Source organism: Promicromonospora iranensis, from assembly GCF_028994775.1.
Classification (GTDB): Bacteria; Actinomycetota; Actinomycetes; order Actinomycetales; family Cellulomonadaceae; genus Promicromonospora; species Promicromonospora iranensis_A.
In genome coordinates this window covers 1-57,452 of the sequence record NZ_JAJQMN010000021.1, presented here as the reverse complement: position 1 = coordinate 57,452, position 57,452 = coordinate 1, and the positions used below count along the sequence as shown (strand labels likewise).

50 protein-coding genes and 1 riboswitch (1 of these 51 running past the window's edge) are annotated in these 57,452 nt (G+C 71.8%); of the genes, 32 read left to right on the top strand and 18 right to left on the bottom strand.

What is annotated here, in order from left to right; all coding sequences use genetic code 11:
- The 3 genes from LUU90_RS26425 to LUU90_RS25500 form a co-directional block, all read right to left on the bottom strand.
- Nucleotides 1-192, bottom strand: partial view of an HAD-IIIA family hydrolase gene (locus LUU90_RS26425; protein WP_342471229.1) — the start only. Its footprint begins 1,365 nt before the window's first position; 192 of the gene's 1,557 nt are visible here — the first part of the coding sequence; the start codon lies at nt 190-192; its stop codon lies beyond the left edge, outside the window.
- Nucleotides 189-1,877, bottom strand: coding sequence for a carbamoyltransferase family protein (locus tag LUU90_RS25505; RefSeq protein WP_275007072.1), 1,689 nt, complete (start codon nt 1,875-1,877; stop codon nt 189-191). Before LUU90_RS25505 ends, LUU90_RS26425 begins: the two co-directional genes overlap by 4 nt.
- A 116-nt stretch (nt 1,878-1,993) precedes the next feature.
- On the bottom strand, nt 1,994-3,415 hold the full coding sequence (locus LUU90_RS25500) for an FAD-dependent oxidoreductase (RefSeq protein ID WP_275007070.1): 1,422 nt from the start codon (nt 3,413-3,415) through the stop codon (nt 1,994-1,996).
- Between the two features lie 317 nt (nt 3,416-3,732).
- Between LUU90_RS25500 and LUU90_RS25495 the strand changes: the two genes are divergently transcribed.
- Nucleotides 3,733-4,524: a PAS and ANTAR domain-containing protein gene (locus tag LUU90_RS25495; protein WP_275007069.1), complete on the top strand. Its 792-nt coding sequence runs from the start codon at nt 3,733-3,735 to the stop codon at nt 4,522-4,524.
- A 72-nt stretch (nt 4,525-4,596) separates the two neighbouring features.
- On the opposite strand, the gene LUU90_RS25490 is transcribed toward LUU90_RS25495, so the two are convergent.
- Nucleotides 4,597-4,878, bottom strand: a complete 282-nt coding sequence (locus LUU90_RS25490) for a DUF4235 domain-containing protein (protein ID WP_275007068.1) — start codon at nt 4,876-4,878, stop codon at nt 4,597-4,599.
- Between the two features lie 37 nt (nt 4,879-4,915).
- Nucleotides 4,916-5,022, top strand: a riboswitch (TPP riboswitch).
- Here LUU90_RS25490 and LUU90_RS25485 point away from each other — a divergent pair.
- The 3 genes from LUU90_RS25485 to LUU90_RS25475 all read left to right on the top strand — a co-directional run bounded on the left by LUU90_RS25485 (nt 5,017) and on the right by LUU90_RS25475 (nt 8,542).
- Nucleotides 5,017-6,114, top strand: coding sequence for a thiamine ABC transporter substrate-binding protein (locus tag LUU90_RS25485; protein WP_275007067.1), 1,098 nt, complete (start codon nt 5,017-5,019; stop codon nt 6,112-6,114). It overlaps the preceding riboswitch by 6 nt.
- Nucleotides 6,090-7,790, top strand: coding sequence for an ABC transporter permease (locus LUU90_RS25480; protein WP_275007065.1), 1,701 nt, complete (start codon nt 6,090-6,092; stop codon nt 7,788-7,790). The genes LUU90_RS25485 and LUU90_RS25480 overlap by 25 nt, the downstream gene beginning before the upstream one ends.
- Nucleotides 7,790-8,542: an ABC transporter ATP-binding protein gene (locus LUU90_RS25475; RefSeq protein WP_342471224.1), complete on the top strand. Its 753-nt coding sequence runs from the start codon at nt 7,790-7,792 to the stop codon at nt 8,540-8,542. The genes LUU90_RS25480 and LUU90_RS25475 overlap by 1 nt, the downstream gene beginning before the upstream one ends.
- 58 nt (nt 8,543-8,600) lie before the next feature.
- On the opposite strand, the gene LUU90_RS25470 is transcribed toward LUU90_RS25475, so the two are convergent.
- A complete protein-coding gene (locus LUU90_RS25470) occupies nt 8,601-9,248 on the bottom strand; it encodes a response regulator (protein WP_275007063.1) in 648 nt (215 codons plus the stop codon).
- Complete coding sequence (locus LUU90_RS25465; RefSeq protein WP_275007061.1) at nt 9,248-10,450, bottom strand: sensor histidine kinase; 1,203 nt, start codon at nt 10,448-10,450, stop codon at nt 9,248-9,250. Before LUU90_RS25465 ends, LUU90_RS25470 begins: the two co-directional genes overlap by 1 nt.
- 163 nt (nt 10,451-10,613) lie before the next feature.
- Between LUU90_RS25465 and LUU90_RS25460 the strand changes: the two genes are divergently transcribed.
- On the top strand, nt 10,614-11,018 hold the full coding sequence (locus LUU90_RS25460; protein WP_275007059.1) for a DUF6069 family protein: 405 nt from the start codon (nt 10,614-10,616) through the stop codon (nt 11,016-11,018).
- A gap of 12 nt (nt 11,019-11,030) precedes the next feature.
- Here the strand turns inward: LUU90_RS25460 and LUU90_RS25455 are convergent, their stop codons facing one another.
- Nucleotides 11,031-11,432 (bottom strand): winged helix-turn-helix transcriptional regulator, encoded by a 402-nt coding sequence (locus LUU90_RS25455; RefSeq protein ID WP_275007056.1) that lies wholly within the window; start codon nt 11,430-11,432, stop codon nt 11,031-11,033.
- Between the two features lie 125 nt (nt 11,433-11,557).
- On the opposite strand from LUU90_RS25455, the gene LUU90_RS25450 reads away from it, so the two are divergent.
- Genes LUU90_RS25450 through menC form a run of 4 tightly spaced genes read left to right on the top strand, consistent with a single transcriptional unit; the run spans nt 11,558 to nt 15,101 of the window.
- Entirely contained in the window at nt 11,558-11,908 is a 351-nt protein-coding gene (locus tag LUU90_RS25450) for a DoxX family protein (RefSeq protein WP_275007055.1), read from the top strand.
- A 27-nt stretch (nt 11,909-11,935) separates the two neighbouring features.
- Nucleotides 11,936-13,084: a M20 family metallopeptidase gene (locus LUU90_RS25445; RefSeq protein WP_275007053.1), complete on the top strand. Its 1,149-nt coding sequence runs from the start codon at nt 11,936-11,938 to the stop codon at nt 13,082-13,084.
- Nucleotides 13,081-13,968: a GNAT family N-acetyltransferase gene (locus LUU90_RS25440; protein WP_275007051.1), complete on the top strand. Its 888-nt coding sequence runs from the start codon at nt 13,081-13,083 to the stop codon at nt 13,966-13,968. The genes LUU90_RS25445 and LUU90_RS25440 overlap by 4 nt, the downstream gene beginning before the upstream one ends.
- Nucleotides 13,965-15,101, top strand: coding sequence for an o-succinylbenzoate synthase (gene menC / locus LUU90_RS25435; RefSeq protein WP_275007049.1), 1,137 nt, complete (start codon nt 13,965-13,967; stop codon nt 15,099-15,101). The genes LUU90_RS25440 and menC overlap by 4 nt, the downstream gene beginning before the upstream one ends.
- Nucleotides 15,102-15,122: 21 nt before the next feature.
- On the opposite strand, the gene LUU90_RS25430 is transcribed toward menC, so the two are convergent.
- Entirely contained in the window at nt 15,123-16,307 is a 1,185-nt protein-coding gene (locus tag LUU90_RS25430) for a PrsW family intramembrane metalloprotease (protein ID WP_275007048.1), read from the bottom strand.
- Nucleotides 16,308-16,381: 74 nt separating this feature from the next.
- Here LUU90_RS25430 and LUU90_RS25425 point away from each other — a divergent pair, with 74 nt between their 5' ends.
- The 7 genes from LUU90_RS25425 (at nt 16,382) to LUU90_RS25395 (ending at nt 24,604) form a co-directional block, all read left to right on the top strand.
- The gene (locus LUU90_RS25425; RefSeq protein ID WP_275007046.1) at nt 16,382-17,146 is read left to right on the top strand and encodes a copper homeostasis protein CutC; all 765 of its coding nucleotides are present in this window, start codon (nt 16,382-16,384) and stop codon (nt 17,144-17,146) included.
- A complete protein-coding gene (gene pgi, locus LUU90_RS25420; protein WP_275007044.1) occupies nt 17,143-18,858 on the top strand; it encodes a glucose-6-phosphate isomerase in 1,716 nt (571 codons plus the stop codon). The genes LUU90_RS25425 and pgi overlap by 4 nt, the downstream gene beginning before the upstream one ends.
- Nucleotides 18,859-18,965: 107 nt before the next feature.
- Nucleotides 18,966-20,219, top strand: a complete 1,254-nt coding sequence (locus LUU90_RS25415) for a phosphotransferase (RefSeq protein ID WP_275007042.1) — start codon at nt 18,966-18,968, stop codon at nt 20,217-20,219.
- Complete coding sequence (locus LUU90_RS25410; protein ID WP_275007040.1) at nt 20,216-21,724, top strand: sensor histidine kinase; 1,509 nt, start codon at nt 20,216-20,218, stop codon at nt 21,722-21,724. The genes LUU90_RS25415 and LUU90_RS25410 overlap by 4 nt, the downstream gene beginning before the upstream one ends.
- Complete coding sequence (locus LUU90_RS25405) at nt 21,721-22,386, top strand: response regulator transcription factor (RefSeq protein WP_275007039.1); 666 nt, start codon at nt 21,721-21,723, stop codon at nt 22,384-22,386. Before LUU90_RS25410 ends, LUU90_RS25405 begins: the two co-directional genes overlap by 4 nt.
- 137 nt (nt 22,387-22,523) lie before the next feature.
- Nucleotides 22,524-22,979: a hypothetical protein gene (locus tag LUU90_RS25400; RefSeq protein ID WP_275007037.1), complete on the top strand. Its 456-nt coding sequence runs from the start codon at nt 22,524-22,526 to the stop codon at nt 22,977-22,979.
- A 131-nt stretch (nt 22,980-23,110) separates the two neighbouring features.
- Nucleotides 23,111-24,604 carry a M81 family metallopeptidase gene (locus LUU90_RS25395; protein WP_275007035.1) on the top strand — a complete coding sequence of 498 codons (1,494 nt, stop codon included), beginning with the start codon at nt 23,111-23,113 and terminating at the stop codon, nt 24,602-24,604.
- On the opposite strand, the gene LUU90_RS25390 is transcribed toward LUU90_RS25395, so the two are convergent.
- Nucleotides 24,605-25,729: a GNAT family N-acetyltransferase gene (locus LUU90_RS25390; protein ID WP_275007033.1), complete on the bottom strand. Its 1,125-nt coding sequence runs from the start codon at nt 25,727-25,729 to the stop codon at nt 24,605-24,607.
- 92 nt (nt 25,730-25,821) lie between these two features.
- Here LUU90_RS25390 and LUU90_RS25385 point away from each other — a divergent pair, with 92 nt between their 5' ends.
- The gene (locus LUU90_RS25385; protein WP_275007032.1) at nt 25,822-28,302 is read left to right on the top strand and encodes a glycoside hydrolase family 3 C-terminal domain-containing protein; all 2,481 of its coding nucleotides are present in this window, start codon (nt 25,822-25,824) and stop codon (nt 28,300-28,302) included.
- Between the two features lie 62 nt (nt 28,303-28,364).
- Here the strand turns inward: LUU90_RS25385 and LUU90_RS25380 are convergent, their stop codons facing one another.
- Both LUU90_RS25380 and LUU90_RS25375 read right to left on the bottom strand, forming a co-directional pair.
- Entirely contained in the window at nt 28,365-29,501 is a 1,137-nt protein-coding gene (locus tag LUU90_RS25380; protein WP_275007030.1) for a GNAT family N-acetyltransferase, read from the bottom strand.
- Between the two features lie 217 nt (nt 29,502-29,718).
- Entirely contained in the window at nt 29,719-30,828 is a 1,110-nt protein-coding gene (locus LUU90_RS25375) for a LacI family DNA-binding transcriptional regulator (protein ID WP_275007028.1), read from the bottom strand.
- 178 nt (nt 30,829-31,006) lie between these two features.
- Here LUU90_RS25375 and LUU90_RS25370 point away from each other — a divergent pair, with 178 nt between their 5' ends.
- The 7 genes from LUU90_RS25370 to LUU90_RS25340 all read left to right on the top strand — a co-directional run bounded on the left by LUU90_RS25370 (nt 31,007) and on the right by LUU90_RS25340 (nt 41,755).
- On the top strand, nt 31,007-32,326 hold the full coding sequence (locus tag LUU90_RS25370; protein WP_275007026.1) for an ABC transporter substrate-binding protein: 1,320 nt from the start codon (nt 31,007-31,009) through the stop codon (nt 32,324-32,326).
- A gap of 37 nt (nt 32,327-32,363) precedes the next feature.
- Nucleotides 32,364-33,293, top strand: a complete 930-nt coding sequence (locus tag LUU90_RS25365) for a carbohydrate ABC transporter permease (RefSeq protein ID WP_425596300.1) — start codon at nt 32,364-32,366, stop codon at nt 33,291-33,293.
- A 23-nt stretch (nt 33,294-33,316) separates the two neighbouring features.
- A complete protein-coding gene (locus LUU90_RS25360; protein ID WP_425596303.1) occupies nt 33,317-34,192 on the top strand; it encodes a carbohydrate ABC transporter permease in 876 nt (291 codons plus the stop codon).
- A gap of 89 nt (nt 34,193-34,281) precedes the next feature.
- Nucleotides 34,282-36,735 carry a beta-glucosidase family protein gene (locus tag LUU90_RS25355; protein ID WP_275007020.1) on the top strand — a complete coding sequence of 818 codons (2,454 nt, stop codon included), beginning with the start codon at nt 34,282-34,284 and terminating at the stop codon, nt 36,733-36,735.
- 94 nt (nt 36,736-36,829) lie between these two features.
- Complete coding sequence (locus tag LUU90_RS25350) at nt 36,830-37,186, top strand: RNA-binding S4 domain-containing protein (protein WP_275007018.1); 357 nt, start codon at nt 36,830-36,832, stop codon at nt 37,184-37,186.
- A gap of 137 nt (nt 37,187-37,323) precedes the next feature.
- A complete protein-coding gene (locus LUU90_RS25345) occupies nt 37,324-40,449 on the top strand; it encodes a S8 family serine peptidase (RefSeq protein ID WP_275007016.1) in 3,126 nt (1,041 codons plus the stop codon).
- Nucleotides 40,450-40,618: 169 nt separating this feature from the next.
- Nucleotides 40,619-41,755, top strand: a complete 1,137-nt coding sequence (locus LUU90_RS25340; RefSeq protein ID WP_275007014.1) for a dipeptidase — start codon at nt 40,619-40,621, stop codon at nt 41,753-41,755.
- A gap of 14 nt (nt 41,756-41,769) precedes the next feature.
- On the opposite strand, the gene LUU90_RS25335 is transcribed toward LUU90_RS25340, so the two are convergent.
- Both LUU90_RS25335 and LUU90_RS25330 read right to left on the bottom strand, forming a co-directional pair.
- Nucleotides 41,770-42,042 (bottom strand): hypothetical protein, encoded by a 273-nt coding sequence (locus LUU90_RS25335; RefSeq protein WP_275007012.1) that lies wholly within the window; start codon nt 42,040-42,042, stop codon nt 41,770-41,772.
- 175 nt (nt 42,043-42,217) lie between these two features.
- Nucleotides 42,218-42,760, bottom strand: coding sequence for a GNAT family N-acetyltransferase (locus LUU90_RS25330; protein ID WP_275007010.1), 543 nt, complete (start codon nt 42,758-42,760; stop codon nt 42,218-42,220).
- 206 nt (nt 42,761-42,966) lie between these two features.
- Here LUU90_RS25330 and dnaK point away from each other — a divergent pair, with 206 nt between their 5' ends.
- From dnaK to LUU90_RS25305, 5 genes are all read left to right on the top strand, one after another.
- The gene (gene dnaK, locus LUU90_RS25325) at nt 42,967-44,832 is read left to right on the top strand and encodes a molecular chaperone DnaK (protein WP_275007007.1); all 1,866 of its coding nucleotides are present in this window, start codon (nt 42,967-42,969) and stop codon (nt 44,830-44,832) included.
- Nucleotides 44,829-45,524 carry a nucleotide exchange factor GrpE gene (grpE, locus tag LUU90_RS25320; protein WP_275007006.1) on the top strand — a complete coding sequence of 232 codons (696 nt, stop codon included), beginning with the start codon at nt 44,829-44,831 and terminating at the stop codon, nt 45,522-45,524. The genes dnaK and grpE overlap by 4 nt, the downstream gene beginning before the upstream one ends.
- A gap of 76 nt (nt 45,525-45,600) precedes the next feature.
- Nucleotides 45,601-46,614, top strand: a complete 1,014-nt coding sequence (locus LUU90_RS25315) for a DnaJ C-terminal domain-containing protein (RefSeq protein ID WP_275007004.1) — start codon at nt 45,601-45,603, stop codon at nt 46,612-46,614.
- 106 nt (nt 46,615-46,720) lie between these two features.
- Nucleotides 46,721-47,173: a heat shock protein transcriptional repressor HspR gene (locus tag LUU90_RS25310; RefSeq protein ID WP_275007002.1), complete on the top strand. Its 453-nt coding sequence runs from the start codon at nt 46,721-46,723 to the stop codon at nt 47,171-47,173.
- Between the two features lie 166 nt (nt 47,174-47,339).
- Complete coding sequence (locus LUU90_RS25305) at nt 47,340-47,648, top strand: DUF1540 domain-containing protein (RefSeq protein WP_275007000.1); 309 nt, start codon at nt 47,340-47,342, stop codon at nt 47,646-47,648.
- Nucleotides 47,649-47,726: 78 nt separating this feature from the next.
- Here the strand turns inward: LUU90_RS25305 and LUU90_RS25300 are convergent, their stop codons facing one another.
- Entirely contained in the window at nt 47,727-48,494 is a 768-nt protein-coding gene (locus LUU90_RS25300; RefSeq protein ID WP_275006999.1) for a hypothetical protein, read from the bottom strand.
- 248 nt (nt 48,495-48,742) lie between these two features.
- Here LUU90_RS25300 and LUU90_RS25295 point away from each other — a divergent pair, with 248 nt between their 5' ends.
- On the top strand, nt 48,743-52,189 hold the full coding sequence (locus LUU90_RS25295) for an RNA polymerase sigma factor (RefSeq protein WP_275006998.1): 3,447 nt from the start codon (nt 48,743-48,745) through the stop codon (nt 52,187-52,189).
- Between the two features lie 47 nt (nt 52,190-52,236).
- Here the strand turns inward: LUU90_RS25295 and upp are convergent, their stop codons facing one another.
- Nucleotides 52,237-52,872, bottom strand: a complete 636-nt coding sequence (gene upp, locus LUU90_RS25290) for a uracil phosphoribosyltransferase (RefSeq protein WP_274998012.1) — start codon at nt 52,870-52,872, stop codon at nt 52,237-52,239.
- Nucleotides 52,873-53,064: 192 nt separating this feature from the next.
- Here upp and LUU90_RS25285 point away from each other — a divergent pair, with 192 nt between their 5' ends.
- A complete protein-coding gene (locus tag LUU90_RS25285; RefSeq protein WP_425596302.1) occupies nt 53,065-53,499 on the top strand; it encodes a nucleoside deaminase in 435 nt (144 codons plus the stop codon).
- Between the two features lie 16 nt (nt 53,500-53,515).
- On the opposite strand, the gene LUU90_RS25280 is transcribed toward LUU90_RS25285, so the two are convergent.
- Nucleotides 53,516-54,160 carry a hypothetical protein gene (locus tag LUU90_RS25280; RefSeq protein WP_275006997.1) on the bottom strand — a complete coding sequence of 215 codons (645 nt, stop codon included), beginning with the start codon at nt 54,158-54,160 and terminating at the stop codon, nt 53,516-53,518.
- The gene (locus LUU90_RS25275) at nt 54,151-55,287 is read right to left on the bottom strand and encodes an L-histidine N(alpha)-methyltransferase (RefSeq protein ID WP_275006996.1); all 1,137 of its coding nucleotides are present in this window, start codon (nt 55,285-55,287) and stop codon (nt 54,151-54,153) included. The genes LUU90_RS25280 and LUU90_RS25275 overlap by 10 nt, the downstream gene beginning before the upstream one ends.
- 174 nt (nt 55,288-55,461) lie before the next feature.
- On the opposite strand from LUU90_RS25275, the gene LUU90_RS25270 reads away from it, so the two are divergent.
- On the top strand, nt 55,462-56,271 hold the full coding sequence (locus LUU90_RS25270) for a Sir2 family NAD-dependent protein deacetylase (protein WP_425596301.1): 810 nt from the start codon (nt 55,462-55,464) through the stop codon (nt 56,269-56,271).
- 13 nt (nt 56,272-56,284) lie between these two features.
- Here LUU90_RS25270 and LUU90_RS25265 read toward each other — a convergent pair whose 3' ends face one another.
- Entirely contained in the window at nt 56,285-57,244 is a 960-nt protein-coding gene (locus tag LUU90_RS25265; RefSeq protein WP_275006992.1) for a transglutaminase-like domain-containing protein, read from the bottom strand.
- Nucleotides 57,245-57,452 lie beyond the last annotated feature (208 nt).

Below are 57,452 nucleotides of genomic sequence, written 5' to 3'. Positions count from 1 at the left end.
CACGCCGGGTACCGGATCGGGGCCGAGATCGAGGGGTGCGTTCCCGCCGTGGTCGGGGAACACGCGGTCGTCGACCACCACGACGTCGAGCGGCCGCTGCCCGTTCGCGCAGGCGACGCGCACCGAGTCGAGCATCGCTCGCAGCTGCGGGCGGCCGATCGTCGGGACGACTATCGAGTACGACGGAGTCACGCGGCACCTCCGGGCTGCCGCTCGGACGTGAACAGGTCCCCGCGCCGTACGAGGTGCGGACCCAGCACGAGGAGGTCCACGGGCGCGGAGCCGAAGAGCTCGAGCGCGTCGCGCGGGGTGTCCACCATGGGGCGGCCCGCGGTGTTCAGGCTGGTGTTCACCACCACCGGCAGCCCGGTGCGTGCCCGGAACGCCTGGAGCATCGACCGGAGCCGCGGCTGCGAGTCGTCCACCGTCTGGATGCGGGCGGTGCCGTCCACGTGGACGGTCGCGGGGATCCGGTCGCGCCATGCGGGGGCGACGTCGTGGACGAACAGCATGTAGGGGCTGGGGATCGGGCCGCCCGAGAAGATCTCCGGGGCGTCCTCCAGGAGCACCATCGGCGCGACCGGGCGGAACTGCTCGCGGCCCTTGACCACGTTCAGGCGCTCGGTGTTCGCCCGGGTGCCGGGGTGCGCCAGCAGGGAGCGCTGGCCGAGGGCTCGCGGCCCGAACTCGGAGCGGCCGTCGAACCAGGCGACGATCCCGTCGTCGGCCAGCACGCCGGCCACCTGGTCCGGGAGGTCGGCAGGGGTCGTGAACGGCACGCGCGCCGTGCGCAGCGCGTCCGCCAGCTCGTCGTCGGACCAGCCGCGGCCCAGCGCCGCCGAAGCCATGGGCACGGTGGGCACGCCCGCCTCCGCCGTGAGCTGCAGGGCCGCGCCGAGCGCCGTGCCCGAGTCACCCGCGGCGGGCTGGACCCAGACGTGCTCGAAGGGGGTCTCGCGCCAGAGCCGGGAGTTGGCCACGCAGTTCAGCGCGGTGCCGCCGGCCATGGTCAGCGCCGAGTCGCCGGTCCGCTCGTGCAGCGCCGTGGCGAGCTCGACGAGCAGCTCCTCCAGCCGTGCCTGCACCGACGCCGCGAGGTCCGCCTGGTCGGGGGGCAGACCGCCCGTGCCGCTGGGCTCCTGGATGGTGCCCGGCACGGCCGGAGCCGCCCACCGCGACCAGTCGGGAGCCTCGGCCACGAACCCGCCCTCCGGCGTGGGCCGGAGCAGCTCCCGCAGCTCGGGCAGGAATCGCGGCCGGCCGTACGACGCGAGCGCCATCACCTTGTACTCGTCGCTGGACCGCAGGAAGCCGAGGTGCTCGGTCAAGGACTCGTACACGAGGCCGAGGGAGTGCGGCAGCTCCTGGCTGGCGAGCACCTCGAGCTGCCCGCCGTCGTACCGTCCTGCCAGGTAGGAGGACCGCTCGCCGCGGCCGTCGAGGGACATGACGCTGCACGTCGGGAACGGTGAGGCGAGCGCCGCCGATGCGGCGTGCGCCACCTCGTGCGGCACGAAGCGGACGGCGGCGGGGTTCAGCCCGGGCAGCGCGGTGGCGATGAACTGTGGCGCCCGCTCGGCGTACAGCTGCCGCAGCCAGTCCCACGGGTCGGGCAGACCCATCTCGTCCGACGGCTTGGCGAGAGCCGGGTCGAACGAGTACGCGACGGCGTCCAGGTCCTCCGGCTCGAGGCCGCCGACGTCGAGACACCACCGCATCGCCTGCTCCGGAAGCTCCCAGGCCGCGAACGGGACGGGACGCTTGCCGTGCTTGCGCCTGGTGAACCGCTCCTCCTCGGCTGCGGCGACCACATGGCCGTCCACGACGAGAGCGGCCGACGGGTCATGGAAGAGGGCATTCACGCCAAGAACTCGCACAGTGACCTCCACGGATGGTCGTCACCGGGCTTCTTCCGGTCGTTCTACGTTCTCCGGCTGTCGGAGCACTCGCATCTCGAACCGCTTCTCGGTGGGCAGGTCGCTCCCCGTACCGGTCAGCGACGCGCGAGATCTTCCGTGGCCGGGCCTTCGAGCAGCGTGCCGTCCGGTGCGAACCGCGAGCCGTGCACGGGGCAGTCCCAGGACTGCTCCTGATCGTTCCACCGCACGACACCGCCGAGGTGCGGGCAGACACGGGAGACGCGCGGGGCGCCCGGCCGCTGTCCGGAGGGACGGGTGGCCGCGCAGGACCAGCCCTTGGTCTGCACGCCGAACGTGGCGGCGGTGCTCGTTCTGGGCGCTGGTCGGCGGGCCCAGGGCTCGAAGGTCGGACCCCACCGGACGGGGTCGCCGAGGATGCGGCCGGCGAGCGCGAGGCCGGCCGCTGCCCCGTTCGTGAGACCCCACTTGGCGTAACCCGTCGCCACGAGCACCCGGTCGTCACCTGGTACGGCCGGTCCGACGAGCGGTAGGCCGGTGTCGCTGGTGTAGTCCTGGGCCGCCCAGGCGTGCCGGGGGAGGTCCACCGGGAAGTGGACGCGGGTCCACTCGTCGAGCACGGCCAGCCGACGAGCCGGGTCACGCTCCCGGCCGACGGTGTAGCCCTCGCCGCCCACCATGAGCAGCCCGCCGGCCATCCGGAGGGAACGGACGGACGACCCGGCGGTGATCGACATGGTCTCGGTGAAGCCCGGTGGCAGCGCTGTCGGATCGGTGACCTCCCACGTGGTGAGCAGGCTGCGGCCGGCCTCCAGCCGGAGGAACAGGCCGCCCAGGCGGCCGGGTGGGGTGCCGGTGGCCAGCACCACCCGGTCGGCGAGCACGGTGCCGTGACTGGTGCGCAGCGCGACGCCGGAACGGGTACGGCGCACCTGCCGCACCCGGACGCCGTCGTACACGGGCACGCCGCGGGACCGCAGGCGGGCGCGCAGCGCGGAGAGCATGCGCAACGGGTCGACCTGGGCCTGTCCCGGCAGGCGCACCGCGCCGTAGGACCGCGTCGGGTACGGCGGGTCCTCCTCCCACTGGGCAGTGAGCCCCTGGCGTGCGCAGACCGCGAGCACGGCGTCGACGTCGGCCACCTCCTCGGGGGTGGCCGCCACGGTCAGGTCGTCGCGGTTCTCGACCGGCACGTTCAGGTCGTCGAGGGTGCGGCGCAGCCACCCGAGCCCGGCGAAGTTGGCCGCGAGGTAGTCCTGGACCACCTCGTCGCCGTACCGCGCGATGCGCGCGAGCCGGGTGCCCTGCAGCACCGAGAGCTTGCCCGTCGAGCGGGCGGTGGTGGTGGCGCGTGCGCCATCGGCGTCGAGCACCAGGACCTGGGCGCCGCCGTCGGCGAGCAGCTGGGCGGTCACGACCCCGGTGAGCCCTGCGCCCACCACTGCCACGTCGGTGCGGAGCGGGCCGGGGGCCATGATCTCCGGCGCGCCCGCGCCGGAGTCTCCCGGGTCCGTCGCGTCAAAGGGTGTCTCGCTCACGGTGCACCTCCGGTGGTCGGTCCGTGCTGGTCGGTCCTGTCCGTGCTGGTCGGTCCTGTCCGTCTGGCCGGTCGGGCCCGTCCAGCCGGTCGGGCCCGTCGGGCGGCTCGTCCCAGGCTGGCACGGAGGCCTGGTACTCGCAGCGTCCCGGTCGTGCGGGGCGGTGCGGCGCGGGACGGCGGCTCAGGGAAGGCGCAGGGAAAGGGTGCGGAAAAAGATGGGCAGCGGGGGCTGTCGGAGCGGGCGAACCGCTTTACAATCGAGGCTGCGGAGTCATGAAGCGGCTCCCGGTCCGCCTTGGATCTGGGAGGTACAGAATGCCCCCTTTCAAGCAGCCCAGACTCAGCGTCGTGGACGGTGCCGGCGGCGACACCGCTACCGAGTCACCGAGCTTCTCGGCGAGCGACCTGGCGCATGCTCTCGGTCTGGGGACCAACCTTCTTGTCGGTCGCTACCGCGTCGATCTGATGACGGGGACCTGGTGGTGGTCCGACGAGCTCTACACGATGCACGGGTGGAAGCGGCACGAGGTGGAGCCGAGCCTCGAGGCGCTCCGCTCCCGCAAGCATCCCGACGACCGGGTCCGCGTGGTGCGGGCCGCCGCCGAAGCCCTGCGGCTGGGCCGACCGTTCGCCTGCGCGCACCGGATAGTGGACCGGAAGGGTCGCACGCGTTCGGTCGTCGTCATCGGCCAGGGCATACGCGGCGGCCCTGACCGGTCGCCGGAGCTGGTCGGGTACGTCGTGGACGTCACGCCGGTCCAGCGGGAGGCGCTGACGCGCCGGTCCGACGGCGTCGTGACCCGGGCCTTCGTCAGCCAGGCAGTGATCGAGCAGGCCAAGGGCGTCATCATCGCGGTGCGTGGCGTGGACGAGGAGACAGCCGGTCGGCTGCTGCTCGACGCCGCGGGCAAGGCGGGCATCCCGCTGCGGCTGGCAGCCGACCAGGTGATGGCCCGGCTGCGGGCGGACCGCGAGCAGCGAGGCGTCACGCAAGCAGCTCTCACGCGCGCGCTGGAGGGCGTCGAGCCGGTGGGACGGCCACGCGGGCACGACCCGCTGCTCACCCGGCGGCCGCGCAAGGTGCCCGCGCACAACACGTCCGGCTGAGCGCCCCGCGAGGTGCCGGGCCGGATGTCCGGCCGGGCACCTCGCGGGTGCGGGAACTCGGTGCGGGAACTTCTAGTGCGCCGTGCGGCGGGCGGCGAGCCGCAGGGCGGCCTTCGAGGCGCCCTTCGCCGCCATGCGCTTGGCGAACACCGCTGTCCCGGCGGCTACCGCGGCGAACACGGTGGCCTGCACCAGGTCCAGCTCGGGGTCGTCCGCCTTGTTGGGTGCGTCGTTGCCGGTCACGCCTTTCCAGATCATGCTGACCGCCTTTTGCGCGACCCAGCCGGCCGCGAGCGTCAGGGCGAGAGTGCCTACCTTCTCGGCGAGTGTCTGTTCCGTCTCAATCTGGGCCACCTCCACACCGTAGCCCTCTACGGGCCAGTAGGCTGGCCGGACACGACAGGGGAGCGCCCCACACGGCGCTGAGAGTGCGGAGAACCGCAGACCCTTGAACCTGATCCGGGTCAGACCGGCGGAGGAAGTCGAGGCACGATGTTGCGTCTTTCCGGTGCCCATGCGGGCACCATCCACGCTCGCCCGCTCGCGGGCACCGTCGCCAGGGCGGCGGCGGTCGCGCTGCTGCTCGCCGGCTGCGGCGGCTCCGCGCCGGACGGTTCCGGGACCGACGGCGGCGACGCGTCGGCGTCGGGCACCGTGACCCTCGTGACCCACGACTCCTGGGCGCTGGACGAGAAGCTGGTCGAGCAGTTCGAGCAGGAGTCCGGTCTGACCGTCGAGGTCAGTGCGGCGGGCGACGCCGGCACCCTGGTGAACCAGCTGGTGCTGACCAAGGACGCGCCGCTCGGCGACGCGGTGTTCGGTATCGACAACACGTTCGCCTCGCGCGCGCTGGAGGCGGGTGTGGTCGAGGAGTACACGCCGGCCGACCTGCCCGACGGCGCCGAGCAGCTCGGCGCGGCGCTCACGCCCATCGACCAGGGCGACGTCTGCGTGAACGCGGACGAGGCCTGGTTCGAGAGGTCGGACCTCGAGGTGCCCACGACGCTGGAGGACCTGGCCGACCCCGAGTACCGGGACCTGCTGGTCGTGAGCAACCCGGCGACGTCGTCGCCGGGGCTCGCCTTCCTGCTCGCGACCGTCGGGGCGTTCGGCGAGGACGGGTTCGAGGACTACTGGGCCTCTCTCGTGGACAACGGCGTCAAGGTCGCCGACTCGTGGGAGGACGCCTACTACGTGGACTTCTCGGGTGCGGGCGAGGGTGGCGAGCGACCGCTCGCCCTCTCGTACGCGACGTCGCCCGCGTTCACGGTGAGCGAGGACGGCTCGGAGTCGACGACCAGCGCGCTGCTGGAGACCTGCTTCCGGCAGGTCGAGTACGCGGGCGTGCTGGCCGGTGCGGACAACCCGGAGGGGGCGCAGGAGCTGGTGGACTTCCTGCTCACCGAGGACGTCCAGGCTGCCCTGCCCGAGTCGATGTACATGTACCCGGCGGACCCCGCGACGCAGCTGCCGGCCGACTGGGAGAAGTTCGCACCCCAGGCCGAGGCCCCGTTCGAGGTGGAGCCCGCCGAGGTGAGCGAGCACCGGGACGAGTGGATCGAGCGGTGGACCGCGACCGTGGTCGGCTGAGAGCGAGCCTGCGGACCGCACCGCTGCTCTGGGGGACGGCGGTCGCCGTCCCCCTCGGCTTCCTCGCCGTCTTCTTCGCGTGGCCGGTGGCCGCGCTCGTCGTCCGCGGCTTCGTGGCCGACGGCGTGCTCGACCTCACCGGCTTCACCGAGGTGCTCTCCAGCCCGCGCACGTGGCGGCTCGTCGGGCTCACGCTGACCCAGGCCGTGCTCGGCACCGCCTGCTCGGTGCTGCTCGGCCTGCCGCTCGCCTACCTGCTGTACCGGCGGTCGTTCCTGGGCCGGGGACTGGTGCGCGGGCTGGTGACGGTGCCGTTCGTGCTGCCCGCGGTCGTGGTCGGGGTCGCGTTCCGCACCTTGTTCGCGCCCGGTGGCACCCTCGGATTCCTCGGCCTGGAGGAGTCCCTGGCCGGCATCGTCGTCGCCCTCGTCTTCTTCAACGTGTCGGTGGTCGTGCGGACCGTCGGCGGGCTGTGGGAACGGCTCGACCCCCGGACCGAACAGGCCGCCGCGTCGCTCGGCGCGGGGCCCGCACGAGTGTTCCGGACCGTGACGCTGCCCGCGCTGGCGCCCGCGATCGCGTCGGCCGCCTCGGTGGTGTTCCTGTTCTGCGCCACGGCGTTCGGGGTGGTGCTCGTCCTCGGCGGTGTGCGGTACGGGACCATCGAGACCGAGATCTGGACCCGCACCACCCAGTTCCTCGACCTGCGGTCGGCGTCCGTGCTGTCGATCCTGCAGCTCGTCGTCATCTCGGGCGCCCTCGTGGTGTCCGCGCGGGCGCGCCGGCGGCGCGAGGCGGCGCTGCGCCTCGTGTCCGCGCGCGGCTCGGCCCGGCGGCTGTCCTGGCGGTCGCCCCAGGACGTGACGGTGGCGCTGGTGGGCGCGGCGATCGTCGTCGGGCTCATGGTGCTGCCCATGGCCGGGCTGGTGGCCCGCAGCCTCCGCGAGCCGGACGGCTCCTGGGGGATCGGGAACTACGTCGCGCTCGGGACCACCGGCGAGCGCAACGCGCTCGTCGTGACCGTCTGGGAGGCCACCGCGACCTCGCTGCGCACCGCGCTGGCCGCGACGGTGCTCTCCCTGGTCGTCGGCGGTCTGGTGGCGCTCGTGGTGTCCCGGCGGCCGCGGTCGGTCGGTGCGCGCCGCGCCGTCGGCACGCTGGACGGGCTGTTCATGCTGCCGCTCGGCGTGTCCGCGGTGACCGTCGGCTTCGGGTTCCTCATCACCCTCGACCAGCCGGTGCTCGGTGTGGACCTGCGGACCTCCGGGCTGCTCGTCCCCGTGGCGCAGGCCGTCGTCGCGATCCCGCTCGTGGTCCGCACGGTGCTGCCGGTGCTCCGGGCCATCGACCCGAGGCTGCGCGAGGTCGCCGCGGTGCTCGGCTCCGGCCCGGGCCGCGTCCTGCGGACCGTGGACCTGCCCATCGCCCTGCGCTCGGTCGGGCTGGCCACCGGGTTCGCCTTCGCGGTGTCGCTCGGCGAGTTCGGCGCGACGTCGTTCCTCGCCCGGCCCGACGGCGCCACGCTGCCCGTCGTGATCTACCGCCTCATCGGGCGGCCCGGGGCGGAGAACTACGGGATGGCGCTCGCGGCGTCGGTGGTGCTCGCCGTGCTCACCGCGACGGTGATGATGATGGCGGAGCGGTTGCGCGACGAGCGCGGCGGAGGGGAGTTCTGATGGCGGGGCTGGAGATCCGGGACGTCACCGTGCGGTACGGGGTCCCGACAGGCTCGACCCGCGGTAGGGGCTCGACCGGCGTCACCGCGGTGGACCAGGTGTCGCTGGCCGTCGCGCCCGGGGAGGTGGTCGCGCTGCTCGGCCCGAGCGGGTGCGGCAAGTCGTCGCTGCTGCGCGCGGTGGCCGGGCTGGAGCCGCTGTCCGGCGGCCAGGTCCTCTACGACGGTGAGGACCTGGCCGGCGTGCCCGTGCACAAGCGCCGGTTCGGGCTCATGTTCCAGGAGGGCCAGTTGTTCCCGCACCGGGACGTGCGGCGGAACGTCGCCTACGGCCTGGAGACCCAGGACCTCTCCCGCGCCGAACGGGACGCCCGGGTGTCCGCGCTCCTGGACCTGGTGGGGCTCGCCGGCTACGAGGGGCGGTCCGTGCCGACCCTGTCCGGCGGCGAGCAGCAGCGGGTGGCGCTCGCCCGGGCCCTGGCCCCGAGGCCGCGGCTGCTGCTGCTCGACGAGCCGCTGTCCGCACTCGACCGGCAGCTCCGGGAGCGGCTCGCCGGCGAGGTGCGTGCGGCGCTCGTCGAGACCGGGACGACGGCGGTGTTCGTCACGCACGACCACGCCGAGGCGGCCGCCGTCGCCGACCGGGTAGGCGTCATGGACAGGGGCCGGCTGCTGCAGGTGGCGGCGCCGGACGAGCTGCGGGCGGCTCCGGCGTCCGATCGGGTGGCGGAGTTCCTGGGGCTGCACGGTTGAGCTGGGGGTGGCTCGAGGCGGCACGGTGACCTCGGGGAGCCAGCCGTGTAGCGGAGCCTCAGGCGGCGCCGGCCTGCTGCACCAGCAGCGCCACCTGCGTGCGGTTCTCCACGCCGAGCTTGCCCAGGACGCTCGACACGTGCGCCTTCACCGTCGGGATACTGAGGTACAGCCGCCGCGCGATCTCCGCGTTGGACGAACCGCGCCCGATCTCCACTGCGACGTCGCGCTCACGGTCCGTGAGGCGGCCCAGCGCGGAGGTCGCGTCCCGTGCACTGCTGCCACCTGCCGCGACAGCGTCCATCAGCCGGCGGGCGATGTCGGGCGCGAGCACCGGCTCGCCTGTCGCGGCCGCGCGCACGGCGGCCGCGATCCGCGCGGGCGGCATGTCCTTGAGCAGGTAGCCGGCCGCACCGGCCCGCAGCGCCCCCACCACCTCGGAGTCGGTGTCGAACGTCGTGAGCACCACGACGGCCGGCGGCGACTGCCTGGTCCGCACCCGCCGGGTCGCCTCGATCCCGTCCACTTCCGGCATGCGCAGGTCCATGAGCACGACGTCGGCGGGGTGGGCATCGAGCACCGCGGGCACGTCTCTGCCGTCGGCGGCCTCGCCGACCACGCGTATCCCGTCCGCACCGTCGAGCATGAGGCGCAGACCGGCGCGGACGAGCGGGTCGTCGTCGACGATCACGATCCGGGTCTCCATCAGTGCCACGGTATCCGTACGTCCAGCGTGAAACCGACGGGGGAGCGGGCGGCGACGAGCGTGCCGCTCAGCAGCTCGACGCGCTCCCGCAGGCCGACCAGGCCGGTGCCGGGTTCGGCGCCTGCGGGGCGGGGCGGGCCGTCGTCGGCCACGGTGACCCGGACCTCTCCCGCGCGAGGGCTCACGGTGACCCGGACGGCCGCGCCGGGCGCGTGCCGCCGGGCGTTGGTGAGGCCTTCCTGGACCACGCGGTAGGCGGCAGAGGCGACTGCGGGCGGCAGCTCGCCGGTCTGTCCGTCAGCTGGGGCGCTGTCGGGCAGATCGAGGATGACAGCGGTCCCGACGGAGCGGGCGGCGTCGACGAGCCCCCGGATGTCGGCGAGCGCGGGTGGCGGGGCCAACCGGTCCGAGTCTTCCCGCAGGAGGCGCACGAGCTGCCGCAGGTCCTCCAGCGCGTCCGCCGCGCCCGTCCGGATACGCCCGGCGGCGGCCGCGAGCTGTTCCGGCGGAGCGTCGGGCCGGAACTCGACGGCGCCCGCGGTGGCGGCCAGCAGGGACAGCCGGTGGCCGAGCGCGTCGTGCATCTCCGCGGCGATCCGGCTCCGCTCGGTGGTGCGGGCTTCGGTCAGCGCGCGGCTACGGTCGGTCTCGGCTCTCCTGGCGCGGTCCCGCAGGTCCCGCAGCACCTGAGCCCGCGCCTGCCAGAACGCGCCCCAGCCGAGGAGAGCAGCGTGCACCGCGACGTCGCACAGCAGCCACCAGCCCAGCGGGAGCGCCGTCGGACGCCAGAGGGCCTGGACGGCGTGGGCGCCGACGCCGGCGGACGCGACGAGGGCCGCCGTGCGGAGCGGGAACCAGCGGGCGACGTGGAGCGTACCGGCGGTCGCCGCCGGTGTGGCGACGGGCGAGATCGCGGCGAGGACGGTAAGGCTCAGCGCCGCCGCCACCGGGTGGCGCGACCAGAGCACCGGGAGGAGGGCGAGCGCCAGGGCGGCGACCACGGAGTCCAGCACCGTGAGCCGGACCCCGGCGAGTGCCCCGGCGACCGCCGGAGGCTGTGCCAGGACGGCCCAGACCATGACGGCGGTGAGCACCACCATGGCCGGCCCGGCCACGCGCCACGGCGGCCGTGGCCAACGGACCGGCAGGCTGGACCAGGTCTCCGCGCCCGGTGGGCAGTACTGCGGATCGTCGGCTGTCATGCCGGTGAGCCTATGGACGACGTCCGGATCGCGTCACCGACCAAGGGAGGGGGTACCCCGACCCAAGGACCGGACGATGCGGTACCACAGGCTGATGTCGGGCGAACCAGGCATCGCGATGCTGGTTCCAGGCACGACGGACGTGCCACCGAGGAGGTTTCCCATGGCTGAGAACACAGTGGTCCGGCGTGCGTGGCCCGCCTGGACGGTGCCGCTCGCCGCGGCGGGCGCCGGCGCGGCGGTCTGGCTGGTCGGCACAGCGTTCGGCGTCGACCTCGAGGCTCGTACGGGGGCGAGCACCCAGGCGGTCTCGGTGGTGGCCGTGCTGGTCGCGGCGCTCGTCGTCGGCTTCGCCGGCTGGGGTGTGCGAACGGTGCTGGCGCGCCTGACGAAGGGCGGCGGCGAGGTGGCGTGGCTGGTGCTGTGCGGCGTGCTGCTGCTCGTGTCGCTCCTGGGCGCTGCGGGGGGTACCTCGCCGGGCGCGGTAGCGGTCCTGGTGGCAGCGCACCTGGCGGTGGGCGCCGTCGTCGCGCTGGGTCTGCGACGCCCCCGCACGGCGGGGCGGTGACGGGGCCGGGCGCTACGTGGGCTCCGCGTCCAGGACGTCGTGATGCTTGCGCCCCCACGTGCCCAGCGGCTGCAGCGCGGCGACCAGCTCCGCCCCCGCCGAGGTCGGCGTGTAGCGGATCTGCACGGGCATGGTCGGCACGACCTCGCGGGTGATGAACCCCTGTCGTTCCAGCTCGCGCAGGCGCTGTGTCAGGAGCCGGTCGGAGATGCCGCGGACGTACCTGCGGTACTCGACGAAGCGCCGTGCCCCGGCGACGCCGGCGTAGAGGATGGCGCCCGACCAGCGCCGCCCGGCGAGCTCCAGCGTGCGCTGGAACAGGAGGCACTCGTCCTCCTTGGCCATGTTCGGGGCCTCGGTGCCCGGCCGGGGGGCCCGGGCGGGGGAGCGGGGAGCGGTCATCTCGGAAGTCACTTACTCATAGTGAGTTGCTAACCCGGTTCTTGGCAAGCCTCGAGGGGTGGCGGACGATTCAGCAGGCGCCCGGACGGGCGCCTGCTCTCGCCGGGTACCCCCGGCCGTCGTCCCTCGGAGGACCCGTGTTCGTCGCTTCTGTCATCGTCTCCGCCCTGCTGGCCCTGGCCACCGCTCTCAGCGGCTACAACAAGGTGACGCGCAACCCGCAGCTCGTCGAGTCGCTCCACAAGGTGGGGGTCACCGACCGGTACGTCCCCGTGCTCGGCACCCTGCTCCTGGCGGGCGCCGCCGGTACCGCCGTCGGCATCTGGTGGGCGCCGATCGGTATCGCCGCCACCGCGTGCTTCGTCCTGTACTTCCTCGGCGCGCTCGTCGCGCACCTGCGTGTGAAGGACTGGCCGGGCGTCGGCCCCACCGCCGGCCTGATGCTGTTCTCGGCGGCGGCCCTGGTGCTGCGCCTGCTCTCCGCCTGACGCGAGGCGGGCGGCTACCGTGCGGGCATGGCCTTCCACGAGACTCCCGCCCCTGACATCGATCCGCTGATCGCCGGCCTGCGGACGCTGGTCGAGTGCGAGTCGCCGTCGTCGGACCCGGAAGCGCTGGCTCGGTCCGCCGACCTCGTGGCCCGGCTCGGCACCGCGCACCTGGGTGTCGAGCCCGAGCGGCTCGGCATCCACCTGCGGTGGCGGCTCGGCGGGCCGACCCGGGTGCTCCTGCTGGCGCACCACGACACGGTGTGGCCGGTCGGCACCCTGCGGACGCACCCGTTCGGCATCTCCGACGGTGTGCTCCGTGGACCCGGCAGCTTCGACATGAAGACCGGCCTGGCCATGGCGCTGCACGTGCTGGGCTCTCTCGACGACCGGACCGGGGTCACGCTCCTGGTGACCGGCGACGAGGAGCTCGGCTCGCCGTCGTCCCAGGCTCTGATCGAGGACGAGGCGCGCGGGGCTGCCGCCGCACTCGTGCTGGAGGCCTCGGCCGACGGCGGCGCGCTCAAGCTGGAGCGGAAGGGCACCTCGATCTACCGCGTGCTGGTGAAGGGCCGGGCCGCGCATGCCGGCCTGGAGCCCGAGAAGGGCGTGAACGCGTCGGTCGAGCTGGCGCACCAGGTGCTCGCGGTCGCGGCGCTGGGCGACCCGGCGGTCGGGACCACCGTCACACCCACCGACGCCGTCTCCGGTACCACCCGGAACACCGTGCCGGCCGAGGCGTCGTTCGCGGTCGACGTCCGGGCCCGGACCGCCGCCGAGCAGCAGCGGGTCGACACCGCCCTGCGGGCGCTGGTCCCAGTCCTGCCCGGCGCGGTGCTCGAGATCGAGGGCGGGATCAACCGGCCGCCGCTGGAGGCCGCGCTCTCCGCCGACCTCTTCGCGCGTGCGTCGAGGATCGCCACGGCGGCCGGCCTGCCGGCGCTCACCGGCGTGGCGGTGGGCGGGGCGTCCGACGGCAACTTCGCCGCCGGCGTCGGCACGCCCACGCTGGACGGCCTCGGGGCAGTGGGCGGCGGCGCGCATGCCGACGACGAGCACGTCCTCGTCGACCGGATCGCCGACCGGACGGCGCTGCTGCGTGCGCTGGTCGTCGACCTGGTCGCGAACTCCGGTACCGCCGACGTCGACGCCACGAACCGTGCGGGGGACCGGTGACCGCCTCGGGCGGCGAGCCGCATGCCGACGGGCTGCTTGCCGACGCCGTCCGCGCTGCTGACGCCGCAGCCCGCTCGGCCGGCGTCACGATCCGTGAGGTCGACGACGTGGCCGGCCACACCGCCATCGACCAGCTGTGGACCGCGGTGTGGGGCGGGTCCGCGATGTCCGCGGAGCTGCTGCGGGCGCTGGCCAAGGCACACAACTACGTCGCGGCGGCCTACGTGGGCGACCGGATGGTCGGCGCGTGTGCCGGGTTCTTCCACGCGCCGGCCGAGCGGGCCCTCCACAGCCACGTCGCCGGGGTGTCCGGCGAGGCGGCGGGCCGCGGCGTCGGGTTCGCGCTCAAGCTGCACCAGCGGGCGTGGGTGCTCGAGCGGGGCCTGGACGCCATCACCTGGACCTACGACCCGCTGATCGCCCGGAACGCCCACTTCAACCTGACCAAGCTCCGGGCCCGGGCGATCGAGTACCTGCCGAACTTCTACGGTGCGATGCCCGACGCGATCAACCGCGGCGACGAGTCCGACCGGGTGCTCGTGCGCTGGGACCTGCGGGACCCGGACGTCGTGGCTGCGTGCTCCGGGTCCCGACAGGCTCGACCAGCGGGTACGGCTCGACCAGCGGTGCAGGCTCGGCCAGCGAGGGACGAGGCCGGCCTGGTCACCGTGCCCGTGCCCGGGGACATCGAGGCCCTGCGCACCACCGACCCCGCCGCCGCGCGGCGCTGGCGCACCGCCGTGCGCGAGGGCCTGCTGCCCGCGCTGTCCGGTGGGTGCGCCGTCGTCGGGTTCGGCCGCGACGGCTACCTGGTACGCCCGGCGCCGACCGGCGCACCGGCGCCCGACCCGAGCACCGCCCCGACCACCGAGGAGACCGCATGACCAGCACCGCCATGAACATCCGGGGCATCGAGCTGCGCCGCGTCGAGCTTCCGCTCGTGTCGCCGTTCCGCACGTCGTTCAGCACACAGACCGAGCGCGACGTGCTCCTGCTGCGCGTCGAGACCGACGACGCCGTGGGCTGGGGCGAGTGCGTCGCCGGGGAGGACCCGCTGTACTCCTCGGAGTACGTCGACGCCTCCGCCGATGTGCTGCGCCGGTTCCTGGTCCCCGCGCTGAGCGCGTACCGCGAGGGCGCCGGGATCGCGTCGGCGATCGACGTCGGGCAGGCGCTCGCGCCGGTCAAGGGGCACCGGATGGCCAAGGCGGCCCTCGAGATGGCGGTGCTCGACGCCGAGCTGCGTGCCGCCGGACGACCGTTGTCCCGGGAGCTGGGCGCCGTCGTCGACCGGGTGCCGAGCGGGGTGTCGGTGGGCATCCAGGACTCGATACCGCGCCTGCTCGACGCCGTCGACGGCTACCTCGCCGAGGGGTACGTGCGGATCAAGCTGAAGATCGAGCCGGGCTGGGACGTGGAGCCGGTCCGTGCCGTGCGGGAGCGGTTCGGCGACGACGTGCTGCTGCAGGTCGACGCGAACACCGCCTACACGCTGCGGGACGCGCGCCACCTCGCGCGGCTCGACCCGTTCGACCTGCTGCTGATCGAGCAGCCGCTCGAGGAGGAGGACCTGCTGGGGCACGCGGAGCTCGCGCGCCGGATCGAGACGCCGGTCTGCCTCGACGAGTCCATCGTCTCCGCGCAGACCGCGGCCGCCGCGATCACGCTCGGTGCCTGCTCGATCATCAACATCAAGCCCGGGCGCGTGGGCGGCTACCTCGAGGCCCGGCGCATCCACGATCTCGCCGTCGCGCACGGTGTGGCCGTCTGGTGCGGCGGGATGCTGGAGACCGGGATCGGGCGAGCGGCCAACGCGGCGCTCGCCGCGCTGCCCGGGTTCACGCTGCCCGGCGACATCTCCGCGTCGGGCCGGTTCTACGCCACCGACGTGACCGAGCCGTTCGTGGTCGACGACGGTCACATCGCCGTGCCGACCGGCCCGGGCCTGGGCGTGACACCGCTGCCCGCGGTGCTCGACGAGGTGACCACCACGACCGAGTGGATAGACCTGACCTGACCTGGTTCCCGACAGCCGGGGTCAGGGGTGGCCCGGGGGGCCGAAGCCCGTGGCGCCCCAGGGGCTGGCCGGCGGGCGGGGCTGTCGCGCGACGAAGGTGGCGCGGGCCTGCTGCATGACCCACACCAGGTACTGCCGCTGCTGCTCCAACCCGTGCGGGTCGAGGTCCCGCTGCGCGCCCGCGCGCTGGTGCAGCAGGGCGAGCTCCGTGGCGGCCTGCTGGTAGTCGGTCATGGCGCGCTCGGCGGGACGGCCGCCCGCGGCCCGGGCCCAGCGCCGCGCCGCCCGGCGGCCGGGCAGGGTCGACAGCATCCGCAGGTCGTCGGCCGTGACGATGCCGACGGGGCCGTACAGCGGGAGGTAGTGGCCGATGAGCTGGACGATCCGGCGCCGGTCGCGGGCCAGGATCACGATCAGCCCGACCAGCACCAGGAACCCGACGAGGTAGGCGCCGGCGAGGCCGGGGAGCCCGAACTTCGTGGAGCCGTTCCACAGGCTGTGGAGGGCGATGGCGCCGAGCAGGCCGTAGAGGGGCGCACGGCGGCGCAGCTTCCCGGGCCCGGACAGGGCGGCCACGGCCACGCCGATACCGGTCATCGCCGTGCACAGCGGGTGCAGCAGCGGCGAGACGATGGCCCGCAGCACGAACACGTACCCCAGCTGGTTCACCTCGAGGGCGTCGATGAAGTACTGGATGTTCTCCGTCGCGGCGAAGCCGAGACCCACCATCGCGGCGTAGATGACGCCGTCGGTGGGCCCGTTCAGCTCCTGCCTGCGCCACCAGAGCATGCCGAACAGGACGGCGCCCTTGAGCAGCTCCTCGACCACGGGCGCGCCGAACGTCGCGACGATGTACCAGCCCTCCTCCTCACCGGTGAGCTCGGTCTCGGTCAGGAGCGACAGGCCCAGCGTGTTCAGGATGCTCGCGAACAGCGCCGCGACCCCGGCACCCCACAGGAACGCGAAGATCAGGGCGTTCGGCGGCTCCGGCTCCAGCCGGTCCAGCGCGAGCACCAGCGGCAGCCAGACGGCGACCGGCAGCACCGCGAGCAGCAGCCCGACGACGAACGACGCGCCGCCCGTGATCGCGTCGAACGCGAGGATGAGAAGCAGGCAGACCGACGCGAAGACGATCCCCAGGATCACTCCGATCGGGGCACGCCCGGGGGCACGACCCGTGAGGATCGCACTGGGATCGATGGCCATGCCAGGGACACTACCGACTCGGCGGCTGACGCGGCGGGCGACAGACCGCCCCCGCGCACGGTTACGCTGGCGCCGTGCCCCAACGTGTCGCTCTCGAGCTCGCTGTCCAGGACCCCGCCGGGGCGGTGATCGCAGCCGACGTCGGCGCCCGGCGCGTCGAGCTCTGCTCCGCGCTCGGCGCCACCGGTGGTATCACACCGAGCGCCGCGCTCATCGAGGCCGTGGTCGACGCCGCGGCCGTGGTCCCGTCCTCCGACGACGCCCCCATCCTCGAGGTGCACGTGCTGGTGCGGCCCCGACCGGGCGGTTTCGTGTACTCGTCCGCGGAGATCGACCTGATGCTCCGCGACGTGACCCTGGCGACCGACCAGGGTGTCGACGGCGTCGTGCTGGGCGCCCTGACGTCGTCCGGCACCGTGGACGTCGCGCGCATGCGCGACCTGATCGCCGCTGCCGACGACGCCGAGGTGACGTTCCACCGCGCGCTCGACGTGATCGCCGACCCGCTGGCCGCCCTCGACACGCTGGCCGAGCTTGGTGTGGCGCGTGTGCTCACCTCCGGCGGCGCGACCCGCGCGAGTGCCGGCCTGAGCCGGCTGGCCGCCCTCGTCGAGCGCAGCGCGGAGCTGGGCATCGAGGTCATGGCGGGTGGTGGCGTGACGGCGGCGGACATCCCGGCCCTGGTCGGCACCGGCGTCGACGCCGTCCATCTCTCGGCGAAGCGGTCGGTCGTCGACGCGGGCGGACCCGGGGGCGGCGGCGAGGCCGGCTACGAGGTGACCGACCCGACACTGGCCAGGGCTGCGGCGGAGGCGCTCCGGACTACGGTTGTCCCATGACCTCAGTGCCAGCCCGTCTGCCTGTCGATGCCACCACCACCAACGCCTGGGGCTCGCTCACCGAGCTCTCCAAGAACCTCCGGCCCGACCTGCGCGGCTGGTTCGCCGCGGACCCCGCCCGGGCCGAGCGCCTGAGTCACCAGGCCGCCGACCTGCACGTGGACCTGTCGAAGAACCTGGTCACGGACGACGTCCTCGCCGCGCTCCTGGCCCTCGCCGACGAGGTGCGGCTCACCGAGCGCCGCGACGCGATGTTCGCCGGTGAGCACATCAACGTCACCGAGGACCGCGCGGTGCTGCACACGGCGCTGCGCCGCCCGTCCGAGGAGCCCCTGACCGTCGACGGCCAGGACGTCACCGCTGACGTGCAGGACGAGCTCGCCAAGGTGTACGCGTTCGCGGAGAAGGTCCGCTCCGGGGAGTGGACCGGTGTCACCGGCGAGCCCGTGCGGACCATCGTGAACATCGGCATCGGTGGCTCCGACCTCGGCCCCGTCATGGCGTACGAGGCCCTGGAGCCCTACGTCCAGGACGGGCTGGAGGTCCGGTTCGTCTCGAACATCGACCCCACCGACGTCGCGCAGAAGACCGCCGACCTCGACCCCACCACCACGCTGTTCATCGTTGCGTCCAAGACGTTCGGCACCCTCGAGACCCTCACCAACGCGCGGCTCGCCCGCGACTGGCTGTGGCGCTCGCTGGTCGCCGCCGGGGCCATCGAGGACTCCGAGGAGGGCCGCGCCGACGCCGTCGCGAAGCACTTCGTGGCAGTGTCCACCGCGCTGGACAAGGTCGCGGCGTTCGGGATCGACCCCGAGAACGCGTTCGGGTTCTGGGACTGGGTGGGCGGCCGCTACTCCGTGGACTCGGCGATCGGCACGTCGCTCGCCGTGGCCATCGGGCCGGATGCGTTCGCCGAGTTCCTGGGCGGCTTCCACGCCATGGACGAGCACTTCCGGACGGAGCCGCTCGAGCGCAACGTGCCGGCCCTGATGGGGCTCCTCAACGTCTGGTACGTGAACTTCCGCGACGCGCACACGCACGCCGTCCTGCCCTACGCGCAGCAGCTGCACCGCTTCCCGGCATACCTGCAGCAGCTCACCATGGAGTCCAACGGCAAGTCCGTGCGCTGGGACGGCACGCCCGTCACGACCGAAACCGGAGAGGTCTTCTGGGGCGAGCCCGGAACCAACGGCCAGCACGCGTTCTACCAGCTCATCCACCAGGGCACCCGGCTCATCCCAGCCGACTTCATCGCCGTCGCCAACCCCGCGTACCCGCTGACCGATGCGGTGGGCGACGGCGGCGCCGTGGAAGCCGGCGCCGACGTGCACGGCCTGTTCCTCGCCAACTTCTTCGCGCAGACCAAGGCGCTCGCCTTCGGCAAGACGGCCGACGAGGTGCGCGCCGAGGGCGTCGCCGAGGACCTGGTCCCGGCCAAGGTGTTCAGCGGCAACCGGCCCACCACGTCGATCCTCGCCCCCGCGCTGACCCCGTCCGTGCTGGGGCAGCTGGTCGCGCTGTACGAGCACATCACGTTCGTCCAGGGCGTCGTGTGGGGCATCGACTCGTTCGACCAGTGGGGCGTCGAGCTCGGCAAGAAGCTCGCCCTCGAGATCGCCCCGGCGGTCGCGGGCGACGAGGAGGCGCTGCGTGCGCAGGACCCGTCGACGGCGGCGCTGATCGCGAAGTACCGCGAGCTGCGCGCCTGATCGATCCGGCGCCCTGCGCGGCCGGTGTGACGGAGCCCCCTGGTAGGTGAGAGGTTTCTAATCCCTACCAGGGGGCTTCCGTGGGTGGCGGCTGCGAGTATTACCGGGTGAACACGCACCTCGACCTGCTGACCGGCGACGCCGCCGCGGGGCTCCTCGATGCCGCGGTGGCCACGGCGGGCGGTGAGCTCGTGGACTGGCGGGTGCGCCAGGTGGACCATCGTCCGGGCTCGACCACCACCGTCGCCTACCGGGCGACCGTGCGCTGGGACGGCGTGGAACGGTCCGAGACGCTGGGCGCGAGCGTCGGCCGTTCGCGCGACGGCCGCAAGCCGGGTGTGGTCACGCTGTCCGACGGCGACGCGACGGTCGCCGTGTGGCGCTTCCCGGGGGACCCTGCGCTGCCGGCACTACCCCGGGCGTTCAATCCTGGCGCCGTCGAAGAGCTCCTGGCGGGCCTTGGCGTCGGCCCCGAGGCGCGGGCCCACCCCGAGCTCAAGGTCCGGGCCTACCGCCCGACCCGGCGCGCCGTGATCGAGGCGCGGGCCCGGGCGGCCCGGGTGTTCCTCAAGGTGCTCCGCCCGCGCAAGGTCGCGGACCTGCACCGACGCCACGAGCTCTTGTCGAGTGCCGGCCTGCCGGTCCCGCGTCCCCTCGGCTGGTCGGAGGACGGCCTGCTCGTGCTGTCCCCGCTGCACGGTACCGAGATGCGTGCCGCCGTCCGGGACGGCGGGCGTATCCCGTCCCCGCTGGAGATCCTCGACCTGCTCGACCGCCTGCCCGCCGAGGTGCGCGATCTGCCGCGGCGCCCCGCGTGGAGCGAGTCGGCAGCGCACTATGCCGGTGTCATCGGGGCGGCACTGCCCGCGGAGGCGAGCAGGGCCGCCGACCTGGCCGGCGCCGTCCAGGCGCGCCTCGCGGAGCGCGGGACCGGTGCGGACCCCACGCACGGCGACCTCTACGAGGCGCAGATCATGCTCACCGACGGCCGGATCACCGGGCTGCTCGACGTCGACTCCGCGGGACCGGGTCACCGGGCCGATGACCTCGCGTGCCTCGTCGCACACCTGGACGTGCTGTCGCTCGTGCACGGGTCGGGCTCCGCGCAGGACGAGTACGCGGCGCGGATGCGCAGGCTCGCCGCCGACTACGCCACGGGGTTCGTGGCGGCTCCGGGCGGCCGGGGAGCCGATCGGAGCGACCTGGCAGCGCGGGTCGCCGGGGTGCTGCTGTCGCTGGCCACCGGGCCGCACCGGGTGCAGGAGCGCGGGTGGCAGGCGGCGACGTCGCGTCGCCTGGACGTCGTGGCCGGCTGGCTCGACGGGTCGCGGCTCGCGGCGTCCGGCGTGGGCCGCCCATGAGCCTGCGCCGGCCGTCGGTACGGGCCAAGGTGGTGACGGTGGTGGTGTCGGTGACCGCCATCGGGCTGCTGGCGACAGGCCTGCTCACCCATGCCATCCAGTCCCAGCAGATCATGGACGACATCTCCGAGGACTTCGACCAGGAGATCGGGGAGCTGCAGCAGCTCGCGGAGACCGGCGTGGACCCGGAGACCGGCGAGGAGTTCCACGGCGCCGGCCGGCTGATGAGCGTCGCTATGGAGCGGAACGTCCCCGGCACCAACGAGATGTTCGTGAGCTACCTGGACGGCGAGCACCAGCAGACCAACCCGCCCACGAGGGGGCGGGTGGTGGCGGAGCACCCGGTGGTCCGGGCGGCGGTCCAGGACCTGACGCCGGAGTCGGCGCGTACGGTGCAGCGCGAGATCGACACCCCGGAGATGGGCCGCGTGTGGTTCGTCGTCGTGCCCGTGACGGTGGCCGACCGTCAGGAGGTGGGCGCGTACGTGATGGCCGCGGCGCTCGACGATGCGCTCCGGGCGGAGACCGACGTGATGCGCACCTACGCGATCGTCTGCTGCGTGGCACTGGTGCTCCTGGGGCTGTTCGCGTGGCTGGTCGTCAGCCGCCTGCTGCGTCCGCTGCGGCAGCTGAGCTCCACCGCCACCCGGGTGACCGAGACCGACCTGTCCCAGCGGGTCCCCGTGGCCACGGACGACGACCTCGGTGAGCTCGCCGGGGCGTTCAACACCATGCTCGACCGGCTGTCCACCGCCATCGAGACGCAGCGCCAGTTCCTGGACGACGCCGGGCACGAGCTCCGTACCCCGCTGACCGTTCTGCGGGGCCACCTGGAGGTGCTCGACCCGGACGACCCGGCGGACGTGCGCGAGACGCGGGATCTCCTGCTCGACGAGACGTCCCGGATGGGCCAGATCGTCGAGGAGCTGGTGCTGCTCGCCAAGGCCGAACGGTCTGACTTCGTGACCCCGGCGCCCGTGGACCTGGGCCGGCTCACCGACGACGTGCACGACAAGGCCCGCGCACTGGGCGCCCGCCGCTGGGTGGTGGACGCCCGGGCCGACGCCGAGGTGGTCGCCGACGCGCACCGGCTCACCCAGGCGGTGCTGCAGCTCGCGGACAACGCGGTGAAGTTCACGGGACCCGACGACGAGGTGGGCATCGGCACCCAGGTGTTCGACGGACCTGCCGGCCGCCAGGTGCGGCTCTGGGTCCGGGACACCGGCCCCGGCGTGCCGCCCGAGGAGGCGGAGCGCATCTTCGACAGGTTCGCGCGGGGCAGCACCACGGGTGGTGTACCGGGTTCGGGCCTCGGGCTCGCCATCGTGCGGGCCATCGCGCAGGGGCACGGCGGTGACGTGGTGGTCGAGAGGTCCGACCCTTCGACAGGCTCAGGACAGCGCGCAGGTGGGGCACGCTTCGTGATGACCTGGCCGGCCGACGGCGCGGCACCGGCGGGCGGCCAGCCCGGTTCGAGGAGTTCGGCGACGGAGGAGACAGCTTGAACCAGATCTTGATCGCGGAGGACGAGGAACGCATCGCGCAGTTCGTGCGCAAGGGGCTGAAGGCGCACGGGTTCCAGCCCACCGTGGTGTCCGACGGTGCGTCGGCGCTGGCCCATGCCATGTCCGGCGGCTACGACCTGATGGTCCTGGACATCGGGCTCCCCGTGCTGGACGGGTTCACGGTGCTGCAGCGCCTGCGCGACGTCGGCTCGACGCTGCCGGTGGTGATCCTGACCGCACGGGACTCCCTGTCCGACCGGGTGGCGGGCCTGGAGGGCGGTGCCGACGACTACATGTCCAAGCCCTTCGGGTTCGACGAGCTGCTCGCCCGGATCCGGCTGCGGCTGCGGCGCGCCACGGGGGAGGCCGCGTCGTCGGACCGGCTGGAGCACGGCGACGTCCGGCTGGACCTGCGCACCCGCACCGCCACCGTGGCGGGGCGCGAGGTGGAGCTGTCGGCGCGGGAGTTCGCGCTCGCCGAGGTGTTCCTCCAGCACCCGGGCCAGGTGATGTCGCGCGAGCAGCTGCTCTCGCGGGTCTGGGGATACGACTTCGACCCGGGTTCCAACGTGGTCGACGTGTACGTGCGGTACCTGCGCAAGAAGCTCGGGGTGGACCGGATCGAGACGGTCCGCGGGGCGGGCTACCGGTTCCGGGGCTGACCCGCCGCAGAGGGTCCGCCCGCCCGCCCAAGATGAGAGGCGTCTCATGCGGGTCTCCTCATCGCCTCATCCTGGCGGCGCAGACTCGTTACCAGGAGGCACCCGAAGGGGGTGCCGCGAGACCGGAGGTCACAGAGATGAACCCCTCGACCATGAAGAAGCGCTGGGCCATCGTCGGGGCGGCCGCCGTGCTCGGAGTCGCCGGCGCGACGACTGCCGCGGCGCTGAACGACCCGGCCCCGCGGGCGGAGTCCTCCGCCGCCGTCGCCCTGGACGGCCCCACGCAGCCCGACGGCGGCGCGGGCGCCGCGACCACCGATCCCTCGCCGGAGTCGGCGGACTCGCCGAACGAGTCGGCCCGGGACACGCCGGGCTCCGCGCAGTCGGCGGACTCCCCGGGTGACGCGAACTACGACCCTTCGCCGGAGTCGGCGGACTCGCCGAACGAGTCGGCGCACGACACGCCGGGCTCCGCGCAGTCGGCGGACTCCCCGAACGACTCGAACTACGTCGGTGACCAGGACGACGACACGCCGGACGACGCGGGTGACGACGACGACGCCGACGACGCCGACGACCGGGGCGACGACTGACCGAACGGGCCTTCTCAGGTCCTCGGCGACCACCCTGAGACCAGGTGTTCGGCAACTCCAGCTGCCCGACACCTGGTCTTTTACCGTGAAATAAGCGCTAAGTCGTTACTCGTCCTGCCTACACTGCGCCCGTGACCCGTACCCACCAACGGCCGCGGATCGCGATCTGCGGCATGGCCATCGAGTCCAGCACGTTCTCCCCGCACCGCTCGGGCTGGGAGGCGTTCACCCTTCTGCGTGGCAACGAGCTCGTCCGCCGGTACCCGTTCCTCCGGGACGGCGCACCGTTGCGCCGGGAGGCCGAATGGGTGGGGGTGCTGCGGGCCGGGGCGCTCCCGGGCGGTGCGGTCCTCACCGAGGTCTACGAGACGGTCCGGACCGAGATCGGCCTGACGCTGGAGGCACAGGGCCCGTTCGACGGCGTGCTGCTCGACATCCACGGCGCCATGACCGTGCTCGGGTACACGGATGCGGAGGCGGACCTCGTGCGGGCGGTGCGGGCCGCCGTCGGGCCGGACTGCCTGATCTCCGCCTCCATGGACCTGCACGGCAACGTGTCGCGGGAGCTCGCCCAGACCGCCGACCTGGTCACCTGCCACCGCATGACCCCGCACGAGGATGACGACGAGGCGCGGGAGCGTGCGGCGACCAACCTGCTGCACCGGATCGACGGGGCGGGCCGGCCGCGCAAGGCGTGGGTGCAGGTCCCCGTGCTGCTGCCGGGGGAGAAGACGAGCACCCGGCTCGAGCCGGCGCGGGGCATCTACGAGGACGTGGCACGGGTCGGCGCGCTGGAGGGTGTCCTGGACGCCTCGGTATGGGTCGGGTACGCGTGGGCGGACGAGCCGCGCTGCCGGGCCGCCGTCGTGGTCATGGGGGACGACGACGAGCTCATCGCGCGCGAGGCGGAGCGGCTGGCCCGCCGGTACTGGGACGCCCGCGACCAGTTCGAGTTCGTCGCACCGGCGGGAACCTACGAGGAGTGCCTGAAGGCGGTGCTCGCGAGCGACGCGCGGCCGTTCGTCCTCTCGGACTCCGGCGACAACCCCATGGCCGGCGGCGCGGGCGACGTCACCTGGACCCTCGCGCGGCTCCTGACGGAGCCTGCCTTCACCAACCTGCCCGAGGCAGGCGGCCGGAGCGCCATCTACGCGTCCCTGCCCGATCCCGAGGCCGCCCGTACGGTCGCCGACGCCGGTGTGGGTCACGCCGTCGAGGTGACGGCCGGCGCCCGGGTCGACGGCGGGCCGCACGGGCCGGTCACGCTGCGCGGCGTGGTGGAGCACGTCCGCGAGGACGACCCGGTGGGCGGGACCGTCTGCGTCGTGGCGGCCGGCGGGCTCAAGGTGATCCTCACCGAACGCCGCAGGCCCTATCACCTGGAGTCGGACTTCACGGCGCTCGGCCTGGACCCGCGCGGCACCGACGTCGTGGTGGTGAAGATCGGCAACCTCGAGACCGAGCTCTACGACATGGCCGACGACTGGATGCTCATGCTCAGCCCGGGCGCCGTCGACCAGGACCTGCTCCGCCTGCGGCACACGAACCTGGGCGGCCCGGTGCACCCGTTCGACCCGGAGGAGGCGTTCACGGATGGCCCGGACCTGACCCCCCACCTCCTCTGATCACAGGGGGCCCTGGAACTCCGCGCAGCCGCCCGCCGGGACGAAGCCGAGGGCCACGTTGATCGCGAGCATGTGCGGGTTCTCCTCGTTGTTCCAGGTGTAGATGCGCTGGGCCTCGGGTCGCAGACGGGCGTGCTCGCGCAGGTTCACCGCCTTGATCAGCATCCCGAGCCGGTGCCCGCGATGCGCCTTGAGCACCACCGTGGACTCCTGGTCGCTGTGGTCCGGCTTCTGGTCGTTCCACATCAGCATCGTCATCGCGGCGAGCTCGCCCGTGGCCACGTGCTCGGCTGCCGTCACCACGTACCGGTCACCCTTGGCGGCGATCGTCGCCTCCTCGACGCGGAGGCGGTCGGCGTCCCAGACGTCGGACTCGACCTCAAGACCGCCGCGCGGCTCGTCGTCGGACAGCGCCTGCTCCAGGGCCGCGTACTGCTCGATCCACTCGTCCGGCGTGGGCGCGGTCCAGGTATGGACGCGGTACGCGTCGCCCGCCACGGCACGGGCCTCGGCCTCGAACCGCGAGACGGCCTCGGGCGCGACGGGCAGGTCGATGCGGGAGCGGCGCTCCACGAGCTGCAGCTTCAGGCCCAGCTTCTGCGCCAGCCGCACACCGGGCAGGTCCGCGGACACCGTGCCGATGCCCGACGCCGGAGCCAGCGTCTCGCCGGCAGCCACCTCGGGCCCGAAGTCGACGGGAGCCAGGACCGACGTCCGGCCCTCCGCCTGCGCGGTGGTGCGCAACCACTCGACCAGGGCCGTGCCGATGCCCTGCCGCCGGTACTCCGGGTGCACCACGATGACACCCACCGCCAGATCCGGGTTCGACCGGACGAAGAAGTTCAGAAGGGCACTGCCCACCACCCGTGGTCCCTCCGGGGTGTCCACCACGGCGACCTGGCGCAGCCTGCGCCGGTAGTCCTGGTTGTTCATCGCGACCACGAGCCCGATCGGGGTCGGTGCCGCATCCGCGTTGCCGAGATCGGCCGGCTCCGCCGCGGCGTGCAGCTCCGCCACGCCCCGGTACATCCATGCCTCCGGGGCGTCGAGGGAGGAGATTCGGGGCACGTCCAGCAGCCGCCACGTCGACGTCGTCGGGGCGGGTACCGCGGAGGGTGTGGTCATGAGACCCAGGGTGCTCTCCGGGTCCTCGATACGCACGGCTTTTTCGCCGGGCCCGCAGCGCCATCTGTCGCGGCCACCGCTACCGTGACCCGATGAGGAAGAAGCCGCAGGTCCGCACCGCAGCCGCCACCGCAGCGGCACCTGCGGCGATCGTCCGGAAGCTCACCCTCGAGCAGAAGGCGCGGCTCCTGTCCGGCGCCTCGTTCTGGACCACCGCCGAGGCGCCCGGAGTCCCCTCGGTGTTCCTCGCGGACGGCCCGCACGGGGTGCGGCGGCTCGCTCCCGACGTCGGCGACATCGAGGGCGCGGTCCCCGCCACCTGCTTCCCGCCGGCGGTAGCGCTCGGCAGCACGTTCGACGTCGACCTGGTCCGGCGCGTGGGCGAGGCGGTCGCGGACGAGGCCCAACGGCGCGGCGTCGACGTGGTGCTCGGCCCCGGCATCAACATCAAGCGCAGCCCGCTGTGCGGGCGCAACTTCGAGTACGTGGCCGAGGACCCGCTGCTCGCCGGCGAGATCGGCGCGGCCCTCGTCACCGGCATCCAGGGCAACGGCGTCGCCACGAGCCTCAAGCACTTCGCCGCCAACAACCAGGAGACGGAGCGCATGCGCGTCTCCGCCGACATCGACGAGCGCACCCTCCGCGAGATCTACCTGCGCGGCTTCCAGCGCGTCGTCACCCGGGCGCAGCCGGCGACCCTCATGTCGTCGTACAACCGCATCAACGGCACCCACACCGGTGAGGACCGCCGCATCACCACCGACATCCTCCGTGGCGAGTGGGGCTTCGAGGGCCTCGTCCTGTCCGACTGGGGCGCCGTCCACGACCGCATCGCCGGCATCCGCGCGGGCCTCGACCTGGAGATGCCCGCCGCCGGGGAGGGCCGGGTCAAGGAGATCGTCGCGGCGGTGCGGTCCGGTGCCCTCGACCTGGCCGACGTCGACCGCTCGGCCACCCGGGTCGTCACGCTGGCGCTCGCGGCGCAGGCGGCACGGGGCGAGGCGCCGCCGCTCGCGGAGCGGGGCCACGACCCCGAGGCCTGGCACGACACGGCGCACCACGACCTGGCGCGCGAGGCGGCGAGTCGAGCGGTGGTGCTGCTCAAGAACGACGACGGCCTGCTGCCGCTGGCCCCGCAGACGCGCCTGGCGGTGATCGGCGAGCTCGCCCGCACGCCGCGCTACCAGGGCGCGGGCTCGTCGCAGATCGTCCCCACGCGGCTCGACGACGCCCTGGCGGCGATCAAGGACTCCGCCTCCGACGTCGTCTTCGCGCCCGGCTACGAGCTGGACGGGACAAGGGCCGTGACGGGGGGTGTGACGGGCTCCGGTGGCGAGACGGGCGCGCCCCGCCGGGGTCCGGTCGGGAAACTGTGGAAGAGATCGGAAGCGGCCGCCCGCGCCGCCGAGGTGCTGGCTGCCGAGGCGGTGGCCACCGCACGCGATGCCGGTGTGGTGCTGTTCTTCGCGGGGTTGCCGCAGTCGGCGGAGGCGGAGGGTCGCGACCGCACGGACATCGAGCTGCCCGCGGCCCAGCTCGACCTGCTGGACCGGGTGCTGGAAGCCAACCCGCGCGTGGTGGTGGTGCTGTCCAACGGCTCGGTGGTGCGGCTGTCCGGGTTCGCGGACCGGGTACCCGCGATCGTGGAGGGCTGGCTGCTGGGTCAGGCGGGCGGCGGCGCGCTGGCCGACGTGTTGTTCGGGCGTGTCAACCCGTCCGGCCGGCTGGCCGAGACCGTGCCCCTGCGCATCGAGGACACCCCGGCCTGGCCGAGCTTTCCCGGTACGGGCCTGCACGTCACGTACGGCGAGGGCATCTACGTGGGCTACCGCTGGTACGACGCACGCGACCTGGGGGTGCAGTTCCCGTTCGGTCACGGCCTCTCGTACACGACGTTCGCGTACTCGGGGCTGGGGGTCTCGACAGGCTCGACCCGCGGGAAGGGCTCGGCCGACGGGAAGGGCGTGACCGACGGCGGGGACCTCGTCGTGCGCGTGACGGTGACCAACACCGGCGGCGTCGAGGGACGCGAGGTGGTGCAGTGCTACGTCTCCCTGCCGGGCTCGGCGGTCCCCCGCGCGCCTCGTGCCCTGGCTGCGTTCGCCGTGGTCGACCTCACGCCGGGCGAGTCCCGAGAGGTGGAGCTGACGGTGGCCCGGGACGACCTCGCGTACTGGGACGTCCGGGCTGACCGGTGGCGGGTCGAGGGCGGCACCTACCGCGTCGAGGTGGGCGCCTCGAGCCGCGATCTCCGCGCCACGGCGGAGGTCGAGGTCCCGGCCGACGGTTTCGTCGCGCCGCTCGACGCCGACTCCTCACTGGGTGAGGCGATGGCGCACCCCGTCATCGGCCCGACGGTCACCGGGATGCTGAAGGGGGCCGGCCTCTCCGCCGACGTCATGGTCATGACCAGGGCGATGCCCCTCGGTCGGCTCGCCTACCAGCCCGGCTCGGGCGTGACGCACCAGCAGGTGCAGCAGCTGCTCGACGTCGCGAACGGCACCGGGAGCCTGGCCAACCGCGCCACCGGAAGGCTGCTCACCCTGGCCGGCCGCCTCCGCAAGCACCGTTGAGTGCTGGCTATCTGCGGGTTTCGGGCCCGCGAAACCGCAGATATCCAGCACTCAGCGAGGGGTCAGAGGCGTTTTTGGAGGGCCGCCTCCGCGCCTGAGGGGCGGAAGCCCAGGGCCACGTTGATGTCGAGCATGTGCGCGTTCTCCTCGGCGTTGAACGTGTGCACGCGCTCGGTCTGCGGGTACCGGGCGGCGAGCTCACGCAGGTTGACCGCCTTGACCAGCATGCCGAGCCGGTGTCCGCGGTGGGACTTCAGCACGATCGTCTCCTCCTGGAACACGAACGCCGGCTTGCCGTCCTGCAGCAGGAACGACGTGCCGCCCGCGATCTCGCCCGACGGGACGTGCTCCACCAGGGTGGTCAGCAGGCGCTGGCCGCTCGCAGCGCGCTCCTCGAGGTAGACCCGTACCCGCTCGGCGTCCCACTTCTCCTCGCCGTAGTCGAGCTCACCCTGCGGCACGTCGGTCGTCATCCGGGTCATGAGCTGGGCGTATCTCTCGTACCACTCCTCGGGAATGCCCTCCCAGGTGTGGGTCCGGTAGTCGGCGCCGGCCTTGGCCCGCGCCTCCGTCTCGAACGCCGCCAGCTTGTCGGGATCCACCGGCAGATCGAGCCGCGACATGCGCTCCACCTGCTCGAGGGTGTATCCCCGCCCGAGTGCGAACCGCACGCCGGGGACGTCGGCGGGGATCCGCCCGACGCCGGTGGCCGGCACCGCCGCTTCCTCGTCGGCAGCGGCCTCGCGCGGCGCCGACGCCCAGACGAAGAACGTCGTCCGCCCGGCATCGGCGGCCGCCTCCTCGACCCGTGCCGTGAGGGCCGTGCCGATGCCCTGCCGGCGGTGGTCCGGATGGACGCCCACGTAGACGTCCGCGGTATGCGTGTTCTCCTTGAGCGTCATCGCCAGGAACCCGAAGCCGACCACGTCGTCGGCGGTGGGCGCTCCGCCGTCGGGCCGGTCCAGGACCGCGACGAATCGCTGCTTGCGCGCGTACTCCTGGTGCAGCATGCCGCTGATGGTCTGCCGCGCCGGGCGGGCGAGGTCGTCGTACCCGCGGCCGGCGATCTCCGTGGCCCGCTCGACCGCGGCCATCCCGTGGTACGCCCAGGCATCCGGATGGTCGGCGGACGGTACGGCCGCCACCTCGAGGACGTGCCACGGCTTCTGCGCCGCCGTGTGGCCGGTGAGGGAGGTCATGCCACCAGAGTGCCCCGGCCCGCCACCGGCGGCGAGGTAATTTCGGCGGGCAGGGGCGCCCTGGTCACGCGGCCACCCGCAGGCCCCGCAGCTACGGCTGGAGGCCCACCTGGAGGCAGAGCGCACGGCCGGCCGGGTGCGCGTCGACGAGCCGGGCCTGGGGCAGCGGCTGGTGGCGCCCGTGGCACCCGTGCTGCTGCCGGGCTGAGGCCCTCGGCTACGCGGAGTGCGGGGGAGCCGTGCTCGCACGCTCTACCAGCCGCGTGGGCAGGCGGGTGTGCTTGCCGGCCGTCGTGCCCGACTCGAGCATCGCGATGACCATGCGGAGCGCCTCGGCGCCCATCTCGTGCAGGGACTGCGCGACGGTGGTCAGGGGCGGGGTCGAGGCCGCGGCCTCGGGGATGTTGTCGAACCCGATGACCGACAGGTCCTCGGGGACGCGCAGCCCCAGCTCCTGGGCCACCTGGATGACGTGGATCGCCGACAGGTCGTTCGCGGCGAAGACGGCGGTCGGCCGGTCGGTACGTTCGAGGAGGTCGTGCGTGGGGCGGTCGGACCGGTCCGGACGGTAGCCGCCCTCGAGCACCAGGCTCGGGTCCGGGGTGAGGCCCGCGGCTGCCATCGCCTCGAAGAAGCCCAGCTCACGCAGGCGCGCCGACTCCAGGTCGGAACGTCCGCCCAGGTAGCCGATGCGCGTGTGGCCGAGTCCGATGAGGTGCTCGGTCGCGGTGCGGGCGCCGCCCAGGTTGTCGGAGTCCACGGTCGCCGGCCCGGTGGGGCCGGTGTGCGGGTCGATGGCGACGATGGGCACGCCCTCGTGCACCGGGAGGGCCAGGGTGGGCGTGACGATCACGACGCCGTCGATCAGGGTGCCGGCCAGGCGAGAGAGCGAGCGGCGCTCCCAGCCCACGTGGTCCGAGTGGCCGGCGTCGCCGCAGTAGGCGAGCAGCTCGTACCCGGTACCGTCGACGGCCGCGGAGATGCCCTTGAGCAGCTCCGTGCTGAACGGCTCGAACTCGGCGACGAGCACGCCGATCACGTTGGTCTGCCGGCGGCGCAGGCTGCGCGCGACGAGGGACGACTCGTACCCGAGGTCGGCGACGACACCGAGCACACGCTCCGCGGTGGCGGCCGCCACGCCGTAACGACCGTTGACGACCTTGGACACGGTGGCGACCGATACGCCCGCGACGCGCGCGACATCGGTGATGGTGGCGCGGCCGGTCGCACGTTCCTGGTTGGCGAACGGCTCCGGGGTCCCCGGATCGTTCCCCACGCCGTCACCCGGTCCGGCAGTGGACCCGGGTGAGCTTGTCCCACTGTGCACGGAAGCGAGGGTACCCCGGGCAACGCGGTGTGTCTGGCGGGCCGATCCGTTTCGAAATCGATATCGAAACCGTTTGACGAAACCGTCGCCGGGCTGCCACGCTCCTGACTGACGGACCTGTCGTCCGTCACAGGCAGGCTCCTGCCGACCGTCGATGACGACTACAAGGGGTTCCACAATGAAGAGGAAGATGCGCGGCGCGGCACTGATCGCGCTCGGCAGCACCGTCGCCCTGCTGGCGGCCGGCTGTGTCGGTGCCGGGTCCGGCCCGAGCGAGGACGCGACCAACGAGAACGCGGACGCCCAGGAGTTCACCTGGTGGCACAACTCCAACAACGGCGAGGGCAAGGCGTACTACGACCAGGTCGCCGCCGACTTCGAGGCCGAGACGGGGGTCAAGGTCAACGTCCAGGCCATGCAGCACGAGGACATGCTGACCAAGCTGCAGGCGGCCTTCCAGTCCGGCGACGACGCGCAGATCCCCGACGTCTACATGAGCCGTGGCGGCGGCGAGCTCGCCGCCGAGGTCGAGGCCGGTCTGGTGCGTGACCTCACCGAGGGTTCCGCCGACACGATCAGCAAGATCTCCAACTTCACCGAGCAGTACTCGGTGGACGACAAGGTCTACGCCCTGCCGTACTCCATCGGCCTGGTCGGCTTCTGGTACAACAAGGACCTCTTCGAGGCGGCGGGCATCACCGACGTGTCGCAGAGCCCGACGATCGAGGAGTTCGACGGCTACCTCGAGAAGCTCGAGGAGGCCGGTACCACCCCGATCTCCGTGGGTGCCGGTGACAAGTGGCCGGCCGCGCACTACTGGTACTACGGCGTGGTCCGCGAGTGCCCGTACGACGTGGTCGAGGCCGCGATCGAGAGCGCCGACTACTCCGACCCGTGCTTCCTCAAGGCGGGCGAGCACGTCGAGGACATCATCGCGCAGGAGCCGTTCAACCGGGGCTTCCTGACCACTCCGGCCCAGACCGGACCGACGTCGGCCTCCGGCCTGCTCGCGACCGAGAAGGCCGCGATGGAGCTCGCGGGTCACTGGGAGCCCGGCGTCGCCGGCGGTCTCACCGAGAGCGGCGAGGTGCCCGACTTCCTCGGCTGGTTCGCCTTCCCGACGTTCGACGGCCAGGGCGGCGACCCTGCCGACCAGATGGGCGGCGGTGACGCGTGGTCGGTCTCGGCCGCAGCACCCGACGCGGCGGTCGACTTCGCGAACTACCTGCTCAGCGACGAGGTCCAGCAGGGCTTCGCCGAGCTGGACATGGGCCTGCCGACCAACCCGGCGGCGACGGACTCGCTCTCGAACGAGACGCTCGCGCAGCTCATCCCCGTGCGTGACGGCGGCGGCGTGACCCAGCTCTACCTCGACACGCGCCTCGGCCAGTCGGTCGGCGGTGCCATGAACGACGAGATCGCCCTCATGTTCGCCGGCGAGTCGGGCCCGCAGGACGTCGTCGACGCCATCCAGTCCGCGGCAGAAGCGGAGCAGTGAGCCAGTGAACTCACCAGCCAGGGGCGGGCGCGGCAGGGTGACCTCTGCATGGCGCAAGCGCCTCGAGATCGTATTGTTCGTCACGCCCGCCCTGGCGCTGTTCGCACTCTTCGTGGTCTGGCCGATCGTCACGGCGGTCCAGCTCTCGGTGTACCGCTGGAAGGGCTTCGGCCCGCTGGTCGACTTCGTCGGTCTGCGCAACTACGTGACGGTGCTGGCCGACGACGTCTTCGTCGACTCGGTCGTCCACAACCTGATCATCGTCGGTGGCTCCATAGCGATCCAGCTCCCGCTGGGCCTGGCCATCGCACTGCTGCTCAACCGCAAGATGTGGGGCCAGGGCCTGCTGCGCACGATCATCTTCGTGCCGTACGTCCTCGCCGAGGTCATCGCGGGTGTGGTCTGGTTCCAGCTCCTGCAGCCGGAGTACGGAGTGATCGACGGGCTGCTCGGCAGCGTCGGCCTCGAGGCGCCCGAGCAGGGCTGGCTCGGTGACCCCGACCTCGCGCTGTGGACGGTGCTCGCGGTGCTCACCTGGAAGTACCTCGGGCTGGCCGTGATCCTGTTCCTCGCGGGGCTGCAGGGTGTGCCGGAAGAGCTCTACGAGGCTGCCCAGCTCGACGGCGCCTCGTGGTGGCAGGTGCAGCGCAAGATCACCGTCCCGCTGCTCGGCCCGACCATGCGCACCTGGGCGTTCCTGTCGATGATCGGTTCGCTCCAGCTGTTCGACATGGTGTGGATCCTGACCGGCGGTGGCCCGGCCAACTCCACGACCACCATGGCGACCTATCTCATCAACGAGGGCACCCGGAGCCAGAACTTCGGTATCGCCGGTGCCGCCTCGGTGATCCTCTTTGTCATCGCGCTCATCATGGCCGTCCTGTACCAGCAACTGATCCTCAGCCGGGACACGCGGTCCGACGTGGTGACGGTGAAAAGGACGAAGACGAAGAAGGTGACCCGGTGAGTACGTCGAACGCGGCTGTCCTGATGCACGCCCCGACCACGCGCGAACCCTCCGGGCGACGCCGGAACCGCAAGCGCGGTTCCTTCGGGGGCGGTAACCCTGTCGTCTACGCGATCGCTCTCGCGGTGGTCGCGCTCACCCTCGGGCCGGTGCTCTACGGCGTGCTGGGCGGCTTCCGCACCAACGCGCAGATCGCCCAGGACCCGTCGGGCCTGCCCAGCCCGTGGGTGCTCGACAACTACGTGGGCGTCCTGACCGGTGCCAGCTTCTGGCAGTACGCACTCAACTCGACCGTCATCGCCGTGCTGACCACAACGATCACCGTGGTGTTCGGTGTGATGGCCGCCTACCCGCTGGCCCGCTACCAGTTCAAGGGCCGGGAGACGCTTTTCATGGTCTTCGTGGTGGGCCTGCTCTTCCCCGCCACCGTGGCGATCGTCCCGCTGTTCATCCTCATCACGCAGAACCTGCAGCTGGGGAACACCTGGATGGGCGTGGCGCTGCCGCAGGCTGCCTTCGCCCTCCCCGTGACCGTCGTGATCCTGCGGCCGTTCCTCGCCGCGATCCCGAAGGAGCTCGAGGAGGCCGCGCAGCTCGACGGCACCTCACGGATCGGCTTCTTCTGGCGGATCCTGCTACCGCTGTCCGGTCCGGGCATGGTGACGGTCGGTGTGCTGGCGTTCGTCGGCTCGTGGAACGCGTACCTGCTGCCGCTGCTCCTGCTGCAGTCCGACATGAAGACGCTGCCGCTCGGCGTCGCGGACTTCTCGTCGGAGCACGCGTCGGACACGGCGGGCGTCTTCGCCTTCACGACCCTCGCCATGATCCCCGCCCTGGTGTTCTTCCTGGCCATGCAGCGGCGCATCGTCGGTGGTCTCACCGGAGCCGTCAAGGGCTGAGCAGGGCGCGGCCGCCGGCCCGGGGCACGTGACCCGGGCCGGCACGTTTCGAAGCAGGCCTGAACAAGCAGGTCAAGAAAGGGATTTTTATGACGGAGCTGCCCGTGGCGCTTCGGGCGATGCCCGAGGTGTCGGAGCGCGTGCGCGAGCTGCACGCACAGATGACTCTCGAGGAGAAGCTGGCCCAGCTGGTCGGGTACTGGCTGGACCAGGGCGGCAACGTCGTGGCACCGATGCAGGGTGAGATGCAGGGTGAGGTGGCCGGGAGGCAGGGCTCCACGGCGCTCCCCGAGATCACGAAGAACGGCCTCGGCCACTACACCCGTGTGTACGGCACGCGCCCCGTCGACCCGGTCGAGCGGGCGTCGTGGCTCTGGGACGAGCAGCGGAGGCTGAAGCGCGAGACGCGTCTCGGCATCCCCGCACTGGTCCACGAGGAGTGCCTCACGGGCCTGGCAGCCTGGCAGGCGGCGACGTTCCCGACACCGCTCGCCTGGGGCGCGTCGTTCGACCCCGAGCTCGTGGCCGAGATGGGCCGCGTCATCGGGGAGTCGATGCGGGAGCTCGGCATCCACCAGGGGCTGGCGCCCGTGCTCGACGTCGTCCGCGACCCTCGCTGGGGACGGGTCGACGAGTGCATCGGCGAGGACCCGTACCTCGTCGGCACCGTCGGCACCTCCTACGTGCGCGGGCTCCAGGGGGCGGGCGTACATGCCACGCTCAAGCACTTCGTCGCCTACTCCGGTTCCAAGGCGGGGCGCAACCACGCCCCGGTGAGCGCGGGTCCGCGAGAGATCGCCGACATCTTCCTGCCGCCCTTCGAGATGGCCGTGCTCGACGGCGGGGTGCGCAGCGTCATGGCCGCGTACAACGACGTCGACGGTGTGCCGATGCACTCGTCGCGCGAGTACCTCACGGGGCTGCTCCGGGAGCGGTGGGGGTTCGACGGCGTGGTGGTCGCCGACTACTTCGGGGTGGCGTTCCTGAACGTCATGCACGCCATCGCGGCGGACCGGGGCGGGGCCGCCGCGGCGGCGCTCGAGGCCGGCGTCGACGTCGAGCTGCCGTCGGGCGACGCGTACCTCGAACCGCTCGCGGCGCTCGTGACGGACGGCACGGTGCCGGTCGAGATCGTGGACCGTGCGGTGCTGCGCACGCTCAAGCAGAAGGAGGAGCTCGGGCTCCTCGAGCCGGACGTGTACGAGGACGCGCCACCCGCCGTCGTCGACCTGGACTCGCCGGCACACCGCGACGTGGCCAGGCGCCTCGCCGAGGAGTCGGTGGTGCTGCTCTCGAACGACGGCGTGCTGCCGCTCGGCTCGTGGCACGACAAGCCCGCTCGCGTGGCGGTGATCGGGCCGAACGCCGACCGGCCCGAGGCCCTGATGGGCTGCTACTCGTTCGCCAACCACGTGCTCGCGCACTTCCCCGGTGTGCCGGCGGGCTTCGAGATCCCGTCGGTGGCCGAGGCCCTGGCCGTGGAGTTCGACCGCGCGGGCCTGCCCGCGCCCGAGCTGACGTTCGCGCAGGGCTGTGCTGTCGAGGGCGATGACACCTCGGGGTTCCCCGAGGCGGTCGCCGCGGCGGAGGCCGCCGACGTCGCGATCGTCGTCGTGGGCGACCAGGCAGGACTGTTCGGCCGCGGCACCGTGGGCGAGGGCAACGACAGCGAGTCGCTGGAGCTGCCCGGCGTCCAGCGCGAGCTGGTCGAGGCGGTGCTCGCCGCCGGCAAGCCGGTCGTCATGGTGCTGATCACCGGTCGTCCGTACGCAGTGGGCTGGGCGCTCGATGCCCAAGCGGGCACCGGAGAGGCCGGCGGCAGGAAGCCGGGCGCGGTGCTCCAGGCGTTCTTCCCCGGGGAGGAGGGCGGCAGTGCGCTCGCCGGCGTCATCTCCGGCCGGGTGAACCCCTCGGGTCGCCTGCCCGTGTCCATCCCGCGTTCGACGGGATCGCAGCCGTACTCGTACCTGCACCCGATCCTCGGGGGCGCGTCCGAGGTCACGTCGACCGACTCGACGCCGCCGCGTGCCTTCGGGTTCGGCCTGTCGTACACGACGTTCGCGCGCGAGCTGGTCTCCGTGGACCCGCTGGTCACCGCTGGTGGCACGTTCAACGCCGTCGTGACGGTGACGAACACCGGTGAGGTGGCAGGGTCCGACGTCGTGCAGCTGTACGGGCACGACGTGCTGGGATCCATCGCCCGGCCCACCACGCAGCTGCTCGGGTACCACCGGGTCACGCTGGAGCCGGGGGAGTCCACCACGATCACGTTCGAGGTGCCGACCACCAGGTTCGCGTTCACCGACCGGAGCATGACGCGGGTCGTCGAGCCAGGCGACGTCGAGGTGTGGGTGGGTGCGCATGCCGCCGACAGCGTTGTCAGGGTGGTGGCCGAGGGTATCGCGGACCTGGACGAGCCCAACGACGTGCCGGGGGACGGTCCGGTCGACGCAGCCCCCGCGGCCCGCAGGATCGTCACGATCACGGGTGAGCTCCACGAGGTAAAGACCTCCGACCCTCGCTGGGTAAGAGCCACAACCTGACCGGCTCGTTGAGTGCTGGGTATTTGCGGGTCCACGGCCCGGAAATGCACAAATGCCCAGCACTCAACGGGCTGGACGGTGAGAGGATGGGGCGATGCGCATCGACGTGTGGTTGTGGGCGGTGCGGCTGACCAAGAGCCGGTCGGTCGCGGCCGACCTGTGCCGCAGCGGGCGCGTCCGGATCAACGGCAAGGTCGCGAAGGCCTCGGCGTCCGTCGCCGTCGGTGACCGCGTGACGTGGCGCGATCCCCTCCGGGACCGGGACATCGAGGTCGTGGAGCTGCTCCCCAAACGGGTCGGCGCTCCCATCGCCGCCAAGGCGTACCTGGACCACAGCCCCGCCCTGCCCACGCGGGTCGAGCGCGAGGCCGTCGGGCTCCGCGACCGCGGGGCGGGCCGCCCGACCAAGCGCGAGCGGCGCGATATCGACAGGCTGCGCGGCCGGATCTGACCCTGGGAATCACCCGGGTGATTTCTGGGCCTTTTGCGGTTTTCACCTGATCTCGGACGGTACCTTCACGGCACACCCCTGCCCCGCGCAGGTCCAGTTGCGCCCGGTGTCCCGGCGCGCCCCAGCCTGGAGAGCCCATGCACCCTCGCACGCGACGTCGTACCAGGACTCTGGCTTCAGCCACTGTCCTGGCACTCCTGGCAGTACCGAGCGCAGCGGTCGCCGCGCCCGACCCCAGCCCGCAGCCGGACGCACGAGCGCACGGCGCCGTCGCTCTCGGGACTTCCGGCCCTCAGGCGGCGCCCCTCATCGACCCGGCGGACAAGTTCACCGCCGGCGCCACCCGGGCATTCGCCTCCGACGACACCGCCGACTTCTGGCTGCGGTTCGCCGAGAAGCCCGACCTGTCGGCGGCCGAGGGCATCACGAGCTGGTCGGAGCGCGGCGACTACGTCTACGAGACGCTCCTCGCGGCCGCCGAGGCGTCCCAGAAGGACGCAGTGGCGGAGCTGGAGGAGGCCGGCACCAGGTACACCTCCTACTGGGCCACCAACGCGATCTTCGTCGAGGGTGGCTCGCTGGACCTGGCGACGGACCTGGCGGCGGACGCGCAGGTGCTGGAGGTGCGTCCGACGACGCACTACGAGGCGCCGGAGCCGGTGGAGGCGAAAGCCGCCCCGAACGAGGCCGAGGCAGCGGCGGAGGCAGCAGCAGAACCCACATGGGGTGTCGCGGCGATCAACGCTGACGACCTGTGGGCACAGGGAATCACGGGCGAGGGCATCGTGGTCGCGGGAATCGATACGGGTGTGGACACGGCGATCGACAGCGTCAAGGCGCAGTACCGCGGAGATGGGGGCAGCGACGACTACAACTGGTATGACGCTGCCGGCATCGGTCAGCCCTCCCCCGGAGATACCGCCGCGAACGGCCACGGCACCCACACCATGGGCAGCATGGTCGGCGGGACGGTCTGGTGGAACCAGGTACAGCACCAGTTCGGTGTGGCTCCGGGCGCTGAGTGGATCGCCACCAACGGTTGCGCCGCCGGATGCATGGACAGAGCCCTGATCCGTTCGGGGCAGTGGATCCTGGCGCCGACCCGTGCCGACGGAACCCGACCGGACACCGCGAAGCGCCCGCACATCGTGAACAACTCGTGGGGTAGCAGGCTCCCCTCGACGGACCCGTTCATGGAGGACATCATCACGGCGTGGGAGGCCGCGGGTATCTTTGCCACGTTCTCCGCCGGGAACATGGGCGAGGACGGCTGCCAGTCGTCCGGCAGCCCCGGCTCACGGCAGGCGTCGTACGCGGTGGGCGCGTTCACCGAGAGCGGCAGGATCGCTCCTTACTCCGCACGGGGCACCGGTCAGGACGGCATCGTGAAGCCGGACATCGCGGCACCGGGCGACAACGTCTTCTCTGCACTCCCCGGCGGCCACATGGGCATCCTGTCAGGTACGTCCATGGCTGCCCCGCACGTCGCTGGCGCCGTGGCGCTGCTGTGGGACGCCGTCCCCGAGCTGGTCGGTAACGTTCAGGCGACCCGCGCGATCCTGGACGGTTCCGCAGAGGACATGAGCAACACCTCGTGCGGTGGAACCGCAGACGACAACAACGTGTGGGGCGAGGGCAGGCTCGACGTCCTCGCGGCGTACGACCTGGCCCAGGCGCAGGCTTTCGACACGACGACCGTGCCGACCATCTCCGGTGACGAGTACCTGGTCGGTGAGCCACTGACGGCGACCGTCGAAGCCTGGAGCCCGGCCGCGACGTTCACCTACCACTGGCGCCGGACGGACCCGGCCAACGGCACGAGCGAGATGATCCCGGACGCGACCCGCGCGACCTACACGCCGCAGGCCGCTGACCTCGGCGCCAACCTGACGGTCACGGTCGTCGGCTCGGCTGACGGACGCACGCCCACGTCGACGACCAGCACCGCGACCCCGGTGATCGCTCCCGGCCGGCCGACGGCGTCGGTCCCGACGATCAGCGGTAAGGTCCGCGTCGGCTCCACGCTCCGTGCGCTCGCCGGTTCCTGGACCTCGGGTACCGGGTTCTCCTACCAGTGGTACGCGAACGGGACCGCGGTCCGCGGCGCCACCGGCTTCTCCTTCACGCCCACCTCGGCGCAGCGGGGCAAGCGACTCACGGTCAGGATCGTCGGCACGCGCGCCGGATACACGACGGTCAGCCGGACGAGCGGTGCGTCCGCAGCGGTGGCGTCCGGCGCCTTCTCGCAGTCGGCGCCGGCGATCAGCGGCGTGGCGACACCGGGAGCCACACTCAAGGTCTCGCGCCCGCAGTCCACGCCGACGCCGGGCGCCGTCGGCTACCGCTGGAAGCTCGACGGGCGCTCCATCCGAGGCGCGACCGGTAGCAGCCTGTCCGTCCGCTCGTCGTGGAAGGGCCGCACCATCACCGTCAGCGCGACCGTGCGGCGTACCGGCTACACGACTCGGACGGTCACCTCGGCGGGGGCGAAGGTCGGTTCGAAGTACTCCGCGTCGCCGAGCCCCAGGATCTCGGGCACCGCGCGAGTCGGGTCCCGCCTCCGGGTGACGGTCGGCAGATGGTCACCGAAGCCATCGTTCTCCTACCGCTGGTACGCGGACGGCGTGCCGATCTCCGGTGCGACGAGCTCGACCTACTCGCTCAAGGGCCCGGACTACGGGAAGAGGATCACGGTCTCGGTCCGGACGTACCGCGGGGGCTACGGGACGGCGACCCGGTTCAGCTCGGCGACCCGCGCCGTGCTGACGTCTGCCGTGCGGTTCCCGGGCGACGACGAAAGCGGCTGGCTGGTCGGGAACGGCAGCGTCCCGCCAGTGACGTACATCGCCCAGGCGGGCAGCGCGATGTGCACCTGGCAGCGGCAGTCCTTCAACGCCGTCCTCGCGCGTGACACTGGTCTGGGCCAGCGGATGGTCAAGGTGCAGTCCACCGACCACTCCATCTGGTCGACCACGAGCTGTGGCACCTGGACCAAGTACTACCCCGGGATGACCACCACGCGAGCCTCGACGGCTGCTCACGGCACCTACGCCATCGGCGACCACCTGGAGCGGGGTGTTTACTCCACGACAGGCCCGAAGGATCCCAGCAACGAAGTGTGCCACTACATCTTCTACAAGGGCTTCTACGGTGTCGATGCCGTGCTGAGCCACGACATCGTGACAGGCGCCCGCACGGTGACCATGCCGAAGTCCGCGACGGGCTTCGAAACCGTCGGCTGCAGCTGGAAGCGCATCGGCTGACCGGACGGTCGCACAGAGGGTCCTGGGAGTCGCGCTGCGCCCGCTTCGGCGCGGCTCCCAGGACTTCACGGCTCTGGTGGCGAGAACAGGCTTTCCGGCGCACCCCGGATCATGACTGGGATCCGAATCCTGACCCTGGGGGTCTCGACCGCGCGATAGCGTCGCCCGCATGACGACCGCCGACCGCCTGAGCGCGCTCCTCCAGAAGCACCCCGTCTGGGACGGGCACAACGACCTTCCGTGGGAGCTGCGCGAGCAGTCGTCGTACGACCTCGACGCGGTCGACATCGCACAGCGGCTCACGACCACCCACACGGACCTGCCCCGCCTGCGCGAGGGCGGCGTCGGCGCCCAGTTCTGGTCGGTGTACGTGCCGTCGAAGCTGGTCGGCGGGGCGGCGGTCACCGCGACGCTCGAACAGATCGACTGCGTGCACCGCATGGTGCGGAAGTACCCGGACACCCTCCAGCTCGCCCTGACCGCCGCCGACGTCGAGCAGGCGTGGGCCGGCGGGCGCATCGCCTCCCTCATGGGCGCGGAGGGCGGCCACTCCATCGACGAGTCCCTCGCCGTCCTGCGCATGCTGTACGCCCTCGGCGTCCGGTACATGACCCTCACGCACAACGACAACGTGTCCTGGGCCGACTCCGGGACCGACGTCGAGGTGCTGGGCGGTCTCTCCCCGTTCGGCGAGGACGTGGTGCGCGAGATGAACCGCCTCGGCATGCTGGTCGACCTCTCGCACACCTCCGCCGGCACCATGCGCCACGCCCTGCGCGTCACCTCGGCACCGGTCATCTTCAGCCACTCGAGTGCCCGTGCCGTCTGTGACGTCCCCCGCAACGTGCCCGACGACGTCCTCACCGACCTCACGACCAACGGCGGCGTCTGCATGGTGACGTTCGTGCCGCAGTTCGTGTCACCCGCGGTCGCCGAGTGGCGGGCGACCGGCGCCGAGGCGGCCGCGGCCCAGGGGATCAAGAGCACCGACATCGGAGCCTTCGAGCCGTTCATGGGCGAGTGGCGGGCCCGGAACCCGCAGCCCCGCAGCACGCTGTCCGACGTCGTGGCGCACGTCGAGCACGTCCGCGAGGTCGCCGGCGTCGACCACGTGGGACTCGGTGGCGACTACGACGGCACACCGACCCTCCCCGAAGGCCTGGAGGACGTGACGGGCTACCCGCGTCTGCTCGCGGCGCTCGCGGACAACGGTTGGTCCGACGCCGATCTCGGAAAACTGGCGAGCGGGAACGTGTTGCGCGTGCTCCGGGACGCCGAGTCGGTGTCGGCGCGGGCCGCGCACTGACCCGGCTCGACGACTCAGCTGGGCAGCTGGACGACCTTGCGCTGGAAGCCCAGGGCCACCTTCTGCAGGGACTCGAGCGGTTCCTGCTCGTTGTGATAGCTGATCTGCCGCAGCATCGAGCCCGACGAGGCGAGCAGCGCGACGATCACGTCGCGCGCGTCCTCGCGGGTCTCCAGGGCCTCCTGCAACAGCTCCTGGACGTGAGGTGACCTGAGGCCGTCCTCCTCGGGATCGAGCAAGGCTGTCAGGAGCGCTATCGACAACGAGCTTCCGTGGATGCTTGCCATGGTGGTCTCCCCCCGTCGGGGCCCGGTGTCCCGGGCATCAGGCACCCGCGGGCATGCCCGCGGGGTACGCGTCCGATGCCCCCACCCCCTGTGGCTTCGGTCGTGCACCCTTGTGTACCGCAGGTCAGGGCGTCGCGCCTGTTGGTAGGGGCGAAACAGAGACCGGCCGCGCGGATCAGTCGTGCAGGAGACGCTGGAACAGGACGTGGTCCTGCCACTGCCCGGCGATCTTCAGGTAGCCGGGCGCGAAGCCGATCCGCTCGAAGCCGACCCGGGCGAGCACCGCCTGGGACGCCTCGTTGTGCGGCAGAGTCGCGGCCTGGAGGCGGTGCAGGCCCAGCTCGTCCCGGGCATGCGTGGCCAGCGCCTCGATCGCGCGGGTCATCAGGCCCAGACCGGTGAACCGGGTGTCCAGCCAGTAGCCGACGTGCCCGTTCTCGAAGGCGCCGCGCACGATGTCGGTGAGGTTCAGCCGGCCCACGATCTCGCCGTCCGCCTCGAGCACGGTGTGCAGCGCCCGGCCCGTCGAGTTCTCCAGCACCTGTGCCCAGAGTCGCTCCTTGTGCCACTCCTCCGTGTAGAACGCCTCTGGCCGCGCCGGGTCCCACGGAGCGAGGTGCTCGCGGTTGCGGCTGTAGGCGTGGGCGAGCGCCACCGCGTCGTCCTTGGTCAGCTCCCGGAGTGTGACGTCATCGGTCAGGGCGATCTCGAAGGGCATGGCGCCACCATAATCCCGTACCGGTGGGCACTGCGTCTGCGCAGGTGAGCGGGGTTCTGGGCCGAGCAGTGCGCCGCCGGGAACTTTTCGGCCGTGGACGAGGTTGAGTGAAGTGGACTCAACTTTCGGCGTGCGGGCTTGCTTCCCTGCGAGCTCCGGCTTAAGTTGAGTGCAGAAGACTCAATCTGTCGGAGGAAGGCAGTCACATGGCACGCGCAGTAGGTATCGACCTCGGCACCACGAACTCGGTGGTGGCGGTTCTCGAGGGTGGAGAGCCCACCGTCATCGCCAACGCGGAGGGCTCGCGGACCACCCCCTCGGTGGTCGCGTTCTCCAAGACCGGCGAGGTCCTGGTCGGTGAGGTCGCCAAGCGTCAGGCGGTCACCAACGTGGACCGCACCATCTCCTCGGTCAAGCGCCACATGGGCACCGACTGGACGGTGGACATCGACGACAAGAAGTACACCCCGCAGGAGATCTCCGCCCGCATCCTGGGCAAGCTCAAGCGCGACGCGGAGGAGTACCTGGGCGAGCCGGTCACGGAGGCTGTGATCACGGTCCCGGCGTACTTCAACGACGCCGAGCGCCAGGCGACGAAGGATGCCGGCCAGATCGCCGGGCTCGACGTGAAGCGCATCGTCAACGAGCCCACCGCGGCCGCCCTCGCCTACGGCCTGGACAAGGGGAAGGAGGACGAGCTCATCCTGGTCTTCGACCTCGGTGGCGGTACGTTCGACGTGTCCCTGCTCGAGGTGGGCAAGGACGAGGACAACTTCTCGACGATCCAGGTGCGCGCCACCTCGGGTGACAACCGCCTGGGTGGTGACGACTGGGACCAGCGCGTCGTGGAGTACCTCATCAAGCAGGTGAAGAACTCCTCGGGCGTCGACCTGTCGAAGGACAAGATCGCGCTCCAGCGTCTCCGTGAGGCCTCCGAGCAGGCCAAGAAGGAGCTCTCGTCCGCGACGAGCACCAACATCTCGATGCAGTACCTCTCGATGAGCGAGAACGGCCCCATCCACCTGGACGAGAAGCTCACGCGCGCTCAGTTCCAGCAGATGACGCAGGACCTCATCGACCGCACCAAGGCACCGTTCCACGCCGTCATCCGCGACGCCGGCATCTCGGTCTCCGACATCGACCACGTCGTGCTCGTGGGTGGCTCCACCCGCATGCCGGCCGTGACCGAGGTCGTCAAGGAGCTCACCGGTGGTCGCGAGCCCAACAAGGGCGTGAACCCGGACGAGGTCGTCGCCGTCGGCGCCGTGCTGCAGGCCGGTGTCATCTCCGGTGACCGCAAGGACGTCCTGCTGATCGACGTCACCCCGCTGTCCCTCGGTATCGAGACCAAGGGTGGCGTGATGACCAAGCTCATCGAGCGCAACACGGCCATCCCGACCAAGCGCAGCGAGGTCTTCTCCACGGCCGACGACAACCAGCCGTCCGTGGCGATCCAGGTGTTCCAGGGTGAGCGCGAGTTCACGCGCGACAACAAGCCGCTCGGCGTGTTCGAGCTCACCGGCATCGCGCCCGCCCCCCGGGGTGTGCCGCAGATCGAGGTGACGTTCGACATCGACGCGAACGGCATCGTGCACGTGTCCGCCAAGGACCGTGGCACGGGCATGGAGCAGTCGATGAAGATCACCGGCGGCTCGGCCCTCCCCAAGGAGGACATCGACCGCATGGTCAAGGACGCCGAGGCGCACGCCGACGAGGACAAGAAGCGTCGCGAGGAGGCGGACACCCGCAACCAGGCCGAGGCATTCGCGTACTCCATGGAGAAGCAGATCGCGGACAACCGCGACAAGCTTCCGGCCGAGGTCGTCACCGAGGTCGAGGCGGACATCGCCGCGGTGAAGTCGGCGCTCGAGGGCGACGACGCCGAGGCCGTGAAGACCTCGTACGAGAAGCTCGGCGCATCCTCGCAGAAGATCGGCGAGGCGCTGTACTCCGCCGAGCAGCCCGCGGCGCAGGGTGCCGAGGGTGGCCCGCAGACGGCGAACGCCCAGTCCGCCCCTGAGGAGGACGTCGTCGATGCCGAGATCGTGGACGACGAGGACGAGCGCAAGTGACCGAAGAGAACCCGCAGGGTCCCCCTGAGCCCGAGGGCTCGGGAGAGCACCCCTTCCAGTTCAGAGACAAGCGCAAGGTGAACAACTCCGGGGACCAGAGCCGTCCGGCCGAGCCCGAGGTGTCCGCCGAGCAGCCGGGCGAGTCCGGGTCCGGTTCGCCGGCCGAGCCCGCCGGTGCCGACCAGGCCGACCAGCAGGGCGCCTCGGGCGACCCGCTGGACGGGCTCGACTTCGAGCCCTCCGGCGAGGCGGCCGAGGCCGCCGAGGTCCTCAAGGCGAAGGCCGAGGCCGCGGAGCACCTGGACGCTCTGCAGCGTGAGCGCGCCAGCTTCACGAACTACCGCAACCGGGCACTGCGCGACCAGGAGGCCGCGCGGAACCGGGGCGTGCAGGACGTGCTGACCGCGCTGCTGCCGGTGCTCGACGACGTCGAGCGCGCGAAGCAGCACGGTGAGCTGAGCGGAGCCATGGCGGCGATCGCGGAGAAGCTCGACCAGAACCTGCAGAAGTTCGGCGTCGAGCGGTTCGGCAAGGTGGGGGAGGAGTTCGACCCCACCGTGCACGAGGCGCTCATGCACTCGACCGACGCGGACGCGACGGCCGCCACGGTGAACCTCGTGGTGGAGCCCGGGTACAAGATCGGCGACAAGGTGGTCCGGGCGGCACGCGTAGGCGTCGTCGGGCCGGAGTGATCGCTCGGTGGTCGAGCGTGCCGGGACCTCGGTCCTGGCAGGCTCGACCACCTACAGCAACGCGGAAGGAGGTGCCATGACCGGTCAGGACTGGATGGAGAAGGACTTCTACGCCGTGCTGGGCGTGCCCAAGGACGCCGACGACGCGGCCATCAAGAAGGCCTACCGCAAGCTGGCGCGCCAGTACCACCCGGACCAGAACCAGAGCAACGCGTCCGCTGAGTCTCGGTTCAAGGAGATCGGCGAGGCCTACGCGGTGCTCTCCGATCCGGAGCAACGCCGTCAGTACGACGCCGTGCGTGCCATGGCGGGCGGCGCGCGCTTCTCCGCGGGGCCGGGCGGTGCTGGTGCCGGTGGCTTCGAGGACATCATGGGCGCCATGTTCGGCGGCGGGGGATCGGCCGGCCGGGGTGGGCCGCGCGTCCGCTATTCGCAGGGCGGCGGCGCAGGTCCTGGCTTCGAGGACATCCTCGGTTCCATGTTCGGCGCCGGGGGGCCGTCGGCCTATGGCTCGGCGGGTCCCACAGGATTCAATGCACCGACCCCTGGGGCAGACATCGTCGCGCAGGTCACCCTGCCGTTCCGCGCGGCGGTCGAGGGCACCACTGCCGATCTCGAGGTCAACGGCCGCACCATCACGGCCCGGATCCCGGCGGGCATCAACGACGGCAAGAAGATCCGCCTGCGCGGCAAGGGCAAGCCGGGTGTCGCCGGTGGCCCCGCGGGCGACCTGGTGGTCACCGTGCACGTGGCGCCACATCCCGTCTGGACGCTGGACGGGCTCGACCTGCGCATGACCGTACCCGTCACCTTCGCTGAGGCGACCCTCGGTACGGCACTGACGGTGCCGACCCTGGACGGCTCGACCGTGCGGCTGAAGGTGCCGCCGGGGACGCCGTCGGGCCGGTCACTCCGCGTCAAGGGGCGTGGCGTGCAGACAGCTTCGGCCAAGGGCGACCTGCTCGTCAGCGTCCAGGTGGTCGTGCCGCAGAAGCTCAGCAAGAAGGCCAAGCAGGCGCTCGAGACGTTCGCAGCGGAGAGCGACGGCGAGGACATACGCGCCGGGCTGGCCGAACGGGCGGCGGAATAACCTTCGGCGCGGTGGGGCATATGTCCCACCGCGCCGCAGTCGGTTAATCTGCCCGCACGCAATCCCGAACGAACGAGACAGGATCGAACGAGACAGGGAGGGGCACATGGTCGACGACGACGCACCCGTGCTCACCGTCTCCAAGGCCGCCGAGCTCGCGGGCATGCACCCGCAGACGCTGCGGCAGTACGACCGGCTCGGCCTGGTGGTACCCCGGCGTACCCGGGGCCGGGGCCGCCGCTACTCCCGCCGGGACGTGGCGCGCCTGTTGCAGGTGCAGCGGCTCGCGCAGGTCGAGGGCATCAACCTGGCCGGGATCAAGCGCATCCTCGACCTGGAGGCGCACGTCTCGGTCCTGGAAGAACGTCTCGGTGACCTGCTCATGCGTGTCCAGGAGGAGGGACGCGTGTTCGCCGCGGGCCCGGCCGCCGGTGACGTCGTCGTGGTACAGCGGGGCCAGCGGGTCCGCAGCGCGGCGATGCGGGTCGACCTCGAGCACCGCGGCGTCGGCGGTGGAGCAGTGGTGCTCTGGCGCCCGTCGCCCCGGCGCGACAGCTGAGTGGTCCCTGCGGACGCTCCGCCATTTCGGCAATGCAATTCTTTCGTTAATCGGAATGTGCGCCGGAAAGATAGGTAAGGCATTCCTTGCTCTACGCGTTCTGCATTTCCGGAATAGGATCTAGCTATTCCGGATGGTCCACCGCACCACGCGAGGAGTGAAAGTCATGAGCACGCTGATGGAAATGCCCGAGGTCGCCGAGTGCTCGATCGACGGCTGCGGCTACAACCACGACCACGGCTGCCACGCCGGCGCCGTCACCATCGCGGGCCATGAGGGCGACGCCTCGTGCGCGACGTTCATCCCGCTGAGCACCAAGGGCGGCCTCGAGAAGGTCATCGCACACGTCGGCGCCTGCCAGCGTGGCGAGTGCGTGCACAACGACAGCCTGGAGTGCGGCGCATCATCGATCCGCGTGGGCGCCGGGCCCGAGGAGCCGGGGCACGCCGACTGCCTCACCTTCCAGCCGCGCTGACCCGACGAAGCCCTGACCCGACGAAGCAGGGCGCCTGCTCGACGATGAGCAGGCGCCCTGCGGTGCGGTTCTGAGGGCTCAGCGAGCCAGGTGGTCCAGCAGCAGCAGCGCGTCGTCGTGCGTTCCGGGCAGGCGCTCGACCCAGACCCGGGTCGGCCGGCGGACCTCGGTCGTGAGGCCGAGCACCTCGGCGTTGCGCTCCACGACGCGACGCAGCGACTGGCCCAGCTCGGCGGTGGCGGGGCCACGCTCGCACAGCACCACGAAGGTGCCGTCGCCCACCGCGGCCATCGGATGTCCCTCGCCGAAGACCTGGTGCAGCGTGCGGCCGATGGCGGCGGAACGCGCGAGCCGTTGCCACGTGTCCAGGCTGTCGAGGCCGACGTCGAGCACGAGCAGGCAGTGGGAGGTCCCCGCGGTGGAGCCGGCGCGCTGCGCCGTGCCGTAGGTCTCGCGCAGGCGCTCGCCCAGGTACTCGCCGGTCGGCAGGCCTGTCGACGGATCGTGCGTCGCCACCTGATAGGGCACGCGCTCGCGTTCTCCTACCCAACCGATCGCCGCGGCACGCACCGCGCCCACGTCGGTAGGACGACCAAAGGCGGCATAGAGGCAGGCGACGTCGTCCAGCGCCTCGGTGATCCCGGCACCGATGGCGGCCCGTGCGGCGCCAAGGCGCTCCGCGGGGGCGATCACCCCGCGGCCCTCGGCCAGCGCCTCGGCCAGCGCTTCGGCGGCCGGATGCTCCCAGTCGTTCGGCCGGATCCAGACCGACGCCAGACTCGTAGCGCGCCACCGCTCACGCAGGTCATGCACACGCACCCGCGCCTCCTGCTGTGACTCACTCATGATGATGGGACCCTCACGGGGATACATCATGACGCACCTTCGAGGGTGGTGTATCGCACTTCACCCTGAGTTCACGTAGGAAATGTTTTTTCCACCCCCTAGAAGCCCGGCGTGGCTCTATAGTCTTGGGCAGGACACGGCAGAGAGTCTGGGTAGACGTGAAGCAAGCCGAGAGCAGCACGGGGGAAACTCCGAGTGACGCGGAACTGATCCTGCAGGTCAGGTCAGGTGACCGCGATGCTTTTGGCGTGCTGTACGAGCGCCACGCGGCCGCCGCTCGCGCGCTAGCACGCCAGTACGTCTCGCCCGCGGACGCCGAGGACGTCGTGGCCGACGCCTTCAGCAAGCTGTTCGAGATGCTCCGTCGCGGCGCAGGACCCGACGCCGGGTTCCGTCCCTACCTGTACACCGTAGTTCGTCACCGGTCGTTCGACGTCTCCCGGGGTGCCGCGCGAACGCGCCCCAGCACGGACGACGAGATCGAGTCGGTCCTCGGCCGGGTGGCCTCCGACGAGGACCCCGCGCTCGCCGGCTTCGAGCGCAGCGTGGTCTCCAAGGCCTACTTCGACCTGCCCGAGCGCTGGCGCGAGGTGCTCTGGTACGTGCTGGTCGACGACCTGAAGCCCGCACAGGTGGCGCCGGTGCTGGGACTCAGCCCCAACGGCGTCTCCGCCCTGCTCTACCGGGCCAAGGAAGCACTGCGCGCCGGCTACCTGCAGCAGCACCTGACGCATGCTCCGTCGGACACGTGCCGCTCCGTGAACCCGCTGCTCGGCGGGTACGTGCGCGACAGCCTGTCCAAGCGGGAGACCGCCAAGATCGCCGACCACCTGGGCACCTGCGGCACCTGCAGTGCCCTCGTGCTCGAGCTGCACGACGTCGCGCACGGCATGAAGACGGTCATCGCTCCGCTGGTGCTCGGTGCGGGCGGACTGGCTCTGGTCGGCGCGGGTGCGCCGATCGGCGGGATCGTGGTCGCGGCCAAGGCCGGTGCGGGTGCGGCGGTCGGCAGTGCGCCGGCGACCGCGACCGTCGGCGTGGCCTCGACCGGCACGTTCTCGGGCGCGGTGTCGTCGGCGGTCTCCGCCACGGCCGGTGCGTTCGCCTCGGCCGCGGCTGCCGCGACCGGTGGCAGCGTTGCGGCGGGAGCCATCGCGGTCGCCGCTGTCAGCATGGTCGCCGCTCTGCAGATCGCGGGCCCCGCCGACGGCGAGCGGGTGGCCACCGACGCGGTGATCGCCACGAACGACGGTCGTGAGCTGCCCGGTGCCGAGGAGATCAACGGCAAGCCCGTGCTGCCCACCGACATCAACATCGAGCCGGACCCGAGCACGCACGCGGTTCTTCGTGTCGGCTACACCGACGCCTCGGAGCCCCTGGCACCGCGCAAGCAGCAGCACCTGAAGCTCGCCGTCTCGAACGAGGGCGAGGTCGCTGCGTCAGGCACGCAGCTGCTGATCACGCTTCCGCCGGGGCTCACCCTGACCCCGGATGACGGGCCGTTCGGCACCGGTGTGGGCGGCCGGCTGGTGGGCTCCGTGGAGCCGCCAGCAGGTTCCGGCGACACCCAGACCGGCGACGCCCGGACCGCAGGACCGTCAGGTACCGGCACCGACACCGGTGCGAGTTCCGGCGAGAGCAGCGCGAGCGGCTCCGACGCCGGTTCCGCGACCCCGTCCGACGGCGAGATGCAGGCTCACCCGAGCGCGTCGCCCACCCCGCCCGCCACGGTGGGGCCGATCGGGAACGACGGCCCGGCCGCCTGCACGCCGACGGAGCAGACGAACGTGCTGCTCTGCTCGCTCGGCGAGGTCGAGCCGGGACAGCAGCACGACGTCCAGGTGCCCGTACGGGCCAACGCGGGCGGTGACTACCCGATCGGCGCCGAGGTCTGGGCCGACGGCCTCGCCCACCAGCCGATCGAGCTCCCGAGCCGTACGGTGGCGCCGTTCGGCCCGGAGCTCTCCGCGTCGACCGATGACGTCTCGCTCGGCAGCCCGGGGACGACCGCGCTGCCGGTCCGTGTGAGCAGCACGGGCGACCGCACCGTGCCCGCCGGGTGGGCCGTCAAGGTGTCGCTGCCCAAGGATGTCCGGCCCACGTCGACGCAGCCGGAGCTGCCCTGCGTGTCCGCCGAGCTGCCGAACACGTGGCTCTGTGCGCCGTCCGAGGGCACGGACGCGGGTGCCGCGCTGGAGACCGGCGAGACCCGCGATCTCTCGCTGAACATCACGACTGCGGTTGACATGCAGTCGGCGGCGGCTGTCGTGCTCGGTGCCGCCAACATCAGCCCCGTCGTGCCCCAGGGCAACGCGTACGCCGTCACGTCGACGCTCACCGCGACGTCGGCCTGGGTGGACGCCGCGAAGGGGGTGGGCAAGGTCGCCGCCTCCTGCCTCGCCGAGGGAGGAGTTACCACCGCCAAGGCGGTGGTGACCGGCACCTACGTCAACACGACGCAGCGTCCGGTACGGGTAGCCCTCCAGGCCGCGGGCAGTACCGATTCCTCGGGCAAGACCCTCGCCCCCGGGGAGTCCACCGCGCTGACGGTGCACGACGGCCTGCGGGTTCCGGCGGGCCAGGCGAACTTCGTCCTGGCCACGGATGTGGACGGCCAGACCTACAAGACGCCCGTGCCGGCAGGCGATCACCAGGCTGTGGACTGCTACGCGCCGTCGTGGACCACCGAAACGAGCGCCCGTACGGCCAACCCGGGCGGCACCGTGACCGTCGAGGGCACGCTGATCAACAAGTCGGAAGAGACGCTGAGTGCCGTCATGGTCGTCCGGGTGGATGGCGGCGAGTTGGAGTCCGTGGTTCGCACCGCCTCGCCTGGCGGCACAGTCAACTTCTCGGTGAACACGGGCAGCCTGCACGTCCCCGAGGGTGACGCTGTCTTCCGTCTCTCACGAGATGGTGTCGACGAGGACGGTGATCCGCCGGCTCAGCGGGTTGTGCCCAAGACTCACCCCAAGGCCCACTATGACGCAGCGTTGATCTCGCCGGATGTGGGTGCCGCGCCTGTGACCGCGGGGGCATGCGAGTTCGACGCTGCGCGGGACCGTTCGGTGCAGACTTTCGCCGTCACGGCTGACAACACGAAGTCGACGCTGCCCGTGCGGTTCCACGTGGGAGACGTGACCAGGACGGTGGCGGCAGGGGCGACCGAGGAGATCCAGTACCGGGTCGCTTGGGGCACCGAGACCGCCCAGCTGACGGCCGCGGGCAAGACACTGGACACGATGAACGTCTCGTTCGAGTCGTGCGCACAGCTCGCCTGGCCCGCCGAGGCAGTATCGGTCGAGACCGCCGCGCAGTGCTCCGACGACCGCCTGGTACAGCTCACCGCGACGGTGCACAACCGGACCGCTCACGACTGGATGGGCAATCTGGTCCGCGAGAGCAGCGAGGACGTCGGAACTCAGCAGGCGGTCCCCGCCGGCCAGACGACGACGCTCACACTCACCCGGCAGACCCCCGTCAGCAGCGAGGGCACTGTCACCGTGCGGCTCAACCGACCGCTGGAAGGCAGGGGCCACCAGGTGGAGTGGTCGTTCAAGGTCGAGGGCAGGAACTGCGTGGGCGTCGAGTGCCAGCCGGCTCCGGACGTGACACCGACCGCCGCGGGACAGGAGTGGGTGCGGCGCTGGTGGGAGTACGGCACCTGCAACGATGCGACCGCCAGCCGGGCGTGACGCTCGGCCCGCACACCGGCGCCAACGCCCGGCCGTAACGCCCTGGCTCAGACGATCCCGTAGAGGCGGTCGCCCGCGTCGCCCAGGCCGGGCACGATGTACGCCTTCTCGTTGAGCCGCTCGTCCACCGCCGCGACGACGACGGACAAGTTCGCGCGGTCGCCCACGTGCTCCTCGAGCAACTGGATGCCCTCGGGCGCCGCCAGGAGGCAGACCGCCGTGACCTCGCGAGCTCCCCGCTCCAGCACGTAGTCGATGGCGGCGACCAGCGTGCCGCCCGTGGCGAGCATCGGGTCGATGAGGAAGACGTGCCGCCCCGTGAGGTCGTCGGGCAGGCGGTTGGCGTACGTGACGGCCTTGAACGTCTCCTCGTCGCGCACGAGGCCGAGGAACCCGACCTCCGCCGTCGGGAGCAGGCGGCTCATGCCGTCGAGCATGCCCAGTCCGGCGCGCAGGATCGGCACCACGAGCGGTGGCGGCGACGCGAGGCGGGTGCCCGTCATGGTGGTGACCGGTGTCTTCACCTCGTGCGGCTCCGTGGCGATGTCCCGCGTGGCCTCGTAGGCCAGGAGCGTCACGAGCTCGTCGACGAGCAGGCGGAAGGTGGGCGAGGCGGTGGTCTCGTCCCGGAGGACGGTCAGCTTGTGGGCGACCAGGGGGTGATCGACGACGTGGAGGCGCATGGGGCCAACGCTACCGGGCGGTTGTGCGGCGGCACCGCGTGGAACCGCAGAACGTTGCCAGGCCCACACCAGGAGCCGCCGGCGCACCGTGGCGTCCGGCGTACGGGTCACTAGGGTGACTGTGTGGCTGACACGTCGGAGGGCCTGAGCGCGATGACCGTCGCGGAGCGCCGCGCCCATTGGGAGAACTGGATGGGCGCCGCCCTCGACGAGGCCCGCCGTGCCCTCGGCACAGCCGATGTACCGGTCGGGGCCCTGGTGCTCGACGAGGTGGGACGGGTGATCGGCGTCGGGCACAACGAGCGGGAGGCGACCGGGGACCCGACCGCCCACGCAGAGGTGCTCGCGATGCGGGCCGCCGCCGCGGCGCGCGGCGAGTGGCGCCTGACCGGCTGCACGCTCGTGGTGACGCTCGAACCGTGCCCGATGTGCGCGGGAGCACTGGTGCAGGCCCGCGTGCGGCGCCTGGTTCTCGGGGCATGGGACCCGAAGGCGGGCGCCACCGGTTCCGTCTGGGACCTGGTGCGTGACCAGCGCGCGCTGCACGAGGTCGAGGTGCTCGGCGGTGTGCGTGAGGGGGAGTGCGGCGCGCTGCTCCGGGAGTTCTTCGAGGCGCGGCGCGGCTGAGCCCGCCGTCCTGCCCTCAGACCTGGGGCAGTGCCAGGTGGAGCTGGTCGAGCAGCGTACGGAGGCGGAGCAGGTACAGCCGCTCGTTCGCCAGGCTGGACAGGTTCGACCCGGCGTCCGCACCGCCCTGGTACTTGATGAGCATGAGCTCGAACTCCGTGAGGTCACGGCGCCAGTTGTAGCCCTGCACCTGCTCCCGCCAGCGGTGCAGCTTGCCCACCAGCGGACTGTCGGGCGTACGGCTGAGCACGCCGGAGGCGAGCGCGGCGTCGACGGCGGACAGTGCGAGCCGAGGGCTCACCGAGAGGGCGCGCTCCCCGCCGGTCCGGAGCCCGGCAAGGCGGCGCTCGACGATCGCGCGGTTCTGCTGCAGCTCGAAGACGACGGACGCGACCACCTCTGAGCGGCGTTCCGTCTCCGCGTTCTGCCGCTCCACGACGAGGCCGGTGACACCGGCCAGGAGGGTCAGGGAGTTGACCCAGGGTTCCCACTCGGGACCGATGCCGAGGATCCACAGGATCCCGAGCACGAACGCGATGCCGAGCAGGGCGTACGTGATCACCGCGACGACGACGCGCCGTCGGCGGGCCCAGCGGCGGCTCGACCACGCCACCCGGACCTGTCGCCGCAGCAGGCGCAGCTGGGCCTGCATCACTTCCACACGTCGAACGTCGGCAGCTCGACGGGTGCGTTCTCGTCGTGGGACAGGATGCGCAGCTCCAGGCCGAACGGGTTGTGTCGCTGCGTGTGCCGGAAGCGTTCGCGCTGCATGTGGGTGGTGCGCAGACCGGCGCCGGCGACCAGCTGGTCGATCCGCTCCGTCGTGTACTTCCGGGTCGTGTACAGCCGGATGGTGTCCTGGGGCTTCAGGCGGATCGGGCGGCTGCCCGGGATGAGCATCCGGATCACCTCGGAGCCGGCGTTCTGCCAGAACACCTTCAGCAGGATGCTCTCGTCCTCGACCGAGCCGGCGAACCTAATCTGCTCGAGATCGATCTTGAGGTCCGTGTTGTAGCGGACGGCGCTCGCGACGAACTCCACGAACCCGCGGGTCTGGCGGTACTCGACCTCGGCGTCGTGCACGGCGTCGTCGGACAGGCTCTCCGTGGTCGCGAACTCGACGAGCATCCGGTCCTGGGGGCGGAGCACCTTGGCGATGCCGTTCAGGAACTCGGCGTCGCCGTCGAAGTTGGCGACCGTGTTGCCGACCAGCGAGTACAGGATCGGCTCGTCGTCGACGAGGCGGTCGAGGAACAGCTTGAGCTCCTCGAGGTTGCCGTCCAGGGAGAGGTCGATCTGCAGGCCGAGGGAGCGGTCCAGCGGGAAGTGCGCGTCCCGGACGGCCGTGCGTGAGCCGGTCCGGAGCATCTCGGCGCTCATGTCCACCGGGATGTAGAGCATCGACGGGTGGGCGCGCCGCATCGTCTCCAGGAACATCCCGTCCTTGGCGCCGGTGCCGACGCCCAGGCTGACCAGGTGTACGCACTCGTCGGTGACGAGCGGCGAGATGCTGCGCCACTGTCTGCGGAACATCTCGGTACCGACCTTGATCACCATGTAGGTCGGGTCGTTCGACGCGTTGAACCAGGCGATGGTGGGACCGATGCCCCAGTAGGCGTATCCGGACGGGACGCGCTTGCCGTCCCCGGTGCTCGAGTGGCCGTCATCGAGGTACTGGGCGAGGGTGGCCAGCTTGTCCGACTGATCCTCACCGACGAGGGTCACGGACCACGCGAAGTCGTCGCCGGCCAGGGTGCTGTCGATCCTTGATATCGCTGAGTCGCCCACGAGTCCCCTTGTGCTCCGGTGCAAAGAAATCCCAGGCTAGCCGGATGCGGTCCCGTGCGAAATGGAACACACGACGGCGTCGACGGCCGGTACGCGGCATACCCTCGTAGGGTGTTCCCTCAAGTCCGACCCACCACCTGGCAGCCGGAGCCCGTCGAGGTTGCCCGCACCACCGTGGACGACGCCGTCGAGGTGCTCGCCGGCCTCCGGTTCACGGCGCTCACAGGCGCCGGGATCTCGACCGACTCCGGCATCCCCGACTACCGCGGGCCCGACTCCCCGCCGCGCAGCCCGATGACCTACCAGCAGTTCGTGGGGGACGAGCAGTTCCGCCGGCACTACTGGGCGCGTAACCACGTGGGCTGGAAGCACGTGAACCGGTCGCTGCCGAATACCGGGCACAAGGCTCTCGTCCGGCTCGAGGAGCGCGACCTCCTCGCCGGGATCATCACGCAGAACGTGGACCTGCTGCACGAGGACGCGGGCTCGCGCAACGTCATCGACCTGCACGGACGTTACGACCGGGTGATCTGCCTGTCCTGCGGCCGGGTCATCTCGCGTACGCACCTCGCCGAGCGGCTCGACGCGCTCAACCCCGGTTTCCTCGAGTCCGTCGGTGACGTCGCGGACATCGAGATCGCGCCCGACGCCGACGCCGTCATCGAGTCGACCGCGCACTTCCGGCCGGCGCCCTGCGAGTTCTGCGGCGGTGTGCTCAAGCCGGAGATCGTCTACTTCGGGGAGAACGTGCCGCGCGAGCGCGTAGAGCGCGCGTTCGCCCTGGTGGACTCCGCCGACGCCCTGCTCGTCGCCGGTTCGTCGCTGACCGTGATGAGCGGGCTGCGCTTCGTGCGCCACGCCGCCACGGAGGGCAAGCCCGTGGTGATCGTGAACCGCGGCATCACCCGCGGCGACAAGTACGCGACCGTGAAGATCGACGCGGGCGTGAGCGACGTCCTGGACGAGCTGGACCGACGCCTCTGACCCGCACCACAGGTCAGTGGGTGGCGGCCAGGTCCGTGATGCCGCCGTGGCCCGTGGGGGAGAGCGTGAGCACGCGCTCGCCCGGGTGCAGGCGCACGTCCTCGCGGTAGAGCTCGGCGAGCTGGTCGGCGGCTTCGGCGTCCCCGGCGTCGGCCGCGACGAGCAGGTAGGCGAGCTCGTCGGCGATGGCATCGAGCTCGGCGTCGGACGTGTCCGCACCCGGCAGGCCGGCCTCCTGGACCCACTCCGACGCCGGCCAGCGCTCCGCCTCGCGAACAAAGGGGCTGCTGAGCCGGGATCCCCACAGATCCCAGAGGAGCAGCTCGTCGCGGTGCCGGTGCGCCACCTCGAGCAGCACGTAGTCCCGCACGAAGTCCCTGCCGCGCAGCCGCGGCACGTCCGGGTCCACGCCGAACGTGGCCGGGTCGGCGGTCCCGGCACGGATCGCGAGCCACGACTCGGCCGCCGTCGGGAACGGTGACTCGGGCCCGGTGGGCATGTCGTTCACGTCGAAGTCGAAGTCGTCCTGGTCGAGCTCCGGATCGAACCGAACCCAGCGGCTGCCGTCCCAGCGCTCGCCCACCACGTGGTCGGCATGCCAGCCGGGTGTGAAGTACCTGGCGAACCCGATCCGGGACCGGGCGGGGACGCCGTGCGTGCGCAGCACGCCGAGCGAGACCAGGGTGTGGTCACGGCAGCAGCCGGCCACCTGCTGCGCTCTCGTGCGCGGTCCGTCGAGCGGCGCGCGCGCCTCGGCGGCGTCCAGTATCGAGGTGAGCCAGCGGCGGTCGGGGTCGGCCTTCTGCGCCTCGGTCAGCTGCGGGCTCCCGGCCCGGTAGTGCACGACGGCGGAGCAGACGAACTGGTGCAGGTCGTCCGGCTCGGTGCTCAGCTCGGTGAAGAATCCTGCGTGATTTCCGGGGTTCGAGTACGGACTGTGGTCCGAGTAGTCGAAGAGCGTGGGCGCGGGCATCGGTGTCCTCCCTCGACGGTCTCGGAAGGCTACCTCGCGAACCGCATCCTGGGACAGCCATATCCGTACCGGGTTCGGCAGGTCTGCCGGTTCGTTCGTCGACACTGGTCTCGACTGCCTCTTGACGTGCCAATTCACCCGCCCCACACTGTTCTACAACCTTGTAGAAGCCGGAGCGACGATGGTCCGGCTCGATATGTGAGCGCTC

Excerpts from the sequence above, each read along its gene's own strand:
- LUU90_RS25495 (WP_275007069.1), top strand. The coding sequence starts at position 3,733 with ATGCCCCCTTTCAAGCAGCCCAGACTCAGCGTCGTGGACGGTGCCGGC.
- LUU90_RS25485 (WP_275007067.1), top strand. The coding sequence starts at position 5,017 with ATGTTGCGTCTTTCCGGTGCCCATGCGGGCACCATCCACGCTCGCCCG.
- LUU90_RS25475 (WP_342471224.1), top strand. The coding sequence starts at position 7,790 with ATGGCGGGGCTGGAGATCCGGGACGTCACCGTGCGGTACGGGGTCCCG.
- LUU90_RS25470 (WP_275007063.1), bottom strand. The coding sequence starts at position 9,248 with ATGGAGACCCGGATCGTGATCGTCGACGACGACCCGCTCGTCCGCGCC.
- LUU90_RS25465 (WP_275007061.1), bottom strand. The coding sequence starts at position 10,450 with ATGACAGCCGACGATCCGCAGTACTGCCCACCGGGCGCGGAGACCTGG.
- LUU90_RS25460 (WP_275007059.1), top strand. The coding sequence starts at position 10,614 with ATGGCTGAGAACACAGTGGTCCGGCGTGCGTGGCCCGCCTGGACGGTG.
- LUU90_RS25445 (WP_275007053.1), top strand. The coding sequence starts at position 11,936 with ATGGCCTTCCACGAGACTCCCGCCCCTGACATCGATCCGCTGATCGCC.
- menC (WP_275007049.1), top strand. The coding sequence starts at position 13,965 with ATGACCAGCACCGCCATGAACATCCGGGGCATCGAGCTGCGCCGCGTC.
- LUU90_RS25430 (WP_275007048.1), bottom strand. The coding sequence starts at position 16,307 with ATGGCCATCGATCCCAGTGCGATCCTCACGGGTCGTGCCCCCGGGCGT.
- pgi (WP_275007044.1), top strand. The coding sequence starts at position 17,143 with ATGACCTCAGTGCCAGCCCGTCTGCCTGTCGATGCCACCACCACCAAC.
- LUU90_RS25410 (WP_275007040.1), top strand. The coding sequence starts at position 20,216 with ATGAGCCTGCGCCGGCCGTCGGTACGGGCCAAGGTGGTGACGGTGGTG.
- LUU90_RS25400 (WP_275007037.1), top strand. The coding sequence starts at position 22,524 with ATGAACCCCTCGACCATGAAGAAGCGCTGGGCCATCGTCGGGGCGGCC.
- LUU90_RS25390 (WP_275007033.1), bottom strand. The coding sequence starts at position 25,729 with ATGACCACACCCTCCGCGGTACCCGCCCCGACGACGTCGACGTGGCGG.
- LUU90_RS25385 (WP_275007032.1), top strand. The coding sequence starts at position 25,822 with ATGAGGAAGAAGCCGCAGGTCCGCACCGCAGCCGCCACCGCAGCGGCA.
- LUU90_RS25380 (WP_275007030.1), bottom strand. The coding sequence starts at position 29,501 with ATGACCTCCCTCACCGGCCACACGGCGGCGCAGAAGCCGTGGCACGTC.
- LUU90_RS25370 (WP_275007026.1), top strand. The coding sequence starts at position 31,007 with ATGAAGAGGAAGATGCGCGGCGCGGCACTGATCGCGCTCGGCAGCACC.
- LUU90_RS25360 (WP_425596303.1), top strand. The coding sequence starts at position 33,317 with ATGCACGCCCCGACCACGCGCGAACCCTCCGGGCGACGCCGGAACCGC.
- LUU90_RS25355 (WP_275007020.1), top strand. The coding sequence starts at position 34,282 with ATGACGGAGCTGCCCGTGGCGCTTCGGGCGATGCCCGAGGTGTCGGAG.
- LUU90_RS25350 (WP_275007018.1), top strand. The coding sequence starts at position 36,830 with ATGCGCATCGACGTGTGGTTGTGGGCGGTGCGGCTGACCAAGAGCCGG.
- LUU90_RS25345 (WP_275007016.1), top strand. The coding sequence starts at position 37,324 with ATGCACCCTCGCACGCGACGTCGTACCAGGACTCTGGCTTCAGCCACT.
- LUU90_RS25340 (WP_275007014.1), top strand. The coding sequence starts at position 40,619 with ATGACGACCGCCGACCGCCTGAGCGCGCTCCTCCAGAAGCACCCCGTC.
- LUU90_RS25335 (WP_275007012.1), bottom strand. The coding sequence starts at position 42,042 with ATGGCAAGCATCCACGGAAGCTCGTTGTCGATAGCGCTCCTGACAGCC.
- LUU90_RS25330 (WP_275007010.1), bottom strand. The coding sequence starts at position 42,760 with ATGCCCTTCGAGATCGCCCTGACCGATGACGTCACACTCCGGGAGCTG.
- dnaK (WP_275007007.1), top strand. The coding sequence starts at position 42,967 with ATGGCACGCGCAGTAGGTATCGACCTCGGCACCACGAACTCGGTGGTG.
- LUU90_RS25315 (WP_275007004.1), top strand. The coding sequence starts at position 45,601 with ATGACCGGTCAGGACTGGATGGAGAAGGACTTCTACGCCGTGCTGGGC.
- LUU90_RS25310 (WP_275007002.1), top strand. The coding sequence starts at position 46,721 with ATGGTCGACGACGACGCACCCGTGCTCACCGTCTCCAAGGCCGCCGAG.
- LUU90_RS25305 (WP_275007000.1), top strand. The coding sequence starts at position 47,340 with ATGAGCACGCTGATGGAAATGCCCGAGGTCGCCGAGTGCTCGATCGAC.
- LUU90_RS25300 (WP_275006999.1), bottom strand. The coding sequence starts at position 48,494 with ATGAGTGAGTCACAGCAGGAGGCGCGGGTGCGTGTGCATGACCTGCGT.
- upp (WP_274998012.1), bottom strand. The coding sequence starts at position 52,872 with ATGCGCCTCCACGTCGTCGATCACCCCCTGGTCGCCCACAAGCTGACC.
- LUU90_RS25285 (WP_425596302.1), top strand. The coding sequence starts at position 53,065 with ATGGGCGCCGCCCTCGACGAGGCCCGCCGTGCCCTCGGCACAGCCGAT.
- LUU90_RS25265 (WP_275006992.1), bottom strand. The coding sequence starts at position 57,244 with ATGCCCGCGCCCACGCTCTTCGACTACTCGGACCACAGTCCGTACTCG.